This window comes from Oceanobacillus sp. HCA-5259, from assembly GCF_037892815.1.
Lineage (GTDB): Bacteria > Bacillota > Bacilli > Bacillales > Amphibacillaceae > Oceanobacillus > Oceanobacillus indicireducens.
Genome location: NZ_JBBKBV010000002.1, coordinates 1 through 57,671, shown reverse-complemented (window position 1 = coordinate 57,671; position 57,671 = coordinate 1). Strand labels below are relative to the sequence as shown.

Below are 57,671 nucleotides of genomic sequence, written 5' to 3'. Positions count from 1 at the left end.
ACGCTGATAATGAAGAGCCAGCAGACAATGGCGACACAAATACAGAAGAACCGGCTGAGAATGACAATGCTGTAGATACTGCTGCTGGTGAGGAAATTTACCAGGCTAACTGTGCAATGTGTCATGGAGCAGATTTATCCGGCGGGGCAGGTCCTGCTTTAACAGACGTAGGAAGTAGATACTCCAGCGACGAAATTAAAGACATTGTTGAAAATGGGACAGGCTCTATGCCAGCACAAGATGTGTCTGGAGATGACCTTGACGCATTAGTGAATTGGTTGGAAGAACAGTAATAACAAACAAACGAAAAAGTTCGGCTCACATCTCGTGAGTCGGACTTTTATTTTTGTCTATATTTATCTCGTATTAACGGTCTGTAATACCCCCACCTCTAAACATGAGGGAAAACCAAGATGTGAAGGTGGGGATATAACAGTCCGTAAATCCCTGATTCTGTTCAACTAACATTCAGTGGGGAGGTAAGGAAACCCCACTGAATGAAGTTTCACTTTATTACACCTCTGTAATATCACATCGACTCATTGTCACGCGTTCTTTTCGACAAAATATCCTACTTTACCAGGAACATTACATGAAATGGCATGCTTGAAACATAAATGTAATAATTTTATGTCTAAAAAATGCACTTATTGATGTTATAATAGCTAAGGAATCTATAAAGGTTAACTACTAACAAAAATAATTTGAAATAAATAAAAGGTGATACATAAATGATTTTGATGGAAGATGTGTATAAAACATATCCGAATGGAGTCGCTGCTCTAAACGGAATTAATGTTGATATCAAACAAGGTGAATTTGTATATATTGTAGGACATAGTGGAGCTGGAAAATCTACTTTTATTAAGCTTATTTATCGGGAAGAGAAACCGACTAAAGGAAATATCATTATAAATGAAGTTGATTTAAGTAAATTGAAAGAAAGAAAAGTCCCTTACTTAAGAAGGGAAATAGGTGTTGTTTTCCAAGACTTTAAGCTTTTACCGAGATTAACAGTCTATGAAAATGTTGCCTATGCACTTGAAGTTATTGAAGAAACACCAAAAGGAATCCGGACAAGAGTTATGGAAGTATTAGAAGAAGTTGGTTTGAAGAATAAAGCACGGTTTCTCCCCGCAGAGCTTTCCGGTGGGGAGCAGCAGCGTGTTTCGATTGCGCGTGCCATTGTAAATCGCCCGCGTATTGTTATTGCAGATGAACCGACAGGAAACCTGGATCCAGAAACATCCTGGGGAATTATGAAGACATTTGAAGAAATTAATGATAAAGGAACTACTTTAATTATGGCTACCCACAGTAAGGAAATTGTAAACACATTTAAAAAGCGAGTAATCGCGATTGAAGACGGTGTAATTGTAAGAGATGAACAACGAGGTGAATACGGCTATGAAGTTTAGAACATTTTTACGCCACCTGAGAGAGGGAACGAAGAACATTTTCCGGAATGGTTGGATGACCGTTGCTTCCATCGGAGCCGTAACGACAACGTTGATTCTCGTCGGTGTATTTCTAGCGATCGTCCTCAACCTTAATGAATTTGCGAAAAATATCGAATCAGATGTTGAAATTAAAGTGCTTGTTGATTTAACAACAGAAGATGATGACGTCATTGCCTTAGGAGACCAACTCAGACAGCTGGATGGCGTTGAAAATGTCTACTTCTCTTCTAATGACGAAGAACTAGAAAGTTTGACTAATAGCTTAGGAGAGGAAGGAAGGGCCTGGGAATTATTTGAACAAGATAATCCGTTAAATCACGCCTACGTTGTCAAAGCGGAAACCCCGCAGGAGACAGAAGGAATTGCCGAAGAAATAAAAGAACTTGACCATGTCTATGATGTAACATTTGGTCAGGATATTGTAGATAAATTGTTTGAGTTTAACAATTACGCACGAATCGTCGGGCTTGTGTTGATTGCTGCATTAGTACTCACCGCAGTATTTCTCATTTCCAACACTATAAAAATCACCATCATTGCAAGAAGTACTGAAATTTCCATTCAAAAGCTTGTTGGTGCTACTAATGGATTTATTCGTTGGCCATTTTTTGTGGAAGGATTATTGCTTGGTTTACTAGGTTCTATTATTCCGATTGCAGTTGTATTATTCGGTTACCATTACATAGCCGAAAATCTCGCAAGTCAAATTAATATTAGTTTCGTAGAGATATTGGAATTTAATCCATTTGCTTGGTATTTATCACTTGGCATCCTGCTCATTGGTGCAACGATCGGTGTTTGGGGAAGTGTAATGAGTGTACGTAAATTCTTGAAAGTTTAAGAGATAGTGAGATGACCAGAAGCTATTATTATGAAGGGAGAATATGAATTGAAGAAATCGATCCTATCCAGCATAACAGCAGTAGCTTTACTATCAACTGCAGTTACAGCAGGAACTCCAGTTTCTGCAGAGTCAATCGATGACTTGAAAGAACAGATCAACGAACATGAACAAGAGAAATCTAAAATATCCGAGGAAAAAAATAGCCTGAATAAAGACAAACAGGATACCGAAACGAAAATCAATGAAAATTTAAGCGAACAAGAATCAGTTGAAAATGAGATTTTGGATATAGAAGATGAACTTGCGACAACACAGAATAATATTGCCGCGAAAGAGAACGAGATAAAGGCGACAAACGATGAAATCGACGACTTAACCGAGAGGATAGGAACTCTTACGAAAGAGATTGAGGTTTTGGAAGACAAGATTGAAAAGCGCGATGCATTAATAAAAGATCGCCTTCGCTCTATTCAACAGAACGGTGGTCAAATTAAATTAATCCAAGTCATTTTTGGTTCTAAAAGCTTTGTAGATTTTATTAGCCGTACATCAGCGGTAAATACAATCATGGACCAGGATAAACAAATTATGGAAGAACAAGCTGCTGATAAACAGTTGCTTGCAGAACATAAACAAGAAGTGGAAGAGAAAAAAGATACTGTCGTAGCGAAAAAAGAAGAGTTAGAGCTTCAAAAGACAGAGCTTCTTGCTTTAAAAGACCAACTGGACAATCAAAAGAAAGAAAGAAAAACGTTAATGGCTAAGCTTGAAAAAGAACAAGAAAACTTGGAAGAAATTAAGCTAACGATTGAAGAAGAACATGCGATACTTGCTGCCGAGGAGAAAGCTCAAGCTCAAGCAATCGCCCTTGCAGAACAAAAGGTCGGAGAATTGGAGCAGTTAGCAAAAGAAGAGGCGGAAAGAAAACGTCAAGAAGCTGAGCGCCGTAAAGCAGAACAAGAAAGACAAGCAAGACAAGAGCGTGAATCACATAATAACAACAATAATAATGACAACAGCAATAAAGTCGCATCTGCACCGGAAACAAAAGTTGATTCCGGAAATACTGGAGGGGGATACTTTATTTACCCAGCAAATGGTCGCCTTACTTCAGGATTCGGTATGAGAAACCATCCAATCTTTAATGTTTCTCGTTTGCATGCAGGAGTTGACTTTGGTGTAGGTACTGGAACGCCATTGGTTGCTCCGGCGGACGGAGTAGTAAGTACAGCCGGTACGATGGGTGGCTTTGGAAATGTCATCATGATTTCCCACTACATAGATGGTAAAAGCTATACAACGGTCATGGCGCACTTAAGCAGAATAGATGTCTCATCTGGACAAGCTGTTACTCAAGGTCAAGTAATTGGAGCGACAGGTAATACAGGTAATTCTACTGGTCCTCACCTCCATTTCGAAGTTCACCCTGGCGGATACGGTAATCCAGTAGACCCAATGCCATTTTTAAGATAATATAAAGAAGAAAAAGGTATCGTGATCGTTACGATACCTTTTTCATACTGATTAAAGTAATAATCATTACGTAACTTTCAAACCTAATAAATCATCGCTTTCATTCAGCGTAAGTGTTTTGCTCGTTCATTTAGTTTAGAACTCTAATCGCCGTTCAGTTGCCCGGTGGACGGATGCTTTCTGCGGGCACAGCCGAAGCCTCGACGCACAGGACGTGCTAATGCAGACGTTGCCACAGGACGTGGCGTTCTTAGTCTGCCTCGGGCTGAGCACTAAGGGGTCTCCGGACTCGTGCTATTCCCGCAGGAGTCACCGTCCACCGGGCAACTGAACTGTAGAGAGGATTATTATTAATGGAAAATATCCCACCATGATAGGTGTCCTCTTACTAAAATGAAAAATAGTGTACCAAGTTAGGCTTTCCCTCGGAGCAGTCCAGACACCTCGAGACTCCTGCGGGAGGATAGGCCTGGCGAGACCCCACAGGGCGTTAGCCCGAGGAGGCTTGCCGGCCGCCCGCGGAAAGCGAGAGGTGTCTGGACTGCGGACCTCCAGAAGTAAGTTGCACACACTTACGCTGAATGAAAGCAATTTACAGTTCATGTTAGAACATCCTGTATACAAAGATGAGAAAGTTGGGTCATTATATTTCGCGATGGTCTTGTAAAAGAATTTCATCAATGCGAAGTCTTGTGCATAGTCATGAAAGAGATAAAATGGTATGCTTTTCTATAACGGACGGAAGAAATTTGAGGTGGAATGATGAAATTAAACAGATTACAAATAGTTCTTTTATTAGCCGCTGCGCTATTGCTCGGTTTTCTTGGTGCTTATGCAGGCATTTCAATAGCCGGCGATAAAGATAGTGGACAGCAAACTGCAAGCCGAGAAAAGCTGGAAGAAAAACTAAACGGTGATAAGTCAGAATCACTCACCGGCGATTTACAAAAGGTTGAACAAGCATATGCCCTCATTCAAGAAAATTATGTTGAAGAAGTTGACGGTAATGAATTGGTTGAAGGTGCAATTGAGGGAATGCTTGCCACGTTGGAAGATCCTCATTCATCCTATTTGAACCTTGAATCAATGGATGAATTTAATCAGCAGATAGAATCTTCATTTGAGGGAATCGGAGCAGAAGTTAGTATGGTGAATGGCGTTGTAACGATTGTTTCCCCGATTAAGGATTCACCTGCAGAGAAAGCTGGTTTACGGCCGAATGATCAAGTTCTTACTGTTGATGGGGAAGACCTCGATGGACTGAATTTAAATGAAGCTGTCGCTAAAATTCGTGGAGAAAAAGGAACAGAAGTAACATTAGAGATTATTCGTGCAGCAGGTGATCCTTTTGAAGTGGTCATTGTCCGGGATACCATTCCGATAGAAACGGTCTATAGTGAAACAGAAACAATAGATGGAAAAACAACAGGAATTATTGAAATTACTAATTTCTCCGAGAATACGGCAACTGAATTTATAGAACATCTAAGCGATTTGGAAGATAATGGTTTGGATGGTTTAGTTATCGATGTTCGTGGGAATCCAGGTGGATTATTAAATGTAGTTGAAGATATGTTAGCATTATTTGTACCTGAAGATCTTCCTTTCATTCAAATAGAAGATGCGGATGGAAATATCGAAGCAATTCATTCTGACTTGAAGGAAACAAAGGATTATCCAATTAGTGTGTTGATTGATGAGGGTAGTGCATCTGCCTCTGAAATTCTTGCGGTTGCATTACAAGAACTTGATTATGATATTGTCGGTCAGACAAGTTACGGAAAGGGTACAGTTCAGACAGCAGTTCCGCTAGGTGATGGCAGTTCGATTAAATTAACGACATTCAAATGGTTATCTCCTAATGGAGAGTGGATTAATGAGGTAGGGGTAGAGCCGAATATCCCCGTAGATCAGCCGGATTATTATTACGCTAATCCGATTTCGATTGAGGAGCCGTTTGGGTTGGATGACACGGATCCTGGCATCGCGAATATACAGCTCATGCTGGATGGAATCGGCTATGATCCTGGACGAATGGATGGCTACTTTAATGAACAGACGGAAGAAGCTGTAAAACAATTCCAGAAAGATAATGATCTTTCAGCAACAGGAGAAGTCGATGAAGAAACAGCTGGGTTAATAGATACAAGAGTGATCGAGCGTATCCGTTCCGGTGAAGATGATGTTCAATTAGAAAAGGCATTGGAAGAACTATATAAGTAAGACAGGAGAGGCTGGGGGAACCTAGCCTTTTTTTGGCAAAAAGATAAGTATAAATCCTTTCTTACTGCATAAGTGCAACTAAGGTTGTCACCGTAAGACATGGTGACAACCAAGTTTTCTAATCTTTTGGGACAAATGCTCTGACCCCATGTCCCACTTTTCATGGTATACTATAAGGAGAATCCATACGTAAAGGGTGGTTTGCTTGGTTGAATTATGGTTTCAGGAATTTGGGGTAGGGATATTAAAGTTATTTCTTAATCCATTGTTGTATTGGATATTTATATTGATCTTTTTAGTTGGTTACAAGCGGATTAAGATGGAAAGGGAACAGTTCGGGGTGAAAGTCTTTGATTTATTCAGTGAATGGAGACGAACGTTGCTACCGGCGGTTTTAACTGGAATTCTTATATCGCTTATTTTCATAGGAGCGGGAGTTGTATTTTCCTATGGTTCGCTAATTATACTAAGCTTCATGATGATTCTATTATCTTTGAATTTACGATTTACATTATTATCGGCAAGTTATACGGTTGGGCTTACCTATATCGTCTTACTTTTTATACCTTCACTGCTGGAGAAACAGGATGTTATTCCCGTAGCTTATTTTGCGGAAAATAATTTTATTGGTCTCACATTTTTGCTTGGTGTCATGCTCGTTGTAGAGGCGATTTATGTTCGCCGAGTGAGGCGTGGAGAGACATTTCCACGCTTAGTTAAAAGTGAACGGGGTATTTGGATTGGCGAGCATCACTTAAGTAAAATGGCGATGATTCCATTGTTTTTCCTAGTACCAGGTGGGGCGTTAGAGAGTTTTGCTCCTTATTGGCCGCTCATTCCGATTGGTGGAGAGAGTTATGGGATCATACTTTTTCCTTTTCTTCTCGGGTTTTCCCACCGGATTCGAGCGAATGTCGCTTCTGTTAGAGGAAAGCAGCTGGGGAAACAGATTCTGTGGCTTGGCATCGTAGTTATGATTATTTCCGTAGTCGGATATTTCTTTAAGGGACTGTCTCCTGTTGCATTGGTAGTTGCTATTTTTGGAAGAGAGTTCATAACGTATCGACTACGTACACGGGACAAAAAACATAATGCCTTATTCAAACCAGAACAGCAAGGTTTGCGCATTCTTGGGATTATCCCTGGTACACCTGCTGAGCGACTGGATATTCAAGTAGGCGAGGTTATCACAAAAATAAATGATAAACGAATAAACAGTTCAGATGAATTCTATGCAGGGCTTCAGGCGGCGGGTGCTTATTTTAAATTGGAAATCCTTGATGATAATGGAGAAATGCGGTTTGTCCAGAGTGCATTCTATGAAAGTGACCATTACCAATTAGGATTGCTCTTTATTGAAGCACCACACCGTACGAAAGAAATTCTTGTTGAAGGTTCGTAAGTAAATTACTATTTCACGATTATAGTAGGAGGCATTCGTGGTTGGACCATACGAATGCCTCTTATAATAGGAGAAAAGTGGGAGGAAACAAGATGAAATTTTTTCATACAGCAGATTGGCATTTAGGAAAACTTGTCCAAGGTGTTTATATGACAGAAGATCAGAAATACATATTAAAACAATTCGTGCAAGCTGTTGAAGAAGAGCAGCCGGATGCTGTGATTATTGCAGGTGATCTGTATGACCGAGCCGTTCCGCCGACGGAAGCGGTGCAGTTGCTTGATGATGTTCTGCACCACATCGTTCTCGATTTGGATGTGCCGGTTATTGCGATAGCAGGGAACCATGATAGCCCAAGTAGACTGGATTTCGGCAGTCGCTTGATGAAACAGAATGGATTCCATATGATTGGTAGATTACAAAAAGATTATAAACCAGTTGTATTGGAAGATGAATTTGGTGAAGTATATTTCCATCCAATTCCTTATGCGGATCCAAGCATGATTCGTAATTTATATGAAGACGATTCGATCCGTAATCATAATGATGCACAGGCAAAAATTATCGAGAAAATCAAAGCGTCCATCCTACCGAATACGCGGAATGTTGCAATTGCCCATGCTTTTGTTACACCGTTTGGGGAAGAAGCGGAGAATACGAGTGAATCGGAACGGCCATTATCTATTGGGGGATCTGAGTATGTGGATGCTACGATTTATAACGATTTTAATTATACAGCACTCGGACACTTGCACCAAGCCCATTATGTCGCGAACGAAACGATCCGTTATGCCGGTTCCCCACTGAAATATTCTATATCCGAGGAACATCATAAGAAGGGTTTTTATGTCGTGACGCTGGATGGAGAAGGGAAAGTTGAGTCGGAAAAACGTTTGCTTACTCCAAGGCGGGATATGTATACGGTGGAAGGTTTTATAGAAGACATTTTAGCAGAATCTGTAAATGAAGATTATGTGTTTGTCCGATTGCTAGATGAAACTCCTGTGCTTTCCCCAATGGAAAAAATCCGCTCCGTTTATCCGAACGCGATGCATGTTGAACGAAAATATTACTCCGCCCTCCATTTATCCGATGATTCAGAGCAAATTCAGGAACGAAGAAAAATGACAGAACTAGAATTGTTCCGTGCCTTTTATGAGGAAGTAAAAGGGGAAGCGCCGGGTGACGCGGCAGAGAATATTTTCAAAGAAGCACTTGAAGCAATTATGAATGAAGATAAATAATAGAAATAAAGGGGGATAAAAAAGTGCGGCCATTAAAATTAACGATGACAGCATTTGGACCTTATAAAGATACGGAAACTGTTGATTTCGAAGAGCTTGAGGGCAATGATATATTCGTCATCTCCGGCAATACCGGGGCTGGTAAGACGACGATATTTGACGGAATCTGCTTTGCTCTCTATGGAACAGCAAGCGGACAAGACCGCGGGGAGTCAAAAATGCTCCGCAGTGATTTTGCAAAAGATGATGTTCATACCGCGGTTGAATTGGAGTTTGAGCTTAAAGGGAAACACTACCGGATCCGGAGACAGCTTGGCCACGTGAAGCAAGGAAACAAATCGAAAACGGGGGATGATATTTTCTTTTTCGTACAGAAGGATGGAGAAGAAGTTCCTTGCGTTGATAGGCAAATCGTTTCGGAGGTGAATGAGCGGGTTGAGCAATTAATTGGGCTAACACAAGATCAGTTCAAGCAAATCGTTATGCTACCTCAAGGGGAATTCCGAAAGCTCCTCACCTCAGATACGGAGAATAAAGAAGCGATTCTACGCAGACTCTTCAAAACAGAAAACTATCAATCAATTAATAAGGTATTAAAGGAGAAACGCGACCAAGCTAAAATAGATTATGAGCGGCAACTGCAAATTAGAAATGATTATATTCAAGGTATTTCATCTTATCTTCCATTACGGACGGATACGTTTATGAGCGAACTGTTGGAAGCGGAGTATCCGAATAGTAATCAAGTTGCTGCAGCATTAGAAGAAGAGGCAAGCTTTTACGCGGAACAAGTCACTAGTGGAGAAGAGAAACACAAGCAAGCCTATGAACTGAGAAACAAACGGCAAAGCGAATACCATGAAGCCGAACACCTCAATGAACGCTTCCGTGAACTAGAGGAGAAGAAACAACAGCTAAAGGTGTTAAACGAAAGGAAAGTGGAATTTAAAGAGAAAGAAACACGTTTACAAGCTGCTGAAGAGGCAAATAGCCTGCTGTTTTTTGAGCAGCAACGGGAACAAGCAGTGAAAGATGAACAATTGACAAGTGTAAATCTCAAACAAGCAAAAGTTCAACTAGAGCAAGCGAAAAAAGAATTACAAGAAGCAGAAGCAACTTTCAAAGCGGAAGAAAATAGGAAAACGGATAGAGATCAAGTTGCTAAAGAATTGAACGAGCTGGAGAAAATTCTACCTGTTGTTCAAGGAATCGAAGAAACGAAACAAAAAATTAATCTAATTAAAAGTCGTGGCCAAGAGATAAAACAAAAGATGGAAGAGACAGAGAAACAGCTTGTGTCAACTGAAAAAGCATATGAGGAATATCGCCGTGAAATTAGCAACCTAGATGATCGTATCGAGAAGTTAAGTGATAAACAAGCAGAGTATTTGCAACTGAAGGATCAGGTGAGAATTTTTGAGCGCTATAGAAATATAACTGGGGAGATTAATGAATTAGAGAATAAAGCAACTGCCATTATCAACACATATAATGAAGCGAAGGAAAACTATCAGGAAAAAGAAACGTTATGGCTTAGTAATCAAGCGCTCGTGTTGGCAGGACATCTTCAAGACGGCGAACCGTGTCCGGTATGTGGAAGTTTAGAACATCCACAAATTGCAGCTAGTGCTGAACAAACGGTGACAACAGAGGAACTTCAGCTTGCGAAAAGCAATTTTGAAGAGAAAGAAAAAGCGTATCATCAAATTCGCATTCAACTTGAGGCAAAGAAAACTCAACAGAATGAAATATTAGAGGAAGTAACGGAGCTAACAGCTGGGGAAGAGATCAATACCTTTTATGAACAGCTCGTTGCCACTGGTAAACAAGTACGAATTGAAGTGGAAGAATATAATGTAGTTAGAAAGAAAAGAAAAGAAAAAAAAGAGGAAGAAGAGAAATATGTCCGAATCAAACAGGAACTAGAGCCGCTCTATAATCAACTGAAAGACAAGCATTACACATTGCGTGAGCAGTATAAGACGGAGTCGGCACTCCTTGAAGATAGACTTCGAGATATCCCGGAATCATTAACGGATTTAAAAGTATTGAAAAACCAAATTAAAATGACCCAAGATAAAAAAGATCAACTTGAAAAAGCGTGGGATTCTGCCCAAAAGTTGCTCGAAACAAAGAAAGAGGCATATACAAAGAGCGAAACGCTTACGTTGCATACAGAAAAGCAATTTAAAGAAATTACATTAAAAGTGGAAGAGGCAAGTAAAGCGTTCCGCGAGAAGTTAACAGAAGCGGGATTTGAATCAGAAGATGCGTATTTCAAAGCCAAGTTATCGAGCGAAGAACAACGGCTGTTGAAACAGGAATTGACGGAATTCAAGCAGCAACTGGCCATTCTTTCTAAGCAAACGAAAGAGCTGACGGCAAGCTTAAAAGGAAAAGAACCAAAGGATTTAGATGCATTGAAGCAAGAGCTGGATGAACTGGAGAAACAATACGAAGAGACGTTCAAACAGCTTAATGAAGCTCGTGACTATCAAAATCGTGCGCTCACGCGAAAGGAAGAGATTCTGGAAGCAGAAGAGGCATTAGTGAAGAAGGAACAGCTTGTTTCCGCTATTTCCGATGTACATGATATGCTGCGCGGACAAAACAACAAGAAAATTTCTTTTGAACGCTTTTTACAAATGGAATATTTGGAGCAAATCATTCATTCTGCCAACGATAGGTTACAGAAGCTCTCCAATAACCAGTATTATTTAACGAGAAGTGACAGACAAGAGACGCATGGTAAACAGAGCGGACTTGCGCTTGATGTATATGATAACCATACCGGGGTAACAAGAGATGTAAAAACATTGTCCGGTGGGGAGAAATTCAATGCAGCTTTATCCCTTGCTTTAGGGATGTCTGACGTGATTCAGAGTTTCCAGGGGAGTATTGCGATTGATACGATGTTTATCGACGAAGGATTCGGTTCGCTTGATGAAGATGCTCTCGCGAAAGCCGTCGACACCCTCGTTGATCTCATGGAGTCAGGTCGCATGATCGGTGTGATTTCCCATGTCAAAGAGCTTAAAGAAATCTTCCCAGCCATCTTGGAAGTCAAAAAAACCAAACAAGGCCACAGCGAAACAGCCTTTGTACTAAAATGATACACCACCATTCTTCCCAACTTTAGGAACTCCCGCTTTCATCCAGCGTAAGTGTGTGCAACTACCATCTGGAGGTCCGCAGTCCAGACACCTCTCGCTTTCCGCAGGCGGCTGGTGAGCCTCCTCGTACGCTTTGCGTACTGCGGGGTCTCACACCTATGCCTTTCGACGAACAGGAAGTTCTAATGCCGGCGTTGGTCACAGGACGTGACCGTTCTTAGACGGCCTCCTGCAGGAGTCTCGAGGTGTCTGGACTGCTCCGAGGGAAAGCCTAACTTGGTACACTATTTTTCATTTAGAAATAAATAGCTTATTACAATGCGATAGTTTCCATTAATAATAACGTTCTCTACTAGTTCAGTTGCCCGGCGGACGGTGACTCCTACGGGAAAAGCACGTGTCCAGACCTGAGCAGGAAGCGGTTTTCTTCCGAGGCAGACTAAGAACGCTCTCGTATGTGGCAACGTCTGACATTAACGTCCTGTGCGTCGAGGCTGAGGCAGTGCCGTGCCCGTGGAAAGCATCCGTCCGCCGGGCAACTGAACGGTAATCAGAACGCAAAAAAACTGAAAGAGCAAAACACGTACGCTGGATGAAAGTGATGAGCAAGCTCTTCTAGGCATATAGTTTAAAGGCAGCAGATTCTGAATCCTAAGCTTCTTTTACAGTTTAGCAATAAATGTAGTTGCGGAAGTGGTAGGAAGAAATTATAATAAGATGGTGTATGTCGATGCAATTATAATTGCAATGAATATAGAGGTGTAGAAATGGAATTTAATATAGGCCCGCGAATGTTGAAGACTGGTATCGCAGTAACATTAACCCTTGTTATTACAAGTATGCTACAATTAGAACTCGAATTAGTAGCGGCTATTGCTGCAGTCTTAGCAATGCAACCATCCATCATGCGATCCTTCACGTACTTTAAAGAAGTAGTAATCGCGAACTCCGTAGCTGTTATCTTTTCTTTAATCGGGATCTTTCTGCTTGGTAACCACCCTCTATCAGTTGGAGCGGTAGTTATCATATCTATTGCGATTAACGTTCGCCTGGGCTTAAATAAGACCGTCAGTTTAACCGTGTTAACGATTATCACGATCATGCTGCAAAGTGCTGAAGGAATAAATGTCCCCTTTATTATTAACCGGGTATCCCTTGTTGTGATTGGGGTCGTATCTGCATTTATTGTAAATGCACTTGTCTTCCCACCTAATCACCAAAAGTTACTCTTTAACCGGATTCAAGATGCGGTTGATCAGACACTATTTTTACTACGCGTGATACCAAATAAAACGATGAGTGTTCCAACCCTTAAAACGGAAGACAGGGAAATTGAAAAAAAGATAACGAAAATCAAGGACTATTTTGATATCCTTGTCGAGGAACGCAGCCGCCTATTTATCCGGAACAAGATTCATTTTCTGCGGAGTATTGTCATCTATAAACATATGATTCGTGTTTTGGAGAAACAATATACACTCATTACCCAACTGGAGAAAAATATAGAAGAAATTGAAGCGATGAGCAGTGGGAAAAGTCATGTTATTAAAAAATTAATCAATGAGATAACAAACTACAGCGAGAACATCTTTTTACTATATCAAAATAAAATTGTCCTTGATCGTGACCTGCAACGGGAAACGAAAAATGCGATGCGGCTGACAATCAATAATTTGATTGAAGAGCTGCAAGGTTCTGGTTTTGACAAATGGACATACGTCTTCCCAGTAGCAAACAGTCTTATCGAATTATTTGCTGAACTTGATAAACTTGAAAAGTTCGTCCGTAAAAAAGAAAATCAACCAATAGATGCCTAGTTTAGAGACTGCTGCCACCTAGTTTCTGAACTAGGTTTTTTCTTTATGAAAAATGAAACATTTTGCTCTTCAAATTCGTATAAACAGGGGAGCAGAAAGTACTTATCAAGAGCTGTAAAGAGCGCCTTAGCTTACTTTCTGTTATCATTAGTAATGATAAAGATAAATAAGAGAGGGAGGGTTACATTGGATAAACAACCACGTACATTAACGCCGGAACAAATGGCAAAAATGAAGAAAATGGGGAAGTTTTTCGGCTGGATATTTGGAATCTTGTTAGTGGTAGGACTTCTATTTTTACTTACATTTAATTGGATTACCGACTATATATGGCTTGATAACTTAGGATTCGGTAGCGTATTTACAACTATTCTTGGAAGTAAAATGACACTGATTGTAGTAGGATTCGTCCTCTTCTTTATTGCGTCTTTCCTTACATTGCAGTGGATTCGCAGTTCTTACATCAATCATTTCCATGAAAGCCAGTTACCGCCATTTCTTGCGGAGAAAAAATTAAGCCGCTTAATTATCGTCGGTACGTCTTTCTTTGTTGGAATTTTAGGAAGTTCTGTCGTCCAAGGACTTGGATGGGAACCGCTGCTAAAATTTTTACAGCATGAAAAATTTGGAATAACCGACCCGCATTTTAATATGGACATTTCTTTCTATATGTTCGTCTTACCATTCTTGGAGTTTATCGTCTATTTAATCTTAACATTGGCGATCTTAGCTCTTCTAACTGTGATTGGGGCTTATTCTGTATTCCACATGTACCGCTTAAGTAAACGGGCCCAGCTCCATATAGGAGTTACAATCGGACTTGTAGGATTGATGGTGGCAGCGATTCATTTTCTGCAGCCATACCACACCTTACTATCAAACCAGGTGAATATATTCCAGACGAGTGTCGTATATGGTTTAAGCTATACCGATGAACTTATTAACATACCGAAAGCATATATTCTAGCGGGAGTTGCAATAATTGCGGCAGTATGGACAATTATTTCCTTATACCGTGGCAAAATTAAATCAGCAATTATACCAATCGCTGCTTATGTCGTCGTATTGATTGTGGGGCAGGGTGCATCGATGATTGTGCAGAGCTTCGTCGTTTCACCAAATGAATTCCAAAGAGAATCACCGTATTTGGAACGTAACTTGGAATTTACTCGAGCAGCTTATGATTTAGATGAGATAAAGGAAGAAGAGCACCCGGGAAATTATTCACTTGATGAGGCGATGGTAGAGAGGAATTCACTTACCATTGACAACATCCGAATTAACGACTCGCGGCCACTTTTAGATATCTATAATCAAATCCAAACGTTCCGGACCTATTATCGTTTTAATGATATTGATATTGACCGGTATGAAATTGATGGTGATTATCAGCAAGTGTTTATTGGAGCCCGTGAATTGAGTACGGAAGATTTACCAGAACAAGCCCAAACATGGGTGAACAGGAACCTCCGTTATACACACGGTTACGGGATTGCGATGAGTCATGTTAATGAAATTACGTCCCAAGGTCAGCCACAATATTTACAGAGAAATATTCCTGTTGAAGGAACGATTGATGTAACTCGTCCACAAATTTATTTCGGGGAAGAAGAGTATAACGACGTGATCGTTAATACGAAAGTGGATGAATTCGATTATCCATCCGGAGACGAGAATGTTTCCACCCGTTATGAAGAAGAAGCTGGGATTCAGTTGACCGGTCTCAATCGATTATTATTTGCCATTGATCAAGGGTCCTTCCGCTTCTTGGTATCCGATCAATTGGATTCGGAAAGTAGACTACTGAAGACCCGTAATATTATGGACCGTGTTCAAAAGATTGCTCCATTCTTTGAATATGATTCTGACCCATATATCTTTATTAGAGATGATGGAAGCTTAGCGTGGATGATGGATGTCTATTTAATCGCTGAGAACTATCCTTACTCCGAACAATTTAGCGGAGACAGCAACTACATCCGTAACTCGGTCAAGGTTGTTGTTGATGCATATACCGGGGAAGTTGATTTTTATATTGTTGAACCAGATGAGCCGCTCGTGAAGACATATCAGACGATTTTCCCTGATCTTTTCACAGAAGAGATTCCAGAAGATGTTCAGCGTCACTTCCGTTACCCGGAAACATTATTTAAAGTACAGTCGGAAATGTATGGTACATACCATATGTCGAACTTAGAAGTGTTTTATAACCGTGAAGACTTCTGGCAATTCGCTACAGAGAATTATTTCGACTCTGATGTTGTCATTGAACCGTATTATATTACGATGAAATTACCGGAATATGAAGAGGAAGAATTCATTCTTATGGTTCCATACACTCCTAGAAATAGGCAGAATATGATCGCCTGGATGGGAGTTCGGAATGATGGGGAGCATTACGGTGAATTATTCGTCTACACCTTCCCGAAACAGCGAAATATTTATGGACCGCAGCAAATTGAGAACCGAATTAATCAGGACAGTACGATTTCTCAACAGCTGAACTTATGGTCTCAAGGTGGTTCGGAAGTTATTCGCGGAAACTTGATTGCGATACCGATAGAGGACACGATTATGTATGTTGAACCGATTTATATCGAATCGTCCAATGAAACATCTCTGCCGGAAGTTAAACAAATCATCGTCGCTTATGAGGATCATATTGTCATGGAGACGACTCTGGAACGTGCAATGGAATCGCTCTTTGAATTAATGGATCCAGATGCAGGAACACCTCCAGCAACAGATGACGGTGACTCTGAAGAACTTCCAGAGGATGAGGACTCAATGCCATCTATCCCGCTTGAGGGAGCAGAAATGATTCTTGAACAATTCTCTACATTATTTGATGATTACCAAGAAGCATTATCTAGTGGAGATTGGGAAGAGGCTGGAAGAATTATGGCTGAGATTGAAGAAATACTCGCTACGATGGAATAAAATAATATGTGTTGTTCAATCTAAGACGGCGCAGGTAATTCCTGCCCGTCTTTTCTTTATTGATTTTAAATTTTAAAATAATAATGTATATTGATCAAAAATCTGGACATCCTAGTCTGGTGTAAAGGTAGTTGTTAAAAATAAACTATCAAATAGCAGTACCAGAGAGGTGTAAAGATGAATATTTCTTACAAAAAGCTAGGAATTGTCAGCTTATATATTGCTATCTTCCTAGTGGTTGTATCGATGTTGGTGACGGAAGAAGATGTCCATACAAAGGCAGCGAACACCCAACACGAAAATGGGGAAATGATACAGGAACAAATCGGACAGAGAGAAACAGCCCTATCAGAAAAAGAATTACAACATAGACAAGCACCAGTTACGTATATTTCAAGTGACAGTATTGAAGCACCACAATCATTAGAAGATGCAATCGATTTGGAAGCATATCCTACGGTCCAGGTCGTTGCGACAGGCTATACGGCAGGTTATGAATCAACTGGAAAAACCGAAATGCATCCAGAATACGGAATCACCTTTTCAGGGGTTACGGTAAAAAGGGATTTATATTCAACGATTGCAGCAGACTTAGATGTATTTCCAATCGGTACGATTCTCTTTATCCCGTCCTATGGATATGGTGTGGTAGCGGATAAAGGTAGTGCAATCCAAGGAAATAAAATCGATTTGTATTATGATACAGTCGATGATGTATTTAAGGAGTGGGGGAAACAAAAACTTGACGTTTATGTGATTGAAATGGGGAACGGCGAGTTAACGGAAGAAGCCCTCGCAGAACTTAATGAAGATGAAGCTCTCCAGGTATTTCGCTCAGAATTTACAGGAGAATAATAAAAAAATCCAGAGAGGAATTAAATTTCCTTTCTGGTTTTTTTTAAATAAACCAAGGATGGACAACAAACGCAACAATAATTCCTGTTATTGCGCCGAAGAAAACTTCAATCGGTTCGTGTCCTAATAATTCTTTTAAATCTTCTCGTCTTTCTTTATCCTCTTTCTTATTCCAGTCCCTGACATCTTCAAAAATAGTTTGCAAGTCGTTCATCAACCGATTCAGTACGACTGCATGTTTTCCTGCATGACGCCGAATGCCAGATGCGTCATACATCGTAATCACACTAAATACACAAGCGACTGCAAAAATGGTTGAGGTAACTCCTTCGACAATACCTACCGCGGTCGTAAGCGATGTTACTGCTGCCGAATGACTGCTCGGCATTCCACCTGTACTGAATGCGATTCGGAAAGAGAGCTCTCTTGCAACAATTAATTTAATCGGTATTTTTATAAATTGCGCAAAGACAATTGCAATTAAAGCAGCCCATAACGGAAAATTTGAAAAGATTTCCATTGCCTATTTCTTCCTTCCTGATCGTTGCCAACGTTCATTTAAGTTTACCATAACGGTATAACATCGTAAACAAAGCAATACAGATGGAAGTAATTAACCCAACTTTCGAAGTTTGAAACAGTGGATTACTAGCGCGAGTAGTTTTTACATATAATCACCATTTAGTTGCCCGCGGAAATGTGTCTGAACTGCGGACTCTGAGGGGATAGTGGCACCCACGCTGAATAAAAGTAATCAGTAGTTCAGTTAAATGCCTTGATTTTTTAAGATGTGAAGGCTTAGGCTCTTTCTTTAATCCAGTTTGCAGGTACACGCTTAACAAGCTGAACCATAAAGAAAGCAGCGACAAAGGAAAGGATCGTATCCTTAATTAAAAAGGGAACCATTCCGACCCAGGCGATAAGATAGGAAATCTCAAGATTAAGCCACGTATTCATCGCGAGATACATGTAAGATACTCCAATAACATAATTCAAAATGAGACCGGCGAAAGCACCTAAAGAATAACCAATCATCGATTCTTTATGAAACTTCTCGCTAATCCAGCCGGAAGCATAGGCGATAAATACAAAAGAAATAATAAAGCCACCTGTTGGACTGATTAAAGCAAAAGGTCCACCTTGTAATCCGGCGAAAATCGGCACCCCGCTCGCTCCGACAAGAATATATGTAATAATAGCAAAAGCACCAAGTCGTTTACCGAGCATAAATCCTGCCAAAATTGCAAAAAATGTTTGTAAAGAAAGGGGTACACTCGCTCCGCCAATTGGTATTGCCAGAAACGGAAACCAAACCGTAATATTTGCCCCTATCGCCATTAAACAAACGAACATTGCCCCAAATGTTAAATCAATTGATCTAATTCTGCTCATGAAAATTCCCCCTTGTAATGATAGTACGAGGAAATTAAAATTTTGTCAACTTTAATTTAATGAGGGTGACAATGTGGAAGAGCATCCCAGAAGTATGAGATGCTCTTTATCAATTTAATTATGCAGTTTCTAGTGCAATTTCAATCATTTCATTGAACGTTGTTTGACGTTCTTCTGCAGTTGTTTCTTCACCAGTTAGGATATGATCGGAAACGGTAAGAATGGATAGAGCGTGTCTGTTAAATTTAGCTGCGAGCGTGTATAAAGCTGTCGTCTCCATTTCCACCGCAAGTACTTTATAGGCTGCAAGTAATTCATGTACGGACTTGGCATTCTCGCGATAGAAGCTGTCACTTGTAAATACATTCCCGACTCGTACCGGCAAATTCTTATCCGACGCGGCATCATAAGCACTTTTTAATAGATCGAAATCTGCAAGGGGAGCATAGAAAATGTCTCCGAAGATAAGCTTGTTAACCTGGGAATCAGTTGTTGCGCCTTGGGCAAGGATGACATCTCTAACTTGCACATTTTCCTGTAGTGCTCCACAGCTTCCAACCCGAATTAAATTCTTCACACCATATTCACTTATCAATTCATTGACATAGATGGAAATGGACGGAACACCCATCCCAGTACCTTGGACAGAAATATCTTTACCTTTATATTTCCCAGTGTAACCGTACATGCCACGAACCTCATTATAAAGCTTAGCATCTTCTAAAAAAGTCTCGGCAATGTATTTTGCACGCAATGGATCTCCTGGAAGTAATATTGTTTCCGCTATTTCGCCTTTTTCTGCACCGATATGTACACTCATGAATATGCCTCCTTAAACTATCTTAAATTAAAGGTATCACACTAAAAGATGAATGACAAATGACAAATAACAAACATTTTTATAAAAAATGATAGCCGTTTCACTGGTTATTAGTTTAAAAGTAGCGAGGAATTGTTTATAATGGGGATGAGGGTTATATTGTAACAATAGTTATGGTAAATTGATGGAAGGGAAGCGATAAATATGGAAACAAAAAACTTTACAATAACCGCTGAATCAGGAGTACATGCACGTCCAGCTACATTATTAGTGAACAAGGCGGGACAGTACAGTTCAGATATTCAAATTACGTATAAGGATAAAAAAGTAAACTTGAAATCAATCATGGGTGTTATGTCCCTTGGTATCCCACGCGGTGCGGAAGTGGAAATATCTGCTGATGGTAATGATGCAGAAGAAGCAATTGAAGGTATTACTTCAGTTATTAAAGAACATTTAGGAGAGTAAGTAAGGAGCGAGACGTGGACATTTCTATTATTTTTGTAATCCACAGCATCTTTATCTTAAAATTTCCTCAGGAAAGAAAAAGGAAGCAAGAGAATGTCTCTAGCTTCCTTTTATAATTTTAAAGTATACTTCTTGTTCAAGACGCTCGAGCGTCTGTAAGGCCAGTCGGTTGTATGCACTGTCTTCTTCATTCAGCTTATTCCGATATGTTGCAATTGCTTGTTCCAACGACGCAGCATATTCCGGTACCTCACCATTAAATGGATGGACAGCCGGCTTTTTAACATTCATCTTCTCACGAAAGGCAAGTGCTTTCCGTTCATGAAAAAAGACATCTTTCGTTTCATACATATTATGTAGATCGCCTTGGAGCGGATGCTTATGGACAGCGAGTACTTCAATCAGGTACATGTCACCACGATCTTCCTTTACTTCGCCGATATACGTTCCTGACCTATAATGCGCTTTTGCAATTTCCCCAATCTTCACTTTCCCCATTTTTACAACCTCCCTTTAATTATTGTGCCAAATTCGTGAACTTTTTGCGAATAATTACCCCTTATTGTCTATTAAAAGTTAATTTTGCTATACTAATAAGTAAGGATGTGATGAAAGATGGATTTCTTCTATTTTCCAAGTGATAAATCCGAATTGATCATTCCGATACTCACTCTATTTCTTTTTATCGGACTAGCATTTGTTGCGGTGTACTTTATGGTGCGACGCTCGAAGAAGGAAGAAGAGAGGTTTGAAGAAGATTATAAAGAACGGATAGAGGAAGTAGAAAAAGAGTTGAAAGAATAATTAGCTGCTACAATCCAACGTTTAAAACTTTGCATTTTTTGGGATACTACAACTAGTAACCTAAAGGAGAAGCGATATGCGTTGGATTTTTTATTTGTTTTTAATTTTCTTAGCTGCTTGCACGTCTAATGATGATGAAACGTTGAAAGAAGTGGCCATGTTGAATGTGGATGGTGATAAGCTTGGAACCGCAACTTTGACCGAAGACTCTGAAGGAGTAAGTATTAAACTCAAATTAGAAGGGGTGAGTCCTGGATGGCACGGGATTCACGTACATGAATATGCAAAATGCGAACCACCAGACTTTACAAGTGCCGGGAATCACTATAACCCCGAAGATAAAGAGCATGGATTAATGAACCCAAAAGGCCCCCACCTTGGTGATCTCCCAAATGTCGAGGCAAATGGAGATGGTAAGATCGATGAGGAGATCAAGTTGCTGGACGCGACGCTATTAGATGGAAAAAACTCATTGATTCGGGAGGAGGGAACTTCTTTAGTTCTCCATGACGGTCCGGACGACGGGTATACCCAGCCAAGTGGAGATTCCGGAGAGCGGATTGCTTGCGGAAAAATTACTCCCAAGTAGCTAAGTCAAGAAAAGAGGCTGGGACATAACTTCTTAGTATGGTTATAAATCCGAACAAATGATAAGAAAGAGCATCAACAACCGCTCCGGGAATATACTACGCTTTCCGCAGGCGGCTGGTGAGCCTCCTCGGGCTGCCGCCCTGCGGGGTCTCACCGATGCCGGCCGACGAACAGGAGGTTCTAGTGCCGGCGTTGGTCACAGGACGTGACCGTACTTAGCCGGCCTCCTGCTGGAGTCTCCGTATATTCCCGGAGCTAGTTAGCAGTTTTGTTCGGATTTAATTCATATTAGAATAGTTATGTCCCAGCCTCTTCTAATTTTTCACGCATTAACGGTCTGAAATACCCCCACCTCTAAATAGGAGGGATGCCCAACATGTGAAGCTGGGGGATATACAGTCCGTAAATCCCTGATTCGGTTCAACTAACATTCAGTGGCGGAGGTAAGGAAACCCCCACTGAATGAAGTTTCACTTTATCTTATCTTCTATTTTCTACTGCTTTAATTATTCGATTAACAGCTTCTTCAAGTGTAGATCGTGGGCAACCCATGTTCAGGCGCATGAATTGACTCCCTTCCTCTCCGTAATCAATGCCTGCATTTAATCCGACCTTTGCTTCGGTTATGAAAAATTCTCGAATACCTTCTGCGTCAAGCCCAAGTCCACTGCAATCAATCCAAAGGAGGTACGTACCTTCCGTTTTCACTACTTTCAGTTCTGGAGCATGTTTTTCAAAGCTTTCTTTCACATATTGATAATGGCTTTCTAATAGAGCGGTTAATTCATCGACCCATGTAGCGCCGTGTGTATAAGCAGCCTGCATTGCAATTTGCCCCATTGTGTTTAATTGATTGTTGAAACCCTGTTTATTAAAGGCCTCATCTAATTTCCCTCTAACATCCAGATTAGGTGTCACGCAGTAAGACGCGGCTAATCCAGGTACGTTAAAGGTTTTCGATGGAGCCATGCATGTGATCGTCTGATTAGCAATTTCTTCAGATAGCGAGGCAATTGGAATATGCCTAAATCCGGGATAGGTAAGATCACCGTGAATCTCGTCAGAAATAATTAGCACATCATGTTTCACACATAACTTAGCCATTTCCTCTAGCTCTTCTTTCTTCCAAACCCTTCCAACCGGATTATGCGGTGAACAGAGGATGAACGCTTTTACTTCTTTAAGCTTAGCTTCAAAATCAGTAAAATCAATTGTGTAATAATTATCTTCAAAAACGAGAGGATTTTTAACAATTGTCCGGTTATGTGCCTTAATAACATTGTAAAAGGGCGGATAGACGGGCGTCTGAATTAATATTCCGTCTTCCGGTTTAGTTAATGCTTGAATAGCCATATGTAGGGAGGTAACGACTCCATTGCTGAAAGATAACCATTCTGGCTGAATATTCCATTGGTGTCTTTCCTTATTCCAACTAACAACTGTATCTTTTAATTCATCGTCTGCAATCGTATAACCATAGATTCCATGGCGTGCTCGTTCCATTAATGCTTCATTTACTTCTTTAGGCGCTTTAAAGTCCATGTCAGCAACCCACATTGGAATAACGTCAGTTGACCCGAAGAGTGTTTCTGCCATATCCCACTTTACGGATTTTGTATTTTTCCGGTCAATGTTTAGATCAAAATTTCCCATCAAACTACCTCCTCACAGTGTTATAGTTAATTATAGCAAAAAAAAAAGCAAAGCGATATACGCTCTGCTTACAGGGGGAATACGAGAAAGTCTTACGGTAATAGTATTACCCCTCCTATTAAATTATAAACACATAAACTAAAATATTTTAAAAAAACTCAACTTTGGCAGTTTGAAGCAGTTAGATATTCCGCTGTAATCAAGACAACCCGCGGATTATTATCATTCAGCGTAAGTGCTTATTTTTTCTGACTTCTCCGGGGAAAGACCTGATTTGGAACGCTTATAACCCATGAAGTCTCGTTTTATAATCTTTCTTCTAATTTAGCTTTTTCATCTTCGAATCCAGGTTTCCCGAGTAGGGCGAACATATTCTTTTTGTATGCCTCAACACCCGGCTGGTCGAATGGATTGACGCCGAGCAGATAACCGCTGATGGCACATGCTTTCTCAAAGAAATAAACGAGATAGCCGAATGTATATGCATCAAGTCTTGGGACTTCAACGATCAAGTTAGGTACGTCACCGTCTGTGTGGGCGAGCATTGTCCCTTGTAATGCTTTCTCATTGATTTCATGTAATGTTTTTCCAGCAAGATAGTTTAATCCATCTGCATCATTTTCCGCCTCTTCAAGCGTTAATTCTTTTTTTGATTCATGAACGCGAAGAACCGTTTCGAAAATATTTCTTCTTCCTTCTTGGATATACTGTCCAAGAGAATGTAGATCTGTTGTGAAGTTGGCAGAAGAAGGATAAATTCCTTTCAGGTCTTTCCCTTCACTTTCACCAAAGAGCTGTTTCCACCATTCGGCGAAATATTGCAAGCTTGGCTCATAGTTAATGAGAAGCTCCGTCACTTTTCCTTTATTATATAAAATATTACGGATCGCTGCATACTGGTAGCTCGGATTCTCTTTTAAGTCAGGAGTTGCAAGGTCATCCATCGCTTGTTTTGCACCATTCATCATATCGTCTGTATTAATGCCGCTAACTGCGATTGGAAGTAGTCCAACGGCGGTAAGGACAGAGTATCTGCCGCCAACATCATCTGGAATGACGAAAGTTTCGTACCCAGCTTCGTCTGCTACACCTTTAAGCGCACCTTTTTCTTTATCTGTCGTTGCAAAGATACGGTTTTTCGCTTCTTCCATTCCATACTTTTCTTCTAAGTATTTCTTGAAAATCCGGAAGGCAACAGCAGGTTCCGTTGTTGTTCCACTCTTAGAGATTACGTTGATGGAAAAGTCTTTGTCTTTTAAGAGATCAAATAATTCCGCAGTATAGGTTGAGCTTAGATGGTGCCCAACAAAAATAATTTGAGGTACTTTTCTATCATCTTTGGAAAGTAAGTTTTGGAAAGAATGATTCAACATCTCAAGAGCAGCACGCGCACCAAGATAGGAACCGCCAATTCCAATTACGAGTAAAATATCGGAATGCTCACGGATTTTCTCCGCTGCCTGTTTAATTCTTGCATATTCCTCTTTATCATAGTTCTCCGGTAAATCGACCCAACCGAGGAAGTCACTTCCTTGTCCTGTTTTCTCATGGACAAGTTCATGGGCCTTATCGACAAATGGTTGCATATGATGAAGTTCTTCTTCAGAGAAGAATGGTAGTGCTTTATCGTAGGTTAGTGTAACTTTTGTCATATGTATTCTCCTTTTTTATTCGGATTTATTAGTTTAACTTTACGGGATTTACTTTTAGAAATCAAGAAGGAGAGACCGTCATGGCGGATGTTCATTGTTTTGTCATAAAAAAATGTTCCTTTAAGTATTACTTAAAGGAACATTTCCAGCAAGGGCGCTTTCACCTTTGTTTATTATTTATTCTCTGATTGTTTTATCCATTCTTGAAGCTTGTCTCTTAATGTGTTAAATCCTGTAGTAGAATCATTTGATACTGTTTGATTGTTAGTAGAGGATTTTGCTTGAGTTTCTTTCTTTGGCGCTTCTTCTGTAGCCCGAATGGATAGGGATACTTTGTTTTCCGCTTCATTTACTTCAAGAATTTTCACTTTCACTTCATCGCCAATTTTAAGATGATCATTAATATCATTTACAAATCCATGTGTAATTTCTGATATATGAACCAACCCTTGTGTCTCTTCATCCAACTGGACAAAGGCACCATATGGCTGGATTCCTGTTACCTTACCATCCACAATTTGACCTTTTTCTAGACTTTTATTCATGCCGAACAACTCCTATTATTTAATTCAACTCTATTCTTTTCACACAATTATCCATTTTAACATAAAAATATTATTCTAGCAAAAATCATAGAGTGTCCGGGTTGTTCTGATAAAGTGAAACTCATTCAGTGGGGGATCCTTATCATCCCCACTGAATGTTAGTTGAACAGAATCAGGGATTTACGGACTGTTTATCCCCGCCTTGACATACTGGGTTTCCCTCATAGGGGAGGGGGTATTACAGACCGTTAATACGTGGTAAAAGTTTATGAATAAACCAATTCATCTCGTGACTTCAGTCGTGCGAAGTTCAATTGATTGATTCTAACTTTTGCTTAATGCTTTCATACACATCGTGCCAAAACTCGGTATTGTCGCGGAAGGATTTACCGATGAACGTATACATTTCTTTCGCTTTATCCTCATGATCTGGCGCGTCTTTTGGTGGTAGAGCAGCGCGGGATTCGTCGACAAAATTTTGAAGTTTTGCAGCCCGAGGCCCCCATTTCGCGACTTCTTCACCAGCTTCATTAATGAAAATAAAGATTGGAATGGATCGGGCTGTTCCATTCGTTAAATATTGATCCATTAATTCTAAATTATCATCACGGAGCAACATCCGTACTTCCAGATTCGCTTTTTCAGAGATTCGCAATAGGATTGGAACGTTCAGCATGGCATCTCCACACCAGTCCTCCGTTAATACGATTGCTCGTAATTTCATACTGGCAATTTTTTCAAAAAATGTCTCATCTTCAGGTAAATTGAAGTTATCATAAATATGGAGGAGACCATCCTTGTTTTGCTTCATGCTCTCGATATAATCATCTGCTTGCATTGCTTGTTCGAACCATTGATTTAAAGACATACAACCCAACTCCTTCATGTTTAGTCGCTTAAATTTTACCGGTGTTCATGCTTTAAGTAAACAAAATTGCCTTCTTTTGTTAAAATGGAATAATACACGACTCAACTTTCGCAGCTCGCTTTCATTCAGCGTAAGCGCAACTTTCTATTGGAAGTCCGCAGTCCAGACACCTCTCGCACCTGCTGAGCGGCTGGTGAGCCTCCTCGGGCTGTCGCCCTGTGGGGTCTCACCTATGCCTTTCCTCCTGCAGGAGTCTCGAGGTGTCTGGACTGCTCCGAGGAAAGGCGTGATTTGGATTACTGTTTAATATTACAGAAGTACAATCCTTATCATAACGGAATAATTTCTTTTTAAAATAATCCTTTAGACCAGTTCAGTTGCCCGGCGGACGGTGACTCCTACGGGAAAAGCACGAGTCCGAAGACCTGAGCAGGAAGCGAACTTCTTCCGAGGCAGACTAAGAACGCTCTCGTATGTGGCAACGTCTGACATTAACGTCCTGTGCGTCGAGGCTTCGGCTGTGCCCGTGGGAAGCATCCGTCCGCCGGGCAACTGAACGGTAATTAGAACGCCAATAAATGCACAAAACACTTACGCTGAATGAAAGTGTTGATTTTTAGGTGCGAGGGTTGAGTAAATGATGATTAGGAGGAATTAAATGACAATGTTCAATCAAGATTTTCTGATGGAATTATTAAATACCGCTTCCCCATCCAGTATGGAGATGGATATTCAACGGAAATGGATGGCATACGTTAAAGAATTTGCTGATGAAGTGCGTACAGATAACGCTGGTAACGTGATTGGAATCCTGAACCCGGAAGCCCCGTTTAAAGTATTGCTGGCAGGACATAGTGATGAAATCGCCCTTGTCATCAACCGTATTGATGAACAAGGATTTCTGCACTTTGATAAGGTGGGTGGGATTAATCCAAAGGCAGCAGTCGGAATGCGAGTCGATGTCTTAGGATACAATGGTAAAGTTACCGGTGTTATTGGAGTGAATGCCCAGCATCACGGTGGCTTAAAAGATGATTTCACTTTAGCGGATTTATTTATCGACTGTGGTTATAAAACAAAAGAAGAGGCGGAAAAAGTTGTTCAAATCGGCGACCTCTGTGTATATAAGACAGAACCGGAAATCTTGCAGGACCGGTATATTGCCGGAAGAGGACTTGATAACCGGACAGGATCTTTCATCGTTGCAGAAGTTTTGAAGCGCCTTGCGGATAAAAATCTTCAAGTCGGAGTATATGCGGTGAGCACAGTAAATGAAGAAACAAATATGGGTGGTGCCTATTTTGCTGCAGCAGGAATTGAACCGACAATGGCAATTGCTTGTGATGTGACTTTTGCAACAGACTATCCTGGCGTGAATAAGAATAAATATGGAGATATTAAGCTTGAAGGCGGCCCAGTACTTGCAAAAGGTGCACCGATTAATATTAAAATAAACCAGCTTCTCGAAAAAGCGGCAGCAGATTTACAGCTGAACGTACAGTATGAGCTGACTCCAAGGCATACAGGAACAGATGCAGACCGAATGCGCTTGACTGGAAAAGGTGTCCCTGTTTCCCTTGTTTCCCTGCCATTACGTTACATGCATTCCCCGGTAGAAACGACAAGTATTAAAGATATAGAAGAAGAAATTACCTTGCTTGTAGAGATGATTTCAAACCTTTCAGGTGACGAGAGCTTAAACCCACTTGATTAAAGGTGAAATAGTTTAGTGGCGGATAGACCTACCAATTAAAAAAGGTATGAGGAGAGTCTCACTAAATTGGTTAAAAACAGTGATCAAATACAGGAGAAAAGGCCTTGTTTTCTTAAACTTAGAAAACAAAGGCCTTTTTCTTATGTATCAGTTAGGTCAAATCTATCATTTTTCTGTTCGCTAATCTTTGAAATTCTCTATTTGCAGTCCTTTTTCCATGAATTATAGAAAAAATAACATGAATTCTATTAAATCCTCCTATTTTCTATCGAAAGGCCCATGAAGAGAAAGAGGAAAATATAATGCATATCTATCAATTTTGAGGACCCGGTAAAATAGTGACATAATTCGACACTTTATTGTAGCTAATCCTACTATACTAGGATTAACACCTAGAATTTACCTGTCGCTAATTTCTGGGGAAATCGACAAATTTAAAAAAAGGGGAGGTTGATTTAATAAAACGTCGAAACTCCGGAAAGAAATTTTAAAAAGGGAGGAAAAATCTTTGAGAGTTAAGCGCAAAAGACGAACGAAAGCTTTCAGTATTGCAGCAATTGTAGTCATGATCGTATCACTCATCCTGCCGGGTGCCGGACTTGCGAAATCAAAAAGCGAAGTTAGCCATTCGTTGAATGATTCGCGTGAGCTTCAAGAACAGAAAGTGAATGAGCGTCTATTGGAGAGTTTCAAAGATGATGAGTTTGTTACTTTTCTAGTCAAGTTTACAGATAAGGCTGCAGTAGAAGATGTAGCGAAAAAGATGAGAGAAGATGCGGCAAAATCAAATCTATCACTGAGTCAAGCAGAACATATGCAACGATCAGCTGTAATTGCTGAATTAAAAGAAACTTCCTTTGCATCACAGCAGCACGTGACAGAGTATATTGAACAGGAAATTGAAAACGGAAATGCCAAGGATTTTGTTTCCTATCATATTGTGAACGGCATGGCAGTCACAGCTACGAAAGAGGTTGCCGAAAAAATCGCTACTTTTTCTGAAGTGGAAAAATTACTGCCAAATGAAGTTCGACAGTTGAACACAACGGTATCGGAAAGAGCGGAAAAAGAAGAAGCAGAACTTGCGAATGTCGAATGGAACATTGAACGGGTCGGTGCTCCAGCTGCTTGGGAAATGGGGATCGATGGAACAGGCATGGTTGTGGCGAGCATTGACTCTGGCGTTCAGTGGGACCACCCAGCATTGAAAGAAAAGTACCGCGGTTATGATGCAAGCACGGGTGATGCGGATCACACGTATAGCTGGTTTGACGCTACGGCCGGAGAGGATACTCCGTACGATGATGACGGACATGGTACACATGTAACCGGGACGATGGTCGGGTCTGAGCCGGATGGTTCGAACCAAGTTGGAGTCGCTCCTGGTGCGAAGTGGATTGCTGTTAAGGCATTTACGGCAGCGGGTGGAACGGATACAGATTTACTTGCTGCAGCTGAGTGGATTATGGCTCCAGGCGGAGATGTCTCGCAAGCTCCTGATGTAGTGAATAACTCTTGGAGTGGTGGTTCGGGAATGGATGAATGGTATCGGGATGTTGTCATTGCCTGGCGCGCAGCAAATATTTTTCCTGAATTCTCAGCTGGTAATGTAACATTAACGAACCCAGGTGGGCCAGGTTCGGTTGCTAACCCGGCAAACTACCCGGAATCTTTTGCGACAGGCGCAACGGATGTTAATGATGATTTAGCTAATTTCTCTTTACAAGGACCATCTCCTTATGACGAGATTAAGCCTGATGTTTCAGCGCCAGGGGTGAATATTCGCTCAAGTGTACCTGGCAGTGGGTATGAAGGTGGTTGGAATGGAACTTCGATGGCAGGACCAGCCGTTTCAGGAGCTGTAGCGTTAATAAAACAAGCAAATGCGAATTTGACAGTTGATGAAATCGAGGAAATTCTATCTACTACGGCAACACCATTAACGGACGATACATTCCCTGAGTCACCGAATAACGGATATGGCCACGGACTGCTGGATGCATATGAAGCAGTATCTTCCGTTGTTTCCGGACTAGGTGTCATTGATGGGGCTGTAAGTAAAGATGGAGAGGATACAGAAGCACCAACTTATAGTCATGATGCCCCTGAAGTGATATATGCGGGTATGGATCTTGATGTAACAATTACTGCAGAAGATAATATAAGTGTAACCTCTGTAGAACTTGTCTACGAAGATAACCGGATCGAAGCGAAGCGGGTATCTGGAGATCATTTGTCAGGTGAGTACACGGTAACTGTTCCAGGTGAGGATATTGAAGAGGGAACATTTGAGTATCACTTTGAAATCAATGATTTCGGAAATAATTCGGTAACAACCGATTCCTACAGTGTAACGGTAGAACCAGGAATTACAGTAGGTTATTTTGAGGACTTTGAAAAGGCACCTAGCGGATGGACGGTATTCGGAGAAAATAGCAGTTGGGAACACGGAATCCCAACTTCCGGACCGGGTGAAGCCTTTTCCGGTGAAAATGTGTATGCAACAAATTTAAGCGGAACCTATAATAACTATGAAAATTCAACATTAGTCATGCCGCCGATTGATTTACCTGAAGGAGAAGCGTATTTACAATACAGCCAGTGGTACAATCTCGAGAATAACTGGGATTACGGGCATGTGTATATTTCTAGTGATATGGAAAACTGGGAACAGTTAGAGCGAATCACTAATGTTTCCGATGGCTGGATTGAGTCGGAAATTGATCTATCTGATTATAGCGGGGAAAGAGTTTATATCGGATTTAATCTGACTTCTGACATCAGCATTACCCGAGATGGTTGGTATATTGATGATGTTGGGCTTGCTGATACGTCAAGAAGTGAGTCAGCACAAGCACCGAACATCGGAATGAATTCTTCCGCTGGATTATTGTTAGGCCTTAATAGTATCGGAATGAAGAAGGCCCCAATTGATCCTGATAAACTAAAACCAGCATTTCCAGATGAAAAAGAATCGGTTAAAGAAGATGCAATTACACCTGCCGCTTTACCATTGGCTGCGACTGTCAGCGTGCTTGAAAGCGGAAGGTCAGTGAATACGAATCCTGCAGATGGGTCCTTCTCTATTACTCATGCTGCTGGTGACTTCACCGTAGTTGCAGAAAGTTATGGTTATCATCCTGCAGAAGAAAATGTAACAGTCGAGGCAGATGAATCTACAACAGTTAACTTTACTCTAGAAGAACAAGATGAATACACCGTTTCAGGTACGGTAACTGATGCAGTAACTGGTGAGGGAATTGCAGACGCTACACTTCTAATTGTAGAAGATGCGAATGTGGAAGCGGTTACGACAGATGAAAATGGTTCCTTTACGATCACTGCTTATGAAGGCGTATATACGCTAAAAGTACTAGCTCGTGGCTATCATGGAGCAGAAGTAGAAGCTGACTTTACTTCTGATGGTACGATTAATATTGAATTAGAACCTTTCTACACCGTTCCGGGCGGAGAGATTGGCTATGATGATGGAACAGCGGAAAATGCTCGTGCATTCTATGATGCTGGTAATGGCTGGGCAGTTCGTATGTCCCTTGATGAAGGACAAGAATCGGCAATTGTAACGGATGGGGTTTTCCAATTCCATGATGACGATTGGCCAGTTCCAGGAGGTACGGAATTTGCCGTTGAGGTATGGGATGCAAGTGGGCCGGATGGCACTCCAGGTGAGCGAATTGCCGGTCCAGTTGAAGCAGAGGCAATTCGGAGTCTGGATGAGTGGACGGTTGTTGACTTAAGTGAACATGCGATTCAAGTAAATGGTGATTTCTATATGGTCTATATTCAACGAGATGTGAATACAAATGCACCGGGTCTAGCAACAGATGAAAACGGGCCGAACGCAGAAAGAAGCTTCCAATATGTAGGCGGTGCATGGAATCAATCCCCGGCAGATGAAGGGAACTATATGATCCGTGCCAGAGTAAACTACGAGGTGGAAGAAGCGGTCATTACGTCTCCCGAAGATGGACTAATCACGAATGAAACAGAAGTTACTGTAGAAGGTACTGCTTCACCGACTACCTTCATTAAATTAGTAAATAATGGAGAAGAAGTAGATACAGTTGAAGTTGGAGATGACGGTAAATTTGCAATTCCTGCAACGCTTGCGGAAGGTGATAATGAGTTGGTTGCGGTCACCATACTGGATGATACAGAAATTATGGAATCCGAACCTGTAACAGTTGTCTTGGATACAGAAGCGCCAGCACTCACCATCGACAATCCTGAAGACGGCGAGAAAACAAATCGTGAAACTGTTACGGTAGAAGGAACAGTTGAGGATGCTAATCTTGATTATGTCGAGGTAAACGGACAGCGCGCTAAGATTGATGATGGGAATTACTCTCTGCGAATTATTCTTGATGAAGGGATAAATGACATTGAAGTTACAGCGGCCGACTTGGCGGGCAATTCAACGTCTGAAGCTGTATCGTTGGATGTCGACTTCACACCTCCTGCAATCGAGAATCTGACGCCTGAAGAAGATGTGTACTTGGGTGCAGGGGAAAGCGTGAAGTTCGAATTTGACAGTGAGCCTGGCTTAAAGTCCACATTTGTCGTCCATATGCCGCTCACGAATGTGAATTCCAACCCGACTGAATTACCGATGATGGAAACATCTGAAGGACATTATGTCGGCTACTGGACAGCAACAAGCAATGTTGTTGCAGAAGGAGCAGTTATCGAAGTAATCGCAGTCGATGATTATGGGAATGAAACAAGAGCTCAAACAGACGGGAAACTATTTATTAATACAGATGAATGATGGGGAAGGTGCGGCGATCTTGCCGCACCTTTTTCTTGGATAAGCTTAGGAATTTGCGGTTAACAAAATTTATTAGGCACTTCAGCAAAGCCTAAATATATTACTTCTTGAGTTAGCTTGCAACACGACGAGCAGCTATCAAACTTCACACTCCTCCAACCGATAAAGAAGAATTCCGATTGGCTTACCAGAGGCTTAGTCGCTCTAATACCCTTGTGTGAAAGTCAACACTTACTGTAAGAACACTTCCTTCTTTGCTTGAGCACGTCTCTTGCAATTTATTAAAAATGTAGTATACTTATTGTTAGTAATTGAATAATCGATTCTAATCTTCGGGGCAGGGTGCAATTCCCGACCGGCGGTGAGGGGTATACTTACTCTAAGTCCGCGAACCATAATTTCAATTCTTATGGTTGATCTGGTGTAATTCCAGGACCGACAGTTACAGTCTGGATGGGAGAAGATGTCGAGCCAAATCAAGGTGCTTTTTCGTGTACCTTCATTTACTCTTGTATTCCCAAACCCTAAAGCCCCATTTACGGCTTTAGGGTTTTTCTGTCTTAAAAGAAATTTTAAGACGCTGGAACAGAAGAGTTGTCAAAATGGCAAGGCGATCCTTCATCACGAGTTAGAATCGGTTAGCAAACGATGAAGGAGGAAGATGGAGATGCAAAAATCTGCAAAGCAATCTTCAAAGTTATTAAAACTTATTATTTTAGCACTGCTAGGATCAATCGCGCTTGTTTTATTTTTCTTGAATTTCCCGCTGCCGTTCCTACCACCATATTTAAAAATTGATTTTAGTGATGTACCGGCATTGATGGCTTCACTTATTTTTTCACCACTTGCTGGTGTAGCTGTCGTTCTCATTAAGAACGTGCTTTATTTCGCGGTGTCTGGATCAGGAGACCCGGTCGGTGTTCTAGCTAATTTTCTTGCAGGTGTAATGTTTGTCCTTCCAGTTTCACTTATTTATCATAAGTTCCATAAAGGTGTAAAATCGATCGTTTCCGGCTTAGTTACAGGAACAATCGTTATGGCAGTTGGAATGTCTGTATTAAATTATTATGTTATTCTGCCTGCTTATGCATGGTTTATGGGATGGGATATGAGTGAACAAATGGCGTGGGGCGCCGTTCTTGTTGGGGTGTTTTCATTTAACTTGCTGAAAGGAATTATTGTCGGAATGTTATTTGTTCCCGTGTTCATAAAAATGCGCAGCTGGATTGAACAGAAACAAACAAATTTAGCTGCATAATATACATTCAAAAAAGGTTCATCTCAAATAATTGAGGCTGAACCTTTTTTCATGTTTTGGAGAAATATAATAGAACCTGATTATCTGGCAAGGGCTGTACTTTTTAAAAAGAATAGTAGGCAAGGTCATTGGCGAATGATCCTGCCTACTATTCTTAGGTGTGTTTTTTTATTCTTCTTCTACAAGTGTTTTTGCAGTTGGGATAGCATCAAGTCTTTCCTCCGGTATTGGCTTTTGTGATACGACACTCATACCATACGTTTTATTATCAATCCGCTCCAGCGCATCATCAATCGCTTGTAACCGTTCCTTGTGAACGAGTTCCATTCCAGCATCACGCTCTTGTTCAAACTGTTCTGTACCCAGGTCAGCTGGATGATTGCCATAATCAGACAGCTCTTGGATCGAGTCGTTCGGTGATTTATTAGTAGATTGACTGGAAAGCTTTTCCGTTTCCGCTTTTAACTCGAGCAACCGCTTACGGAAATAAGCTAATTTATCATCCGAAAGATAGGTCTTCATCAAAATCGCTCCTTTTCATTCAGGCAACATTCAAGAAATTAAGCAGTGACAAGCACGCTTAGACAAATGCTGCAATGACGAGGGATATTCCAAGTAAGAAGCCGTAAATGGTGTTCGTTTTTCCAGTTGCAATCATTGCGGGCATCATTTCGAGTGGTTCGGTCTTACCACGGAAGTTTTTGATGACAGTTACGGCTTTCGGTACGCTAAGGAAAGTGATTAGTGTCCAGATAGGCAAGAGACGTGCAATAATTAAAGCTAATGTCCAGCCGTAAGCAATGCTAAATAGTACTGCAAGCACGGTAATTGCTTTTTTCCTGCCGATCAGTACAGCAATAGTTTTTCTTCCGCCAGCTTTATCCCCGTCACGATCCCGAATATTATTGGATAAATTGATGCTGCCGATAAAAATGGTAACTGGAATCGATATCCAAATTACTTCACTCGTAATTGTTAGAGTCTGGATGAAATACGTGATGCCGATAATGACTGTCCCCATTAGTACACCGGAAAACAACTCACCAAGTGGTGTATATGAAATTGGAATAGGTCCTCCAGTATATAGATAACCGATTGCCATACATATTAAACCGATAATAGCAATCCACCAACTTGACTCGATACAAATATAAACACCAAGAATAACAGCAATTCCATAGAATGTAATAGCAAGACTTCGAATTGTTTTCGGCTTTATCCCATCACGAACAATCGTGCCGCCGATCCCAACTGATTCCTCTGTATCTAGACCAAGTTTATAATCATAGTATTCATTAAACATATTTGTCGCAGCCTGAATTAATAAGGACGCTACGAGCATGGCGAGAAATAAGGTCCAGTTGATGGTTCCATCATGATAAGCAAGCATCGTACCGACGAATACAGGGATAAACGATGCTGTAAGTGTGTGCGGACGCATCAAGCGCCACCAGACGTCAAAGCCTGATTTCTCGTTCAATGCCTCTTTTATTGAATTTTTATTAACAGTATCCATAAATGTTCCCCCTCCACGCTATCCTATTAATCTTATGAAAATAAAGGACAAGTGTCAATTTCTTTTATTTTCCTCCATATCTCCTGCTATGTTCCATTTTCTTGGCTTAATTATCAAAAAACGGTCCTTTTCTTGAGAAAGTGATGAAAAGAGCATAAAATGGTTATAGGTGTTTTTTAGTGGTATTTATCGGAGGTATAGTTATGATCGATATTCAAATGAAAGAGCTTGAAGAAAAAATAGCAGCCGTAAAGAATTCCATCGGCCCAAATGAATCATCCAAGCTTTTCAGTTTGACGAAGAAAATAGAAAATAAAGACCCTCTCCTTATATTTGAGGGGGCGAAGCAGTTTGTTAAAGACCGCTTTTATTGGATGAATCCGAATCGCACCCTAGCAATAACTGGAGTTGGCAGTGTGCAAACGTTAATAGCTGAAGAGAATCGTTTTCAGGAAACAGAGGATTTATGGAAGCAAGCGTTAGAGCATACTTGGATTGATAATCCTTACTCGACGGTGCCGGCAACAGGGTTTGTCGCTTTCGGCGGGATGGATTTTGATCCACTTGAAGTAAAAACAGAGCTTTGGAAGAAATTTGAATTAAGCAAATTCTATATTCCAGAACTAATGCTGACAACTTATCATTCAGACAGTTATGTGACGGTGAATATACTCATCAATAAAGAAGAGACAATAGATGAAGCAGCAACAAGACTTCGTAAAAACACACAGAAGTTTATAACTGGTAAGACATTCGGCGTGCAGCATATTGAGATTAAAAGAAACCGAGTCATTGAACCAGAAAAATGGAAAGAAACCGTCAAAGAAGCAACAAAGGAAATGAAAGAAAAACGCGCAGAAAAAATAGTCCTTGCACGGGAAGTCCGTCTATCCTTTACGGAAGAAATTAATATCACGCAAGTTCTTGAAGAGCTGCATCATACACAGGCAAACAGTTATATCTTCGCATTCGAAAGTGGAGGGGACTGTTTTATTGGTGCGACTCCAGAGCGGATAGTCAAGGTAGAAAACAATAATTTACTTTCGACCTGTCTTGCGGGAACGGCTCCCCGCGGAAAGACGAAAGAAGAGGACGAGCAGATCGGTTATGAACTGCTGCATGACAAGAAGAATCGGGATGAGCATGAATTTGTCGTAAAAATGATTAAAGAAGCCGTACTAAAAACCTGTACAAACGTCAATATTCCGAACGAACCGGTACTTCATCCGTTAAAAAACCTACAGCATTTATATACATCGGTAACAGGAACGTTGAAAGACGAGTATTCCATTTTCGATTGTCTTAAAGATCTGCACCCGACACCTGCTCTTGGTGGTACGCCAACAGAAGATTCGTTAGCTTATATACGTGAACATGAACTGCTTGACCGGGGATGGTATGGTGCCCCGATCGGTTGGGTCGATAGCAATCAAAATGGAGAGTTTGCGGTAGCAATCCGTTCTGGACTGATCCAAGGGGATGAGGCATCCCTATTTGCTGGTTGCGGGGTTCTAGCTGATTCCGATCCGGAAATGGAATTTGAAGAGACCAGAATTAAAATGCTGCCGATGCTAAATGTGCTGGGAGGAAAACAGGAATGAATCATACGGAAATATTAACGAGGTATACTGCCAATTTTGTCGATGAAATGATTCAAAACGGAATTCAGCATGTTGTTATATCCCCTGGATCCCGGTCAACTCCGCTATCGCTGGCCTTTGCTGAGCATGAACACATCAAGGAATGGGTTGTCATCGATGAGCGATCCGCTGCATTTTTCGCTCTTGGACTTGCGAAACAGACGAAAGCAGCGGTAGCATTAGTTTGTACGTCAGGTACTGCTGCAGCGAATTATTATCCGGCAGTTGTCGAGGCGTATTACAGCCGTGTTCCGCTCGTGATTCTAACTGCAGATCGGCCTCATGAGTTAAGGGATGTCGGCGCCCCGCAAACGATTGATCAACTTCATTTATTCGGAAATTATGTTAAATGGTTCCAGGAAATGGCGATTCCTGAAGGGGATGACGGTATGCTCCGTTATGTTAGACAAAAAGCGGCACGGGCAGTGTATATGGCTTGTGAAGGGAATCGAGGTCCTGTTCATTTGAACTTTCCATTACGTGAACCACTTACTCTTGACTTTTCTTTGGAAGGTATTTGGAAGTATAAAGGAATGGTTGAACATTCAGCTCGCATCCCGCTTGACGGAAAAAAACGATTGACGGAAGAACAGCTCGAAGCTTTCCTCAGCCAGTTGACAAATAAGAAAAAGGGGCTGATCGTCTGCGGACCACAAGCAGATGCTGATGAACAGTTCCCCGAGCAAGTTGTCGCCCTTGCTGAAAAGTGGCAGCTGCCAATACTAGCTGACCCGCTCTCTGGGCTGCGAAGTGGGCCACATCGTAAGGTAAATATAATTGAAACGTATGACGCACTACTAAAAAACAAGGCAATTCGTGACCGAATGAAGCCTGATTTTATTATCCGTTTTGGTGCTATGCCAGTTTCAAAAGCTTATTTATTTTTCATCAAAGAAAATGCAACGATTCCACAATTCGTTGTAGAAAATCATTCTGGCTATAGGGAACCGACGGGAAATGTAACGGAATTCATTTTTGCAGATCCAACTACACTTTGTGAAGAATTGCTTGCTGTTGATCAGCCAGCCTTTTCAGAGGAATGGTTGCATGATTGGAAAGCGATGAACAAAGTAGCGAGAAATCATTTTCTTTTTGGTATGGAAGAGAAAATTACAGAAGGTGAAGCCATTCGGGGACTGCGTGAAGTCATTCCTGAAGGTAGCACGCTTTATGTAGGAAACAGTATGGCCGTCCGGGATGTAGATACCTTTTTCTTAACGGATGATAAACCGATTTCGGTTCTTGCCAACCGCGGGGCAAATGGAATTGATGGAATGGTTTCAAGTGGAGTTGGAGCGGCGGCTGCTGGAAAACGAGTAACACTCGTCTTAGGGGATTTATCATTTTTCCATGATATGAATGGATTACACGCTGCTAAGCATTATGGGATTGATATCACGATATTGCTCATCAATAATAATGGTGGTGGAATCTTCTCATTCCTCCCCCAAGCAGAGGATCCGAAGCACTTTGAAGCATTATTCGGAACCCCGTTACATTTGGATTTCAGAAAAGCTGCTGAACTTTATGAGGCGAATTACTTTGCCCCAGAAACAGAGGAAGAATTGAAAGAAGACTTGCAAGTAAGTTATGAAAAAAAAGGTTTGTCAATTGTCGAAGTGAAAACGGATCGGGAAGAGAATGTAAAGTGGCACCATGAGAAATGGCAGGCAATTGCGGATGAAATTTTTTTTAAGAATAGGATGGTCTAATTGTATTTTTCAATGGAAGATATGAATTATTGGTACGAGATTCATGGGGAAGGGGTACCAGTTGTTCTTCTTCATGGCTTTACAGGCAGCACGTTGACATGGGATAAGGTTGTAACAGCTCGTCCGGATGGGATGCAATTGATTACAGTTGATTTACCGGGCCATGGCTGGACAAAAGGAACTTCAAGAATAACGATGGACTCCTGTATTGATGATTTACATGGATTATTTCAGCATCTTGAATTAGATACGTTTTTCCTTGTTGGCTATTCAATGGGTGGGCGAGCCGCATTAAGTTATACTGTGAAATACCCGGAAAGTGTACGGGGGCTTATCCTTGAGAGTGCTTCTCCAGGTCTAAAGGATACGAAAGCGAGAAAGAATCGAGAAGCAGGTGATGAGGAGCTCGCTAAGCTGTTGGAGGAAGAAGGGATCGAATCATTCGTTGATTACTGGGAGAATATCCCGTTATTTGCTACACAGAAGGAGTTGCCGGATGAAACACAGGCAGCAATCCGTGCTGAGAGAATGTCCCAATCGAAAAAAGGGCTTGCTGATTCTTTACGCGGAATGGGAACAGGAAGCCAACCATCCAATTGGGAAGCTTTAAAAGATGTAACAGTTCCGGTCAAGCTTCTTGCAGGTGAGCTGGATGAGAAGTTTGTGGCAATCAATCAACAAATGGCCGAAATGTTACCTTATGCAGAATTAGACATTTTTCCTAAATGCGGACATGCGTTACATATTGAGCAACCGGAGCATTTTCAGCAAGCTTTACTCGAATTTGCAAAATTGCATATATCATGAGAAAATTAATCAAGTAAGTTTTTGCAGATAAGAAAGCATAAATCCTTTCTTACTGCATAAGTGCAACTAAGGTAAGGCATTCGCCGAAAAAAGTTAGCAAATGCCAAGTTTTCTAATAGAATAGGGAGGAATAAGGGTTGACTGTACAATGGGTTGAAGCTAAAAAATATGAAGAAATCATTTATGAAAAATATAACGGTATCGCAAAAGTGACGATTAATCGTCCGGAGAAGCGAAATGCATTTACACCGCTTACTGTAAATGAAATGATCGATGCCTTTTCAGATGCGCGCGATGATTCCTCGATCGGCGTTATCGTTTTAACTGGTCAAGGGGAAAAAGCATTTTGCTCCGGTGGTGATCAATCAGTACGCGGTCACGGCGGGTATGTCGGGGGAGACGAAATCCCTCGTTTGAACGTGCTTGATTTACAACGTCTCATCCGTACGATACCGAAACCAGTAATCGCAATGGTAGCTGGTTATGCAATTGGTGGTGGACATGTATTGCATGTCGTTTGTGATTTAACAATTGCAGCAGATAATGCGATCTTTGGTCAAACTGGTCCGAAAGTTGGTAGCTTTGATGCGGGTTATGGAGCAGGTTATTTAGCGCGTCATATCGGTCATAAACGTGCACGTGAAATCTGGTTCCTTTGCCGTCAATACAATGCCCAAGAAGCGTTTGATATGGGACTTGTCAATACTGTCGTGCCTTATGAGAAGCTGGAAGAAGAAACAATTCAGTGGTGTGAAGAGATTCTGGAGAAATCACCAACAGCGATTCGTTTCTTGAAAGCATCATTTAATGCAGATACCGATGGACTAGCTGGATTGCAGCAATTAGGCGGAGATGCAACGTTACTTTATTACACAACAGATGAAGCAAAAGAAGGCCGCGATGCATTTAAAGAAAAAAGAAAACCAGACTTCAAAAAGTTCCCACGCTTCCCGTAAAACCAAAACCTTTGCTACCCCAGCAAAGGTTTTCTTTTTGAACCGGGACAAGGGGTCAGAGCACTTGTCCCGGTTTGAAGTGGGACAAGGGGTCAGAGTAACTGTCCCACTTCGACAAAGTAAAAAGCAATTATGTAATTAATGAAAGGAACAAATATAAATGGCTGAAATTATTCCACACTGGCTTTCGAAACAAGCAAATTTATCACCAGATAGCACTGCGCTTGAATTAGTAGACGGCGGTAAAATTACTTTTCTAGAATTACAGAACAGAAGTATGGAAATGGCAAGAAAACTAGCTGGACTTGGTGTTAATAAAGGGTCTCATCTTGGAATTTTATCGGCTAACAATTTAGATATGGTCTATATGATTCATGCTATAAGTTACCTCGGAGCTGTCGGTGTGCTATTAAACACAAGACTGAGTGATGATGAATTAAATTATCAGCTGCAAGATGCTGAAGTAAGTATACTCATTACGGATGATAAGCACTCTTCCCGACAGCTTCAAGTGAATCAAGTCTATGCGTACGATGAAGTCAATGAGCAAAAAGAAATGCAAGTTACATTACAGTTAGAACTAAATTTAGAACAGCCATTTACAATTATTTACACCTCTGGTACAACCGGGTTTCCAAAAGGGGTCGTACACACGTATGGAAATCACTGGTGGAGCGCTATTTCCTCCGCATTAAACCTTGGACTGGAGAAAAATGATAAATGGTTAATTTCTTTGCCGTTATTTCATGTAAGCGGGCTATCCACTTTAATGAAAAGTGTGATTTATGGAATGCCGGTCTATCTGATGAAAAAGTTTGATGTTGATCTAGTTCACGAAGCGATTATGGATAAAAAAGTTACCATCGTTTCTGTTGTAACATTGATGGTTCAGCGTCTTATGGATAAACTGGGCTCGGAAAATTATCCACAAACATTGCGTTGTTTTCTACTTGGCGGCGGTCCCGCTCCAAAAGTATTATTGAAACAAGCACAAGATAAAAAGATACCGGTTTTCCAGAGTTATGGGATGACGGAAACGACTTCGCAAATAGCAACATTATCCGCTAAAGACGCATTATTAAAAATTGGTTCAGCCGGAAAACCGCTATTACCTGCTGAACTGAAGATTAATAATCCTGGTGAGGATGATGTTGGCGAAATTATTGTAAAAGGGCCCATGGTCACGAAAGGTTATTTTAAAAATGAAGCGGCCAATAAGCAGACGATTATAGATGGGTGGCTTCATACAGGGGACCTCGGTTATCTCGACGAAGCGGGCTATCTTTATGTTGTGGACCGTCGAACAGATCTCATTATTTCCGGTGGAGAAAATATTTATCCTTCTGAAATTGAAAATGCACTGATGAAAATACCAGAGATTAAAGAAGCAGGAGTTATCGGTGTCGCCGATGATACTTGGGGTGAAGTTCCCGTTGCTTATGTAGTGTTGTATGAATCTATATCGAAAACGGATATTTTAGCAAAACTAAGCAAACAATTGGCAAAGTACAAATTGCCGAAGAAAATCAAATTTATCGATGAAATGCCCAGAAATGCGTCAAATAAGTTAGTTAGAAAAAAATTAAAAGAACTTGAATAAAGTAACAATGCGAGCTTTCCACTACTATAGCGGAAGGCTTATTTTTTCGGTGGGACAATTTCTCTGACCCTCTGTCCCGCCTCGTATCGGGACAACTGCACTGACCCTCTGTCCGGCCTCGTATCGGGACAACTGCTCTGACCCCATGTCCCAACCCCATGTCCCACTAAAGTGGTTTAAATTTTTTTTATAAGGAAAATAGTTTAGAGGAGGGTTGTTGAAGATGAATGGGTTTTTTGGTTAGTATTTTTCAGCGAGTTTTATGCATAGTTTAATGAAATTATAGCTACTCCAAGTGAGGCCCCAACAATTCGTTCGGCTTCTGTACATGCATTTTCTTTAAAAAGGTAAACTAATACAAAGGAGGGTGAATTCATGAAAGAGAAATATTACGTGAATATTTCAGATGGTGGTATTCACAAGAAGAGTGCAGAAGGAAGCGCGACATTCGGGATCTATGCGGATGATGGGGATCTTAGCAAGATAAGGGAGAAGATGGATAATATGGACGAGGCGAATTTGGCAAGTTATGTTCGGGCGCATATTCCATTTACCCCTCCGGATGAATCTCCAGAAAACGCACGGTATGATAAGAACTTGAAAGAACTATATGCACTGCTTCATGAGCTTGGTGATGAGAGTACGAAAGCACATATCGAATCCATCGATATTCTGAACGGACCGGGTAATGGTTTAGTTTAAAGGAGAAAGTGGGGGAGACCTCACTTTCTTTTTGTACATATGGTACAATGAAGCAACCTAAGGAAATAAAAGACGTGAAATAATTAATACATCAAAGGTCGTGTTTTTGTTTGATTACATTTAGAGACTTTTATAATAATAAAGTACAATTATCCTTTCAAGATCATCCTTTTTCCAAAGAACCAAAACATGTCCTCGTCATCTGCAAACACCGAGAAAAGTGGCTGTTGACAAAGCATAAGGAACGGGGACTAGAATTTCCTGGTGGGAAAGTCGAACCTGGGGAATCTGCACACGATGCTGCCGTAAGAGAGGTGCTGGAGGAAACTGGTGGGGTCGTTACTAACCTTCATTATATCGGGCAATATTTCGTAGATGGTAAAAAGGATTATGTCATTAAAAACCTTTATTTCGCCGAAGTGAAAGAATTAAAAGAGCAACCAACTTATTTTGAAACAGATGGTCCGGTATTGTTGTTGAAAATTCCAGAAAACGTGAATTTTAATTCATCCTACAGTTTTATCATGAAAGATCGGGTTGTTGAACATGCCATGGAATACATCGAGAAATATTTCCAATAAGACGAGGAGGCGCGGACATTGTCCGTGCCTTATCTCGTATGCTTCATCAGCCAAGCCTCGAGCTTTTCGACCCCTTTATACATCAATGCCGCTAGTATCGCAATTATAACAAGACTAGCCATCACGAGTGAAAAATCAAACACTTGGAAGCCATAAATAATTAAATATCCAAGTCCTTGTTTGGAAACAAGATATTCTCCGACAATAACTCCAACCCAGGATAAACCGACATTCACTTTCAATGTGGAAATCATAACAGGGAGTGAAGCGGGAAAAATTGCTTCTTTAAATATTTGTGATTGATTCGCCCCGAAACTGCGCAGTACCATCGTATAATTCCGGTCCACTTCCAAAAAAGCCCGGTAAACAACTAAAGTAGTAACAATTACTGAGATAATAAATCCCATCGCAATAATCGATAGATATCCTGGGCCGAGTGCGACGATAAGGATCGGTCCAAGCGCAACTTTTGGCATCGCATTGAAAATGACTAAATATGGATCCATAATATTTGCGAACCGGTTTGAATACCATAGGGAAGTTGCGATTAACACACCACCGATTGTACCGATGAGAAAGCCGAGTAATGTCTCAAATAATGTAACCGAAACATGGACGAACAGGCTTCCGTTTGCAATTCGTGTGAAGATCAGGTCGAAAATTTTTGAGGGAGAGCTAAATAATAATGGATCAATAATGTAAAGGCGACTACTAATTTCCCAACAGAGGAAAAAAAGAACAGCAATACTTATTTGCCAAGTTAGAACAATTTTCCTCTCTTTTTTAATCCCTTTTTGATACGCTCTATATAATTGTTCATCTTTTAGCTTCTTCATGTCGCTTCACCAGATTTTTGTTGCACTTCTTCTTTCTCTAACTCTTGCCAAATCGTATCGAACAGTGGTTGAAAAGCTTTGTGCTTCCGGGCGATAGTTGGGGATTCTTCACGTAATTCCATTGGTACCTCATAAACTTTTACAATTTTACCGGGATTCGCCTCCATAATAATGATCCGGTCACTCATCGCAATCGCTTCTCCAATATCATGGGTTACGAGAATGGTTGTTTTCTTATATTGATTAAGAATTGTTGCAACAAGGTCTTCCAGTTTCAATTTTGTCTGAAAATCGAGAGAAGAAAATGGTTCATCCAGGAGGAAAATTTCCGGGTTATTCATAAGCGTCCGAACAAGGGCGGCACGCTGTCTCATTCCACCAGACAATTCGGTCGGATATTGGTGCTTTGCATTCGATAAACCGACTTCCTGAAGCAAAACATTAGCCCGATTTATTGCTTCTTCGTCTTGGCGTTTCTGGATCTTTGGCCCAAGTAAAACATTATCTTGGACCGTTTTCCAAGGGAATAAATAATCTTGCTGCAGCATATAACCAATTTCTTCCTTACATTGTTCAATTGGCTCGCCTTTAATGAAAATACTTCCCGAAGTGTGCTCAAGTAACCGTGCGATTATGGAGAGAATCGTTGACTTACCGCAGCCGCTTGGCCCTAGGACCGATACGAATTCACCTCGTTCCATCGTAAAGCTAATGTCTTCGAGTGCTTTCGTATAGCCTGTTTTTGAAAAATAATGATGGCTGACCCCGGCAAGCTTTAAAATCGCCATAAATATCCCTCCTATTCATTCATCACTTCTTCGGCAATGTTCGTGTTAACCAAGTCTTCATGGGGGGCATCAATGGGGAGTTCACCAGCTTCATCCATGATCGCTTTCAAATTCTCCCATTCTTCTTCATCTAAATAAGGATCTGTTGCGAAAGAGTCTTGATTTTTATATCGTTCAATAGAAGAAGCTAGTATATCTAGATCGGTATCTTCAAAGTAGGGGGCAATCACTTCCGCAATCGTCTCAGAGCTATTTTCCTCCACCCATTGCTGAGCCTTGTAAATGGCTCGTGTAAACTTTTTCACCGTTTCTTCATTCTTTTTCAAATAGCTTTCTTGTGTCATAAAAACGGTATAAGGAACTTTTCCGGATTCTTCGCCAAAGGATGCGATAATATGTCCTTGCCCTTCTTGTTCAAAAACACTTGCAGTCGGCTCGAATAATTGCACGAATTCATAATTCCCTGACTGAAAAGCGCTAGGGATATTTGCAAAATCAACGCTTTGGTCTAAGAGAAGGTCATTATGCGGATCAATGTTATGTTTTTTCAGCACGAATTCTCCAACCATTTGTGGCATACCTCCAACACGCTGGCCAAGAAATTCTTTCCCTTTCATATCTTCCCAGGTGAAATCCGGATAAGCTTCTTTTGCCACGAGAAATGTACCGTCTGTTTGCGTGAGCTGAGCGAAGTTTACTGCATAATCACGGGAATCTTGAGCATAGACGTAGATTGATGTTTCAGACCCTACTAGGGCAATATCTGCCCCTCCGGATAGGAGTGCAGTCATTGTTGTATCCCCGCCCCAAGTCGTTTGAAGTTCAACATCCAAGCCTTCTTCTTCAAAAAAACCTTGTTCCAGTGCTACATATTGTGGGGCATAAAATAGGGAGCGCGTAACTTCAGCGAGATTAATCTTCACTGTTTCTGATTGACAGGCAGTAATAAATAACAGGAAGCCGAGCAAAAGTAAACCTTTCGTTATTTTTCTCATAGTGTCCGCCCCTTTCGTATCATAGTGGATAGTCAACTACAGTTTATGCCTGGGCGGTGGAATTGTGCAGAAGACAGGGGGGAATGAGAAAAACAAAGACGAAAGTACCATTACAGTAAGTTTGCGGACGCCTAGGGTTGCGATTACTCGTTTTACCGAAGTGCGTTTGTAATAACACATCCAATAGTCGCAGCAACGCACAAGAGCTATTTACGGACTGTTTACCCCCTTCACATATTGGGTTTCCCTCTTGTTTAGAGGTGGGGGTATTACAGACCGTTAATACGTGATAAAGTGAAACTCATTCAGTGGGGTATCCTTCCCTCCCCACTGAATGTTAGTTGAACAGAATCAGGTATTTACGGACTGTTTACCCCCTTTCACATATTGGGTTTCCCTCTTGTTTAGAGGTGGGGGTATTACAGACCGTTAATACGTGATAAAGTGAAACTCATTAAGTGGGGTATCCTTCCCTCCCCACTGAATGTTAGTTGAACAGAATCAGGTATTTACGGACTGTTTACCCCCTTTCACATATTAGGTTTCCCTCTTGTTTAGAGGTGGGGGTATTACAGACCGTTAATACGTGATAAAAAAACTTCCGATTTTAATAAAAAATCGGAAGTCCCAGCGAAGTCGCTGTTAATAAAATTTATAATTATCCTTTTGGGATGAGGATACATTGTTACCCTTTATACACGGGACCTGCTGCTTTAGTAGCATCACTCACGTTCTCAAACTTCGCAAAGTTCTCGTGGAATTTCTTAGCGAGTGCTTTCGCTTCCTGTTCGTAGGCCGCTTTATCTTCCCATGTATTCTTCGGGATGAGTACTTCATCAGGCACACCTGCTACGTGAACAGGAACCTGCAAGCCGAATATATCATCGGTTATTGTTTCGATATGATTCAATTCACCTTCTAGCGCGGCATGGATCATCGCGCGTGTATAGGATAATTTCATTCGGTTTCCAACACCGTAAGACCCACCAGTCCAACCCGTGTTTACGAGGAATACATTAGAATTATACTGATCGATTTTTTGTCCAAGCATATCCGCATACTTCGCTGGTGCGAGCGGTAAGAATGGGGATCCAAAGCAAGCAGAGAAGGTCGCTTCCGGCTCCGTCACGCCGCGCTCTGTCCCAGCAAGCTTACTAGTATAGCCGCTTAGAAAATGGTACATAGCCTGTTCTTTCGTAAGCTTGCTGATCGGTGGCAATGTTCCAGACGCGTCGGCCGTTAAGAAAATAATCGTATTCGGATGACCAGCAACACTTGGAGTGACGATGTTATCGATATTATCTACCGGATAAGCTGCCCGGGTATTTTCCGTCAAGCTCGTATCGTCATAATTTGGTTCACTTGTCACATCATCAATCGTAACGTTCTCAAGTACAGAACCAAAGCGGATCGCGTTGAAAATTTGTGGCTCTTTCTCTGCAGAAAGATTAACACATTTAGCATAACAGCCGCCTTCAATATTAAATACACCATTCGGACTCCAGCCATGTTCATCATCACCAATCAACCGGCGGTATGGATCAGCAGAAAGAGTCGTTTTTCCGGTTCCGGATAGGCCGAAAAATAATGCCACGTCACCCTCTTGACCAACGTTCGCTGAGCAGTGCATCGATAGAACATCCTGCTGTGGCAGCAGATAGTTCATTACAGAGAAAATCGACTTTTTAATTTCCCCTGCATATTCCGTTCCCCCGATTAATACGACACGCTTCTTGAAGGAAATGATGATGAATGTCTCTGAATTCGTCCCATCTTCTGCAGGGTCTGCTTTAAAATGCGGTGCTGAAATAACCGTAAATTCTGCTTGATGTGTTTTAAGTTCTTCTTCTGTAGGTGTTATAAATAGTTGACGGGCAAAAAGATTATGCCAGGCAAATTCGTTAATTACTTGGATCGGTAAACGATATTTTTCATCCGCTCCAGCAAAGCCTTGGAACTGATAAACTTCGTCCTTTTCCATTAAGTAATTTACTACCTTTTCGTGTAACTTATCAAAGGAAGCTTCATCGATCGGTTGATTCACTGGACCCCATTCAACCGTATCTTCCGTAATCTCGTCTTTAACAATAAATTTGTCTTTCGGTGAACGACCTGTATATTTACCTGTAGTTGCAGTTACTGCTCCTGTTGAAGTTAGAACGCCTTCATTTCGATCTAACACGCGTTCCACCAGACGAGCTACTGAATAGTTTCGATTCAAATTCTCGTGTTCTAATAGTTGGTTTGTCAATGATTTCTCCACCATTTTCATTCTTATTCTCCTGCCTTTTAAAAGGTTTTGTTGAAGGAAGACTGCAAACTTCCTCCTTATCGCTTATCTTAAATCTGACATTAGTATAACACATTAAATGGAATAGTCCATACTAATTGAAAAATTTTTTGAGAACTGTCGGTAACCTATTTTAGTTCGTTATCATTTTTGTTGGAAAACGATTTCAATATGTTGTTCTATATTTGATTGTAACAAAGAACAGACAGTATGAAAATAAAACTGGTAAAAAATAATGAAATATGATACGCTATTTTTCAGTAATCGATTATTAAGTAACGAATCCCTTTTAAATAAGGTTATAATAATTTCAATTCTTATTCAGAGCTGGTGGAGGGACAGACCCGGTGAAGCCCAGCAACCTCACGATTTGTGAAAGGTGCTAATCTGTTGCAAGGAATTTTCCTTGAACAATAAGAGTGAAAGGCTAATTAATCCTTTCCTCATACTTGCGGGAAAGGATTTTTATTTTCATGCTTTGAATAATGGAACGAATGGAGATTGGGTTCCGTTACATATTACAAAGGAGAGAACAAGCCAAATGGCTGCAAATGCAAATCGTCGTTTATTTACTTCAGAATCAGTAACAGAGGGACATCCTGATAAAATGTCGGATCAAATATCTGATGCGATACTGGATGATATTTTAAAAGAAGATCCAGATGCACGTGTGGCATGCGAGACAGTCGTTACAACGGGAATGGTGCTCGTAGCAGGTGAAATCACAACTACAACTTATGTAGATATACCGCAAATTGTCCGCCAGACGGTGAAAGACATTGGTTACACCCGAGCAAAGTATGGCTTTGATTATGAAACTTGTGCCGTCATGACTGCAATTGATGAGCAATCACCTGATATTGCCGGTGGGGTCGATAAGGCACTTGAAGCAAGAGAAGGGAAGATGGAAGAAGAAATAGAAGCAATCGGAGCAGGTGACCAAGGATTAGTGTTCGGTTATGCGACGAAAGAGACGGAAGAATATATGCCACTTCCAATTAGTCTTTCCCATAAGCTTGCAAGACGTCTTTCCGATGTAAGAAAAAACCGGGTATTGGATTATTTACGTCCAGATGGGAAGACACAAGTTACCGTCGAATATGATGAAAAGAATCAACCAGTTCGTGTGGATACAATCGTTGTTTCTACTCAGCATCATGAAGACATTCCGAATGAACAGATTATTTCTGACATTCGAGAGTATGTTATAAAACCGGTTATACCAGAAGCGCTTTTAGATGAAGATACAAAATACTTCATCAATCCATCTGGCCGCTTCGTGCTTGGCGGTCCGCAAGGTGATGTCGGCTTAACGGGCCGGAAGATCATCGTGGATACGTACGGAGGCTACGCACGTCACGGCGGAGGTGCTTTCAGTGGGAAGGATCCGACAAAGGTGGACCGTTCCGGAGCTTATGCAGCTCGATATGTAGCGAAAAACATCGTGGCGGCAGGGCTTGCTGCAAAATGTGAAGTACAGCTTGCTTATGCGATCGGTGTTGCAGAGCCTGTATCCATCACAATCGACACATTTGGAACGAGCGAGTATCAGGAAGAAGTATTAGTGGGAGCGGTGCGTAAGCTATTTGACCTTCGACCTGCAGGGCTGATCGAGATGCTTGATTTACGGAAGCCGATTTATAAAAATACAGCGGCTTATGGACATTTCGGCAGAACCGACATTATTTTCCCGTGGGAAAAACTTGATAAAGTTGAAGAACTGCAAAAGATAGTTTGTGAAAAGTAAAAAGCGCGAAGGTGGAAACGTCATTATGGTATAGTTTCGCGGCTGCCGGGGACATGAGGTTACTCGTCCCACCGAAGACCGATTGTACTAGCGTATCCAGTAGTCAAAGTAGCGTAGTAATCGTGCCTCACAGGATAGTTCGGTGTTGCTCATACGTTTTAATAGTTTTATCACGCATTAACGGTCTGTAATATCCCTGCCTTAAATAGGAGGGAAGTCCGACATGTGAAGGTGGGGAATAAACAGTCCGTAAATCCCTGATTCTGTTCAACTAACATTCAGTGGGGAGGGAATTCCCCACTGAATGAAGTTTCACTTTATATGAAGTGCAATAAGAGCTATTCCGTTGAGTCGGGATAGCTCTTATTGTATAAAGGAAAATTTATTTTTTCCCCAAATCTGTATGTATTTTATAATATTGACCTTTCTCCACGTAGGATTTTCTTACCCGTTCCATTTCTTGGTAATCAGCCGCTGTTAGGTCTCTTGCGTATTTTGCAGGGTTTCCCATATATAAGGTGTTTGGTGGAATTTTTTTCCCCGGTGGCACGAGGCTTCCTGCTGCTACAAATGCATTTTCTCCGATTTCCGCCCCATCTAGGATGATTGCTCCCATACCAATAAGGGCGTTCTTTCTAATAATGGCTGAATGTAGGGTGACTTGATGGCCGACCGTAACGTCATCTTCAATAATAAGTGGATTATCAGGGCTTTGGTGCAGAACGGTCAAGTCTTGGATGCTGACTCGTTTACCAATTCTTGTTGGTGCGATATCACCGCGGATTACAACGTGGAACCAAATGCTCGAATCCTCATCGATTGTGACATCTCCATTTATAACAGCGTTTTTTGCTAGGAAAACTGAATCATGAATTTTTGGATAAACCCCCTGATAATGATCAATCATATGAACACTCCTATTCCCTTGTATTTTTTAAGCTCAATGTTGATAATAATGATAGTATAACAAATCTATGTAAAAATGATGAAATGATGGAGGCGCAAGGAATGCAAATACCGAATACAGCAACTGGGTTACTATATGAAGTCTACAACACTTTATTTCCTATTGTTGAGGAAGAGATGAAAGGGTGGGAAGAGAAAGCAGCAGCTATTCCAGATAAGGAACTGCAACTACAAGCCCTAGCCAGTATCGATTCAAAAAAATTCCATTGTCAGGGTGGTGCTGTGTTCGCATTGCTTGCTGGAATGAAGTATGAAAAAGCGATTCGTTTTATCGTTGCATATCAGACGATCAGCGATTACTTAGATAATCTCTGTGATCGCAGTACATCACTTGATCCGAAAGATTTTCGTATGCTCCATGAGGCGATGAAGGATGCGCTCCGTCCTGAAGCAGCTTTGCAAGATTATTATGCTTATCGGTCGGAGAAAGCTGATGGGGGTTATCTTGAGAAATTAGTGCTTACGTGTCAAGCTGCATTGAAAGACATCGACGACTATGAACAAATCCAGGAATATTGTTTAGAACTATGGACGCTGTATGCGGACCTTCAAGTACATAAACACGTCAAAGTGGAAGAGCGTATCCCGCGGCTGACAACTTGGTATAAGGAAAAGAAAGATAAAGCGCTTGGATTAAGCTGGTATGAATTTGCAGCAGCGTCTGGATCAACGCTTGGCATTTTTTGTCTTGTGTCTTATGCAATGGGCGGGAAAATGACTGCATCGCTTCCGCAACATATAATGTACAGTTATTTTCCATCTGTGCAAGGCTTGCATATTTTACTTGATTATTATATTGATCAAAAAGAAGACGAAATGGAAGGAGATTTAAATTTTTGTAATTACTACCGGGATGATGTGGAGCTTCTCGAACGGTTACAATATTTTATACACTTAGCAGAAGACCGTACGCGGGACCTACCTGATTCGACTTTCCATCAGTTCATCCCTAAAGGTCTTGTTGCATTATATTTAAGTGATGAAAAGGTTGAATCGTTACGGGAAGGGAAACAAGTTAGGAAAAGATTGTTAAAAACAGCGGGAATGTCGGGAGCATTTCTTCATTACAATATTCGTTTGTATAATAAAGTGAAACTTCATTCCGTGGGGAATTCCTTTCCCCCCACGGAATGTTAGTTGAACCGAATCAGGGATTTACGGACTGTTTATGCCCCCTTCACATATTGGGTTTCCCTCATGTATAGAGGAGGGGATATTACAGAACGTTAATACGTGATTAACTTACGAGTTAAGGGAGATTGAATTTATGTATGAATTAAAAACGAAAGAAAATGATCGGGATGTCGTGGAGTTTATCGAATCGGTAGACCATCCGAAACGGCGGGAAGATGCTTATAAATTGTTGGATATTTTCTCGAGTGTAACTGGAAGAAAAGCGAAAATGTGGGGACCAAGTATTATCGGTTATGGTTCTTACCATTATAAATATGCTTCTGGCCATGAAGGCGATGCACCGATAGTAGGTTTTTCCCCTAGAAAAGCTCGACATAGCATTTATGTCATGATGGATGAGGGGAAGCGCGAAAAATTACTCGAGAACTTCGGGAAATATAAAGCCGGCAAAGCTTGTGTCTATGTTAATAAGCTTGAAGATATTGATCGAGCTATTCTGGAAGAAATGATAAAAGAAACAGTTGCCTTTGTAACGGAGCACTATGAAATCACTGATTTTTAAAAAGAAACAGGTCAGTCGGAGAATAAATCTAACTGACCTGTTTCCTGTCCATTCACTTCTTTTCAATAGCGAGCACGAATGGCGGATTATTGATTTGATTAATGAAATCATATTTAAGGACATGGTACTTTTTCTGATCGAGTTCCGTAACATATTCAAGAAGTGCTGTTTTTTCTTCCTTCCCGCCTTCATGACCATGATAAACAACAAGGATAATGAGTCCTTTTTTCTTTAACCTAGCTAATAACTTTTCTACAGCAGGAATTGTCGAGTTGCTTGTCGTGATAATTTGTTTATCACTCTTTGGTAAATAGCCCAAATTAAAAATCGCCGCACTAATTTCCTCACGATCTTCTAGATAATTATCGACAAGGGCATGGCTATCTTGAATAAGCGTGACATTCGTATATTCGGCTGCTTCAATCCTTTCTCGAGTTGAAGCAATCGCTTGTTCCTGAATGTCGAATGCCAGTACTTTTCCTTGTGCACCAGTAAGTCCAGCTAAGACAAGTGTATCATTACCATTTCCGCAGGTTGCGTCAATGGCGAGGTCTCCTGGGGAAATGGTTTCTTCTAGTAAATGGTGGGCGAATTGCAAGACATTTTTTAACATGATTCATACATCCTTTCTAGCATAAGAATAGAACATTTGGCTTATCTTGACAATAATCTTAGGATTCTTTATAATTCGATGTAATCATTACATTAAAAAAACGTCGCATAGGATTAGTAATAAATGCGATTCATGGATAGAGAGGCAGCGGGTGGTGGAAGCTGCTCATGATGTATTTATGAACTCACCTATAAGTTGCAGAGGTGAAATGAGTAACTTCTGCCGTAAATCTGCGTTAAAGATGGAAAGTGAGCATAATTGCTAATTTGGGTGGTACCGCGGGAATATAAGCCTCTCGTCCCTATCTTTGGGATGAGTGGCTTTTTTTGGCAGATAAGAAAGGATAAAGCCTTTCTTACTGCATAAGTGCAACTAAGGTTGTCACTGAAAGGCTCGGTGACAATCAAGTTTTCTAATATAAAATAATCAGCACCATGTTGCATGAAGGAGGTCACAGCATGAGTTATCATCATGCAGAGATTGAAAAGAAATGGCAGGAATATTGGGATAAACATAAAACGTTTAAAGCGGATACGTATTCCGATAAAGAAAAATTCTATGCATTAGATATGTTTCCTTATCCGTCTGGTTCAGGGCTTCATGTCGGTCATCCAGAGGGGTATACGGCAACGGATATTATTTCGCGGATGAAAAGGATGCAAGGATACGAGGTGCTTCACCCAATGGGGTGGGACGCATTTGGTTTACCAGCTGAGCAATATGCCTTGGACACTGGAAATAGCCCGGCGGAATTTACAGAACAAAATATTGCTACATTTAAACGTCAAATTAAAGAACTAGGTTTCTCTTATGATTGGGATAGAGAAATTAATACGACGGATCCGAACTATTATAAGTGGACCCAGTGGATTTTTACAAAGTTGTATGAAAAAGGGCTTGCGTATATTGATGAAGTGCCAGTGAACTGGTGTCCAGCACTCGGAACGGTTCTCGCTAACGAAGAAGTTATTGACGGGAAAAGTGAACGTGGTGGTCATCCGGTTATTCGTAAACCGATGAAGCAGTGGATGCTTCGTATTACTGCTTATGCGGATCGTTTGCTTGAAGATCTGGAAGAGTTGGATTGGCCAGAGAGTTTAAAAGAAATGCAACGAAATTGGATCGGTCGTTCGGAGGGAGCGGAAGTAACCTTCACGATTGATGGGCATGATAAAGATTTCACCGTTTTTACAACCCGTCCGGATACACTGTTCGGCGCAACGTATACAGTACTTGCTCCAGAACACCCTTTCGTTAAAGAGATTACAACCGCAGAACAAAAGGACGCAGTTGAAGGATATCTTCATGAGGTGGAGACGAAATCCGAACTGGAAAGAACCGATTTGGCGAAAGATAAAACCGGAGTATTCACGGGAGCCTATGCCATTAACCCTGCTAACAATAAAAAAGTACCGATCTGGGTAGCGGACTATGTATTGATGTCTTACGGTACTGGGGCGATTATGGCGGTTCCTGGGCATGATGAACGGGACTATGAATTTGCGACAGAATTCGATCTTCCCATCATTGAAGTCGTAAGTGGTGGAGATATGACGAAAGAGGCGTATGCTGGCGATGGCCCCCATATCAATTCTGGATTTTTAAATGGACTGCATACCGAAGAAGCAATTACGAAGATGATCGACTGGCTCACTCGAAATGGTAAGGGTGAGAAGAAAATCACTTACCGTCTTCGCGATTGGCTCTTTGCAAGGCAGCGTTACTGGGGTGAACCAATTCCAATTATCCATTGGGAAGATGGTTCAATGACGGCTGTTCCTGAGGAAGAACTTCCATTGGAATTACCTGTTATTAAGGAAATCAAACCATCTGGTACAGGTGAGTCTCCATTAGCGAATGCGGAAGATTGGGTGAATGTTGTTGATCCAGAAACCGGAATGAAAGGTCGTCGTGAAACGAATACGATGCCCCAATGGGCAGGAAGCAGCTGGTATTTCTTACGGTATATCGATCCGGATAACACAGAAGCGTTAGCAGATCCGGAGGCACTTAAAGAATGGTTGCCGGTTGATTTATATATTGGAGGAGCGGAGCACGCGGTATTACACTTGCTCTATGCGAGATTCTGGCATAAGTTTTTATACGATATTGGTGTCGTACCTACGAAAGAGCCGTTCCAAAAGCTATATAATCAAGGGATGATTCTTGGAGAAGGTAATGAGAAGATGAGTAAATCGAAAGGGAATGTCGTAAACCCTGATGATATCGTTCACTCACATGGTGCTGATACGCTAAGACTATATGAAATGTTTATGGGGCCACTAGATGCTTCTGTTGCCTGGTCTACTACTGGACTTGACGGCGCACGACGTTTCTTGGACCGAGTGTGGCGCATGTTCATCAATGAGGATGGAAGTTTGACAGATAAAGTTACGGAAGGGTCAAATGAGAAATTAGATAAGGTTTATCATGAAACGGTTAAAAAAGTTACCATAGATTATGATAATCTGCATTTTAATACGGCGATTTCTCAATTAATGGTATTTACGAATGAGGCTTATAAAGTCGACCAGATACCAAAAGAGTATGCGGAAGGCTTTGTTAAATTACTTTATCCGATTGCACCTCATATGGGAGAAGAACTCTGGGATAGATTAGGTAACCCTGGTACGATAACGTATGAAGCATGGCCGGCATTTGATGAGAGTAAGCTTGTAGAAGATGAAATTGAAATCGTCCTGCAGGTAATGGGTAAAGTCCGTTCGAAGGCAAATGTATCAAGAGACGCTTCAAAAGAAGAACTTGAGCAATTAGCATTAGCAGATGAAAAGATCCAAGAATGGACCCGTGGGAAGACAGTTCGGAAAGTAATTGTTGTCCCTGGTAAACTAGTTAATATTGTTGCTAATTAATAGAAGGAAAAAGCTTTCTCTTCCTACTTGAAAAGGAGAGAAAGCTTTTTTGTTATTTAATGATTACTTCACCTTGCCAGTCGAGCATACCACCTATCATGTTTGAAACATTGAAACCTTGTTCTTTCATATATAATGCGGCGTTCATACTTCTTCCACCCGAACGGCATACTAAGATATATTCTTTTGACCGATCAAGTGAATCTGTTGCTTTTGGTATTTGTTTCAAAGGGATATGGAGTGCCCCTTCAATTATTCCGTTTGCAATTTCCTCATCTTCTCTTACATCGATAAGGACGACGTCTTGTTCTTTTATTAGCATTTCTTCTACTTCAGTTGTGCTTATTTCTTTAATTTGATCCATCAAAATTATCCTTCCTATTAACGATTTCTATTTCACGCTATATTTTACTTTGTTCATGCATAGCTTGCAATCAAGATACACAAGCTAGCAAATGACAATATACGAAAAGAGGAATCCGTATGCGATTATTTATTTATCTTTTTATCGTGCCGATTATGATTTTTCAAACCATTGAAGTAGCGGCAAATGAAGTTGAACCAGTTCTCATCTCGACATATGAAGAGGATGTAACTGGAGATGGTAAGCTTGAAACAATTAAGCTGTATGGCGTTCATTTTAGTCCGGATTCCGTATATTACAAAGATATTTTTGCGATTATCACATCGGAGTCCGAAGAATGGCGAATTGATTATCAAGGTGGATATGACCCAACTATTCAGTTTATCGACTTGAATCACGATAATGTTCCAGATATCTTCTATCAAAGTCCTACAGGAGGAAGCGGTGGGTTGTACACATCAAAACTTGACACACTTGCTCGTAGTGAATTGGAATCAATCCCTTTACCGGAGCAAGACTATATAAAAGGATATTTTGAAGACGGATTTCAGGCTGTAATTGAACTCGCTTTGAATGCAGAACCTATTCTAGTAGATGTAGCGGATCGGAAAGATGATTACATTAGACTGGGAATATTTGATGAAGAAGGCAAACTTCTTCAAGAAACACCCCTTATGATTGATCCGATTGCCTTTTTTGAACCTGTCGAAATTAGTGACCGCAATGGTTATGGACTGAAAAGTTTTAAGCAGATAAGCGGGGCTTATCACGCTGATCAGTTAGGTGTAGTTGAGACACTTTGGTACTACGAAGACGGCAAGTGGATAGCATTACAGGTCGATTGGAAAGGGGCTGGAGAATACGACGCGGCTAAATTCTATTAAAAAACATGTATTATCATGTAAGAAAAGTGTTTTTGTTGTTGACAATCATAATAGGCTATGCTAAGATGTAAGTCCAAGGTTAATTCCTTGTAAACAACATTTAATAAATGAAATTAATTGTTGACACGGAGTTATCTTGTGTGTTATATTTGTGAAGTCGCCTTTTTGAGGCGAGCGAAT

General features: G+C 41.0%; 46 protein-coding genes, 2 riboswitches and 1 other annotated feature (1 of these 49 running past the window's edge). Of the genes, 29 read left to right on the top strand and 17 right to left on the bottom strand.

Annotation, left to right across the window (positions count from 1 at the left end; translation table 11 throughout):
* From cccB to WKU33_RS01480, 11 genes are all read left to right on the top strand, one after another.
* Nucleotides 1-293, top strand: partial view of a cytochrome c551 gene (gene cccB, locus WKU33_RS01530; RefSeq protein ID WP_156855598.1) — the 3' portion only. 70 nt of this gene lie to the left of the window's left edge; 293 of the gene's 363 nt are visible here — the last part of the coding sequence; the start codon falls outside the window, past its left edge; the stop codon is at nucleotides 291-293.
* Nucleotides 294-731: 438 nt separating this feature from the next.
* Nucleotides 732-1,418, top strand: a complete 687-nt coding sequence (gene ftsE / locus WKU33_RS01525) for a cell division ATP-binding protein FtsE (RefSeq protein ID WP_156855597.1) — start codon at nucleotides 732-734, stop codon at nucleotides 1,416-1,418.
* Nucleotides 1,408-2,301 (top strand): permease-like cell division protein FtsX, encoded by an 894-nt coding sequence (ftsX, locus tag WKU33_RS01520; protein WP_156855596.1) that lies wholly within the window; start codon nucleotides 1,408-1,410, stop codon nucleotides 2,299-2,301. Before ftsE ends, ftsX begins: the two co-directional genes overlap by 11 nt.
* A gap of 48 nt (nucleotides 2,302-2,349) precedes the next feature.
* Nucleotides 2,350-3,777, top strand: a complete 1,428-nt coding sequence (locus WKU33_RS01515; RefSeq protein ID WP_340452855.1) for a murein hydrolase activator EnvC family protein — start codon at nucleotides 2,350-2,352, stop codon at nucleotides 3,775-3,777.
* A gap of 762 nt (nucleotides 3,778-4,539) precedes the next feature.
* Nucleotides 4,540-6,000 (top strand): S41 family peptidase, encoded by a 1,461-nt coding sequence (locus WKU33_RS01510; RefSeq protein WP_336253149.1) that lies wholly within the window; start codon nucleotides 4,540-4,542, stop codon nucleotides 5,998-6,000.
* 205 nt (nucleotides 6,001-6,205) lie between these two features.
* Nucleotides 6,206-7,402: a PDZ domain-containing protein gene (locus WKU33_RS01505; RefSeq protein ID WP_340452854.1), complete on the top strand. Its 1,197-nt coding sequence runs from the start codon at nucleotides 6,206-6,208 to the stop codon at nucleotides 7,400-7,402.
* A 92-nt stretch (nucleotides 7,403-7,494) separates the two neighbouring features.
* Nucleotides 7,495-8,646: an exonuclease SbcCD subunit D gene (locus WKU33_RS01500; RefSeq protein WP_340452853.1), complete on the top strand. Its 1,152-nt coding sequence runs from the start codon at nucleotides 7,495-7,497 to the stop codon at nucleotides 8,644-8,646.
* Nucleotides 8,647-8,669: 23 nt separating this feature from the next.
* Nucleotides 8,670-11,759 carry an SMC family ATPase gene (locus tag WKU33_RS01495; protein ID WP_340452852.1) on the top strand — a complete coding sequence of 1,030 codons (3,090 nt, stop codon included), beginning with the start codon at nucleotides 8,670-8,672 and terminating at the stop codon, nucleotides 11,757-11,759.
* A gap of 767 nt (nucleotides 11,760-12,526) precedes the next feature.
* A complete protein-coding gene (locus WKU33_RS01490; RefSeq protein WP_188856318.1) occupies nucleotides 12,527-13,576 on the top strand; it encodes an FUSC family protein in 1,050 nt (349 codons plus the stop codon).
* Between the two features lie 186 nt (nucleotides 13,577-13,762).
* On the top strand, nucleotides 13,763-16,516 hold the full coding sequence (locus tag WKU33_RS01485; protein WP_340452851.1) for a UPF0182 family membrane protein: 2,754 nt from the start codon (nucleotides 13,763-13,765) through the stop codon (nucleotides 16,514-16,516).
* A 177-nt stretch (nucleotides 16,517-16,693) separates the two neighbouring features.
* On the top strand, nucleotides 16,694-17,371 hold the full coding sequence (locus tag WKU33_RS01480; RefSeq protein ID WP_340452850.1) for a 3D domain-containing protein: 678 nt from the start codon (nucleotides 16,694-16,696) through the stop codon (nucleotides 17,369-17,371).
* 43 nt (nucleotides 17,372-17,414) lie between these two features.
* On the opposite strand, the gene WKU33_RS01475 is transcribed toward WKU33_RS01480, so the two are convergent.
* The 3 genes from WKU33_RS01475 to deoD form a co-directional block, all read right to left on the bottom strand.
* Nucleotides 17,415-17,891, bottom strand: a complete 477-nt coding sequence (locus tag WKU33_RS01475; protein ID WP_156855590.1) for a divergent PAP2 family protein — start codon at nucleotides 17,889-17,891, stop codon at nucleotides 17,415-17,417.
* 278 nt (nucleotides 17,892-18,169) lie between these two features.
* Nucleotides 18,170-18,763 (bottom strand): biotin transporter BioY, encoded by a 594-nt coding sequence (locus tag WKU33_RS01470; RefSeq protein ID WP_340452849.1) that lies wholly within the window; start codon nucleotides 18,761-18,763, stop codon nucleotides 18,170-18,172.
* A 118-nt stretch (nucleotides 18,764-18,881) separates the two neighbouring features.
* Complete coding sequence (gene deoD / locus WKU33_RS01465; protein ID WP_336252940.1) at nucleotides 18,882-19,583, bottom strand: purine-nucleoside phosphorylase; 702 nt, start codon at nucleotides 19,581-19,583, stop codon at nucleotides 18,882-18,884.
* A gap of 204 nt (nucleotides 19,584-19,787) precedes the next feature.
* Here deoD and WKU33_RS01460 point away from each other — a divergent pair, with 204 nt between their 5' ends.
* Nucleotides 19,788-20,051: a phosphocarrier protein HPr gene (locus WKU33_RS01460; RefSeq protein WP_156855587.1), complete on the top strand. Its 264-nt coding sequence runs from the start codon at nucleotides 19,788-19,790 to the stop codon at nucleotides 20,049-20,051.
* Between the two features lie 99 nt (nucleotides 20,052-20,150).
* On the opposite strand, the gene WKU33_RS01455 is transcribed toward WKU33_RS01460, so the two are convergent.
* Entirely contained in the window at nucleotides 20,151-20,549 is a 399-nt protein-coding gene (locus tag WKU33_RS01455) for a kinase-associated lipoprotein B (RefSeq protein ID WP_188856321.1), read from the bottom strand.
* Nucleotides 20,550-20,666: 117 nt separating this feature from the next.
* Between WKU33_RS01455 and WKU33_RS01450 the strand changes: the two genes are divergently transcribed.
* Nucleotides 20,667-20,855, top strand: a complete 189-nt coding sequence (locus WKU33_RS01450; RefSeq protein ID WP_156855585.1) for a hypothetical protein — start codon at nucleotides 20,667-20,669, stop codon at nucleotides 20,853-20,855.
* A gap of 76 nt (nucleotides 20,856-20,931) precedes the next feature.
* Nucleotides 20,932-21,444, top strand: coding sequence for a superoxide dismutase family protein (locus tag WKU33_RS01445; RefSeq protein ID WP_336252942.1), 513 nt, complete (start codon nucleotides 20,932-20,934; stop codon nucleotides 21,442-21,444).
* Nucleotides 21,445-21,926: 482 nt separating this feature from the next.
* Here WKU33_RS01445 and WKU33_RS01440 read toward each other — a convergent pair whose 3' ends face one another.
* The 4 genes from WKU33_RS01440 to WKU33_RS01425 all read right to left on the bottom strand — a co-directional run bounded on the left by WKU33_RS01440 (nucleotide 21,927) and on the right by WKU33_RS01425 (nucleotide 26,164).
* The gene (locus WKU33_RS01440; RefSeq protein ID WP_340452848.1) at nucleotides 21,927-23,099 is read right to left on the bottom strand and encodes a MalY/PatB family protein; all 1,173 of its coding nucleotides are present in this window, start codon (nucleotides 23,097-23,099) and stop codon (nucleotides 21,927-21,929) included.
* Between the two features lie 305 nt (nucleotides 23,100-23,404).
* Nucleotides 23,405-24,751 (bottom strand): glucose-6-phosphate isomerase, encoded by a 1,347-nt coding sequence (locus tag WKU33_RS01435; protein ID WP_156855582.1) that lies wholly within the window; start codon nucleotides 24,749-24,751, stop codon nucleotides 23,405-23,407.
* A 173-nt stretch (nucleotides 24,752-24,924) separates the two neighbouring features.
* Nucleotides 24,925-25,296, bottom strand: a complete 372-nt coding sequence (yugI, locus tag WKU33_RS01430) for a S1 domain-containing post-transcriptional regulator GSP13 (RefSeq protein WP_340452847.1) — start codon at nucleotides 25,294-25,296, stop codon at nucleotides 24,925-24,927.
* 310 nt (nucleotides 25,297-25,606) lie between these two features.
* Nucleotides 25,607-26,164: a thioredoxin family protein gene (locus WKU33_RS01425; RefSeq protein WP_156855580.1), complete on the bottom strand. Its 558-nt coding sequence runs from the start codon at nucleotides 26,162-26,164 to the stop codon at nucleotides 25,607-25,609.
* A 658-nt stretch (nucleotides 26,165-26,822) separates the two neighbouring features.
* On the opposite strand from WKU33_RS01425, the gene WKU33_RS01420 reads away from it, so the two are divergent.
* The 3 genes from WKU33_RS01420 (at nucleotide 26,823) to WKU33_RS01410 (ending at nucleotide 33,925) form a co-directional block, all read left to right on the top strand.
* The gene (locus WKU33_RS01420) at nucleotides 26,823-27,878 is read left to right on the top strand and encodes a M20/M25/M40 family metallo-hydrolase (RefSeq protein ID WP_156855579.1); all 1,056 of its coding nucleotides are present in this window, start codon (nucleotides 26,823-26,825) and stop codon (nucleotides 27,876-27,878) included.
* A gap of 508 nt (nucleotides 27,879-28,386) precedes the next feature.
* On the top strand, nucleotides 28,387-32,667 hold the full coding sequence (locus tag WKU33_RS01415) for a S8 family serine peptidase (RefSeq protein ID WP_340452846.1): 4,281 nt from the start codon (nucleotides 28,387-28,389) through the stop codon (nucleotides 32,665-32,667).
* A 324-nt stretch (nucleotides 32,668-32,991) separates the two neighbouring features.
* Nucleotides 32,992-33,136, top strand: a riboswitch (FMN riboswitch).
* A gap of 198 nt (nucleotides 33,137-33,334) precedes the next feature.
* Complete coding sequence (locus WKU33_RS01410) at nucleotides 33,335-33,925, top strand: ECF transporter S component (RefSeq protein ID WP_340452845.1); 591 nt, start codon at nucleotides 33,335-33,337, stop codon at nucleotides 33,923-33,925.
* A 168-nt stretch (nucleotides 33,926-34,093) separates the two neighbouring features.
* Here WKU33_RS01410 and WKU33_RS01405 read toward each other — a convergent pair whose 3' ends face one another.
* On the bottom strand, nucleotides 34,094-34,447 hold the full coding sequence (locus WKU33_RS01405; RefSeq protein ID WP_156855577.1) for a hypothetical protein: 354 nt from the start codon (nucleotides 34,445-34,447) through the stop codon (nucleotides 34,094-34,096).
* A gap of 58 nt (nucleotides 34,448-34,505) precedes the next feature.
* Nucleotides 34,506-35,441 carry a 1,4-dihydroxy-2-naphthoate polyprenyltransferase gene (locus WKU33_RS01400; protein ID WP_156855576.1) on the bottom strand — a complete coding sequence of 312 codons (936 nt, stop codon included), beginning with the start codon at nucleotides 35,439-35,441 and terminating at the stop codon, nucleotides 34,506-34,508.
* Between the two features lie 203 nt (nucleotides 35,442-35,644).
* Between WKU33_RS01400 and WKU33_RS01395 the strand changes: the two genes are divergently transcribed.
* The 7 genes from WKU33_RS01395 (at nucleotide 35,645) to ytkD (ending at nucleotide 43,439) form a co-directional block, all read left to right on the top strand.
* Nucleotides 35,645-37,042 (top strand): isochorismate synthase, encoded by a 1,398-nt coding sequence (locus WKU33_RS01395; protein ID WP_156855575.1) that lies wholly within the window; start codon nucleotides 35,645-35,647, stop codon nucleotides 37,040-37,042.
* Nucleotides 37,039-38,793 (top strand): 2-succinyl-5-enolpyruvyl-6-hydroxy-3-cyclohexene-1-carboxylic-acid synthase, encoded by a 1,755-nt coding sequence (gene menD / locus WKU33_RS01390; protein ID WP_340452842.1) that lies wholly within the window; start codon nucleotides 37,039-37,041, stop codon nucleotides 38,791-38,793. Before WKU33_RS01395 ends, menD begins: the two co-directional genes overlap by 4 nt.
* Entirely contained in the window at nucleotides 38,794-39,600 is an 807-nt protein-coding gene (menH, locus tag WKU33_RS01385; protein ID WP_188859272.1) for a 2-succinyl-6-hydroxy-2,4-cyclohexadiene-1-carboxylate synthase, read from the top strand.
* Nucleotides 39,601-39,737: 137 nt separating this feature from the next.
* On the top strand, nucleotides 39,738-40,556 hold the full coding sequence (gene menB, locus WKU33_RS01380) for a 1,4-dihydroxy-2-naphthoyl-CoA synthase (RefSeq protein ID WP_156855573.1): 819 nt from the start codon (nucleotides 39,738-39,740) through the stop codon (nucleotides 40,554-40,556).
* Between the two features lie 160 nt (nucleotides 40,557-40,716).
* Nucleotides 40,717-42,156: an o-succinylbenzoate--CoA ligase gene (locus WKU33_RS01375; RefSeq protein ID WP_340452841.1), complete on the top strand. Its 1,440-nt coding sequence runs from the start codon at nucleotides 40,717-40,719 to the stop codon at nucleotides 42,154-42,156.
* A 375-nt stretch (nucleotides 42,157-42,531) separates the two neighbouring features.
* Entirely contained in the window at nucleotides 42,532-42,858 is a 327-nt protein-coding gene (locus WKU33_RS01370; protein WP_336252946.1) for a hydrolase, read from the top strand.
* A 110-nt stretch (nucleotides 42,859-42,968) separates the two neighbouring features.
* On the top strand, nucleotides 42,969-43,439 hold the full coding sequence (ytkD, locus tag WKU33_RS01365; protein ID WP_156855570.1) for an RNA deprotection pyrophosphohydrolase: 471 nt from the start codon (nucleotides 42,969-42,971) through the stop codon (nucleotides 43,437-43,439).
* A 29-nt stretch (nucleotides 43,440-43,468) separates the two neighbouring features.
* On the opposite strand, the gene WKU33_RS01360 is transcribed toward ytkD, so the two are convergent.
* The 4 genes from WKU33_RS01360 to pckA form a co-directional block, all read right to left on the bottom strand.
* Nucleotides 43,469-44,275, bottom strand: a complete 807-nt coding sequence (locus WKU33_RS01360) for an ABC transporter permease (RefSeq protein WP_188859263.1) — start codon at nucleotides 44,273-44,275, stop codon at nucleotides 43,469-43,471.
* Entirely contained in the window at nucleotides 44,272-45,063 is a 792-nt protein-coding gene (locus WKU33_RS01355) for an ABC transporter ATP-binding protein (RefSeq protein ID WP_340452838.1), read from the bottom strand. Before WKU33_RS01355 ends, WKU33_RS01360 begins: the two co-directional genes overlap by 4 nt.
* A gap of 11 nt (nucleotides 45,064-45,074) precedes the next feature.
* Nucleotides 45,075-46,058, bottom strand: a complete 984-nt coding sequence (locus WKU33_RS01350; protein ID WP_336252948.1) for an ABC transporter substrate-binding protein — start codon at nucleotides 46,056-46,058, stop codon at nucleotides 45,075-45,077.
* A gap of 685 nt (nucleotides 46,059-46,743) precedes the next feature.
* A complete protein-coding gene (gene pckA / locus WKU33_RS01345; RefSeq protein ID WP_370459726.1) occupies nucleotides 46,744-48,324 on the bottom strand; it encodes a phosphoenolpyruvate carboxykinase (ATP) in 1,581 nt (526 codons plus the stop codon).
* 338 nt (nucleotides 48,325-48,662) lie between these two features.
* A riboswitch (SAM riboswitch) is annotated at nucleotides 48,663-48,768 on the top strand.
* Between the two features lie 121 nt (nucleotides 48,769-48,889).
* Here pckA and metK point away from each other — a divergent pair.
* Nucleotides 48,890-50,095, top strand: a complete 1,206-nt coding sequence (gene metK / locus WKU33_RS01340; protein WP_156855665.1) for a methionine adenosyltransferase — start codon at nucleotides 48,890-48,892, stop codon at nucleotides 50,093-50,095.
* Between the two features lie 382 nt (nucleotides 50,096-50,477).
* Here metK and WKU33_RS01335 read toward each other — a convergent pair whose 3' ends face one another.
* Nucleotides 50,478-51,002: a gamma carbonic anhydrase gene (locus WKU33_RS01335; protein WP_156855565.1), complete on the bottom strand. Its 525-nt coding sequence runs from the start codon at nucleotides 51,000-51,002 to the stop codon at nucleotides 50,478-50,480.
* A gap of 101 nt (nucleotides 51,003-51,103) precedes the next feature.
* On the opposite strand from WKU33_RS01335, the gene WKU33_RS01330 reads away from it, so the two are divergent.
* Complete coding sequence (locus WKU33_RS01330; RefSeq protein WP_340452836.1) at nucleotides 51,104-52,198, top strand: tetraprenyl-beta-curcumene synthase family protein; 1,095 nt, start codon at nucleotides 51,104-51,106, stop codon at nucleotides 52,196-52,198.
* A 130-nt stretch (nucleotides 52,199-52,328) separates the two neighbouring features.
* On the top strand, nucleotides 52,329-52,757 hold the full coding sequence (locus WKU33_RS01325; RefSeq protein WP_156855563.1) for a DUF1801 domain-containing protein: 429 nt from the start codon (nucleotides 52,329-52,331) through the stop codon (nucleotides 52,755-52,757).
* 52 nt (nucleotides 52,758-52,809) lie between these two features.
* Here WKU33_RS01325 and WKU33_RS01320 read toward each other — a convergent pair whose 3' ends face one another.
* Nucleotides 52,810-53,370: a class I SAM-dependent methyltransferase gene (locus WKU33_RS01320; protein ID WP_156855562.1), complete on the bottom strand. Its 561-nt coding sequence runs from the start codon at nucleotides 53,368-53,370 to the stop codon at nucleotides 52,810-52,812.
* Nucleotides 53,371-53,464: 94 nt separating this feature from the next.
* Nucleotides 53,465-53,676 (top strand) — a binding site (T-box leader).
* 152 nt (nucleotides 53,677-53,828) lie between these two features.
* On the opposite strand from WKU33_RS01320, the gene leuS reads away from it, so the two are divergent.
* Nucleotides 53,829-56,243, top strand: coding sequence for a leucine--tRNA ligase (gene leuS / locus WKU33_RS01315; RefSeq protein WP_156855561.1), 2,415 nt, complete (start codon nucleotides 53,829-53,831; stop codon nucleotides 56,241-56,243).
* 52 nt (nucleotides 56,244-56,295) lie between these two features.
* Here leuS and WKU33_RS01310 read toward each other — a convergent pair whose 3' ends face one another.
* On the bottom strand, nucleotides 56,296-56,607 hold the full coding sequence (locus WKU33_RS01310) for a rhodanese-like domain-containing protein (RefSeq protein ID WP_156855664.1): 312 nt from the start codon (nucleotides 56,605-56,607) through the stop codon (nucleotides 56,296-56,298).
* A 119-nt stretch (nucleotides 56,608-56,726) separates the two neighbouring features.
* Here WKU33_RS01310 and WKU33_RS01305 point away from each other — a divergent pair, with 119 nt between their 5' ends.
* Entirely contained in the window at nucleotides 56,727-57,491 is a 765-nt protein-coding gene (locus WKU33_RS01305; protein ID WP_156855560.1) for a hypothetical protein, read from the top strand.
* Nucleotides 57,492-57,671 lie beyond the last annotated feature (180 nt).

Excerpts from the sequence above, each read along its gene's own strand:
- WKU33_RS01335 (WP_156855565.1), bottom strand. The coding sequence starts at position 51,002 with ATGATTGATCATTATCAGGGGGTTTATCCAAAAATTCATGATTCAGTT.
- WKU33_RS01510 (WP_336253149.1), top strand. The coding sequence starts at position 4,540 with ATGAAATTAAACAGATTACAAATAGTTCTTTTATTAGCCGCTGCGCTA.
- WKU33_RS01305 (WP_156855560.1), top strand. The coding sequence starts at position 56,727 with ATGCGATTATTTATTTATCTTTTTATCGTGCCGATTATGATTTTTCAA.
- WKU33_RS01470 (WP_340452849.1), bottom strand. The coding sequence starts at position 18,763 with ATGAGCAGAATTAGATCAATTGATTTAACATTTGGGGCAATGTTCGTT.
- WKU33_RS01375 (WP_340452841.1), top strand. The coding sequence starts at position 40,717 with ATGGCTGAAATTATTCCACACTGGCTTTCGAAACAAGCAAATTTATCA.
- WKU33_RS01325 (WP_156855563.1), top strand. The coding sequence starts at position 52,329 with ATGTATGAATTAAAAACGAAAGAAAATGATCGGGATGTCGTGGAGTTT.
- WKU33_RS01360 (WP_188859263.1), bottom strand. The coding sequence starts at position 44,275 with ATGAAGAAGCTAAAAGATGAACAATTATATAGAGCGTATCAAAAAGGG.
- WKU33_RS01440 (WP_340452848.1), bottom strand. The coding sequence starts at position 23,099 with ATGGGAAATTTTGATCTAAACATTGACCGGAAAAATACAAAATCCGTA.
- metK (WP_156855665.1), top strand. The coding sequence starts at position 48,890 with ATGGCTGCAAATGCAAATCGTCGTTTATTTACTTCAGAATCAGTAACA.
- WKU33_RS01320 (WP_156855562.1), bottom strand. The coding sequence starts at position 53,370 with ATGTTAAAAAATGTCTTGCAATTCGCCCACCATTTACTAGAAGAAACC.
- deoD (WP_336252940.1), bottom strand. The coding sequence starts at position 19,583 with ATGAGTGTACATATCGGTGCAGAAAAAGGCGAAATAGCGGAAACAATA.
- WKU33_RS01425 (WP_156855580.1), bottom strand. The coding sequence starts at position 26,164 with ATGTCTTTAAATCAATGGTTCGAACAAGCAATGCAAGCAGATGATTAT.
- WKU33_RS01450 (WP_156855585.1), top strand. The coding sequence starts at position 20,667 with ATGGATTTCTTCTATTTTCCAAGTGATAAATCCGAATTGATCATTCCG.
- WKU33_RS01460 (WP_156855587.1), top strand. The coding sequence starts at position 19,788 with ATGGAAACAAAAAACTTTACAATAACCGCTGAATCAGGAGTACATGCA.
- leuS (WP_156855561.1), top strand. The coding sequence starts at position 53,829 with ATGAGTTATCATCATGCAGAGATTGAAAAGAAATGGCAGGAATATTGG.
- WKU33_RS01500 (WP_340452853.1), top strand. The coding sequence starts at position 7,495 with ATGAAATTTTTTCATACAGCAGATTGGCATTTAGGAAAACTTGTCCAA.
- WKU33_RS01445 (WP_336252942.1), top strand. The coding sequence starts at position 20,932 with ATGCGTTGGATTTTTTATTTGTTTTTAATTTTCTTAGCTGCTTGCACG.
- WKU33_RS01490 (WP_188856318.1), top strand. The coding sequence starts at position 12,527 with ATGGAATTTAATATAGGCCCGCGAATGTTGAAGACTGGTATCGCAGTA.
- WKU33_RS01480 (WP_340452850.1), top strand. The coding sequence starts at position 16,694 with ATGAATATTTCTTACAAAAAGCTAGGAATTGTCAGCTTATATATTGCT.
- pckA (WP_370459726.1), bottom strand. The coding sequence starts at position 48,324 with ATGGTGGAGAAATCATTGACAAACCAACTATTAGAACACGAGAATTTG.
- WKU33_RS01400 (WP_156855576.1), bottom strand. The coding sequence starts at position 35,441 with ATGGATACTGTTAATAAAAATTCAATAAAAGAGGCATTGAACGAGAAA.
- WKU33_RS01370 (WP_336252946.1), top strand. The coding sequence starts at position 42,532 with ATGAAAGAGAAATATTACGTGAATATTTCAGATGGTGGTATTCACAAG.
- WKU33_RS01355 (WP_340452838.1), bottom strand. The coding sequence starts at position 45,063 with ATGGCGATTTTAAAGCTTGCCGGGGTCAGCCATCATTATTTTTCAAAA.
- WKU33_RS01330 (WP_340452836.1), top strand. The coding sequence starts at position 51,104 with ATGCAAATACCGAATACAGCAACTGGGTTACTATATGAAGTCTACAAC.
- WKU33_RS01310 (WP_156855664.1), bottom strand. The coding sequence starts at position 56,607 with ATGGATCAAATTAAAGAAATAAGCACAACTGAAGTAGAAGAAATGCTA.
- ftsX (WP_156855596.1), top strand. The coding sequence starts at position 1,408 with ATGAAGTTTAGAACATTTTTACGCCACCTGAGAGAGGGAACGAAGAAC.
- ftsE (WP_156855597.1), top strand. The coding sequence starts at position 732 with ATGATTTTGATGGAAGATGTGTATAAAACATATCCGAATGGAGTCGCT.
- WKU33_RS01420 (WP_156855579.1), top strand. The coding sequence starts at position 26,823 with ATGACAATGTTCAATCAAGATTTTCTGATGGAATTATTAAATACCGCT.
- WKU33_RS01395 (WP_156855575.1), top strand. The coding sequence starts at position 35,645 with ATGATCGATATTCAAATGAAAGAGCTTGAAGAAAAAATAGCAGCCGTA.
- WKU33_RS01405 (WP_156855577.1), bottom strand. The coding sequence starts at position 34,447 with ATGAAGACCTATCTTTCGGATGATAAATTAGCTTATTTCCGTAAGCGG.
- WKU33_RS01435 (WP_156855582.1), bottom strand. The coding sequence starts at position 24,751 with ATGACAAAAGTTACACTAACCTACGATAAAGCACTACCATTCTTCTCT.
- WKU33_RS01455 (WP_188856321.1), bottom strand. The coding sequence starts at position 20,549 with ATGGGGAAAGTGAAGATTGGGGAAATTGCAAAAGCGCATTATAGGTCA.
- WKU33_RS01410 (WP_340452845.1), top strand. The coding sequence starts at position 33,335 with ATGCAAAAATCTGCAAAGCAATCTTCAAAGTTATTAAAACTTATTATT.
- WKU33_RS01350 (WP_336252948.1), bottom strand. The coding sequence starts at position 46,058 with ATGAGAAAAATAACGAAAGGTTTACTTTTGCTCGGCTTCCTGTTATTT.
- menD (WP_340452842.1), top strand. The coding sequence starts at position 37,039 with ATGAATCATACGGAAATATTAACGAGGTATACTGCCAATTTTGTCGAT.
- yugI (WP_340452847.1), bottom strand. The coding sequence starts at position 25,296 with ATGAATAAAAGTCTAGAAAAAGGTCAAATTGTGGATGGTAAGGTAACA.
- WKU33_RS01475 (WP_156855590.1), bottom strand. The coding sequence starts at position 17,891 with ATGGAAATCTTTTCAAATTTTCCGTTATGGGCTGCTTTAATTGCAATT.